The organism is Myxococcus sp. AM009, assembly GCF_013372605.1.
GTDB classification, from domain to species: domain Bacteria; phylum Myxococcota; class Myxococcia; order Myxococcales; family Myxococcaceae; genus Myxococcus; species Myxococcus vastator.
In genome coordinates, this window is record NZ_JABXEP010000044.1 from 1 (window position 1) to 52,642 (window position 52,642).

Consider the following 52,642-nt stretch of genomic DNA (forward strand, 5'->3'; position numbering starts at 1 on the left):
CCACCCCGCCTCGCGCTTCGAGCGGCGCGGCATGGGCCAGCACTTCACCCCCGAGCCCCCCGAGTGGCGGCTCGCGCCCACCGCGCCCGAGGCCTCCGCCCTGGATGCCCGCTGGCGGCAGAGCGGTGAACCCCTGACGCGGCTCGTCCCCGTCAGCCTCCCCGGCGTGAAGACCCGCTTCGACGAGCTGCTGGTGGACGCGGACCCGGAGCGGCTCCTCACGCGCGTGAAGGACTTCGCCGCCACGACGGAAGAGGCCCTGCCCGAGTTCGCGAAGGCCCATGGCCTGCCCGAAGAGCTGATGCCCAAGCTGCGCGCGTTGAAGGCCGGTCCACCGCTGGAGGTGGACGCCAGCCACGTGCGGCCCTTCTACCGCTACGGCGGCGCGCGCCACCGCGGCAGCGTGCCGCCCGAGGCCCGCGCCTACTGCTACCTGGACCGGCGGCTCGTCCCTCGCGGCGACCACCGGCTGCGCGGCCCCTATGACCCGCACCTGGGCGCGGTGAAGCTGCTCTTCAACGTGCGCGAGCTGCCCCTGTCGGCCGCGCTCCTGGAGGACGAGGGCTGCGTGCATGACCATCGCCACGCGCGCTTCGCCCCGCTCTACGTGCCACAGCGCCTGCGCGACGAGGGCCTGGGCCTCACCCGGTCCGTGAAGACACGGGACGAGTTGGGTCCGCTGGTGCCCAACCTCTCCCCCCGGGGCCTGGCCTGGGCCGAACGTCTGGGCGGCCCCCTGCCCGCCTTCCAGGCACTGGTCCGCTTCCTCAACGGGCCGGAGGTCCAGGGCATCTGGGCGCCCGCCTTCGGCGCCTCCCGCGTGGTGCCCGTGCCCCTCACGGAGGAGTGAGCGCTACAGGGCACATGGCTCGGAGGCCCGCTTGCTTTCCCCAGCGGCGGGCACGGGCAACCGCTAGTGTCCACCTTCGCTCCGTAGCGCATGACCTCAGGAGGAAGACACACCCATGAAGATTCGAGCCCTGCTCACCGCCGCCGCACTGACCGCCGCCCTCCCCGCCCTGGCGCAGGAGGACGCGGGCACGCCGCCGCCGGCCAAGAAGACGCCGCCCAAGGGCCAGAAGGCCAAGGCCCAGGTGAAGAACTCCGAGGGCAAGGACGTGGGCGAAATCACCCTGGAGCAGACCAAGCAAGGCATCCTCATCAAGGGCAAGCTGAGCAACCTGCCCCCCGGTCAGCACGCCTTCCACATCCACGAGGTGGGCAAGTGCGAGGCGCCCGCCTTCACCACGGCCGGCGGCCACTTCAACCCCAGCAAGAAGGCCCACGGGCTGCTGGCGCCGAAGGGCAAGCACCACGGCGACCTGCCCAACCTCTACGTCGCGCAGGACGGCACGGTGCAGTTCGACATTTTTTCGCAGAACGGCCTCACCGTGAAGTCGCTGTTCGACAAGGACGGCTCCTCGGTGATGGTGCACGCCAAGGAAGACGACTACCACACCGACCCGACGGGCGACGCGGGCGGCCGCATCGCCTGCGGCGTGGTGGAGAAGACGTAGTCCGCCCCACACGGGCAGCAACCGGGCCTCTCCCTCGCACGGGAGAGGCCGCCGTCACACGTAGCCGAAGCGCCGGCGGGCGAACCACTCCGCGCCCAGCAGCGCGATGAGCGCCACCAAGTAGTACCAGCGGTCCCACAGCGGCTGATCCCTGGCGCGGCCCACCTCCACCACGGGAGGGTCCAGCAGCGGCACGTCCGGGAGGCCGTCCCGCGGCAGCTTGTAGGACTTGCCGCCCGTCTCCTTCGCGAGCTGCGCCATCAGCTCCGGCCGCACGGACGCGTCCGACAGCTCGGGCCCCACGGCGCGCACGGCCACCGCGTCCTCGCCCTTGCCCAGGTCCGTCTCGCCCTTCTTCGCGGAGGCCAGCAGCTTGTAGGGCCCGGGCGCGGGGGGCTCGAACTCCAGCCGCACCACGCCGTCCGTCCCCGTGGTGCCCGTCTGCACCGCCACCGGCTTCTGCGTGGCGACGGAGAAGAGCTCCACCCGCACCTGCGCGTCCTGCGCCGGCTGGTAGTCCGCCAGCCGCGCCTGCACCACGACGCCCACGGGCCGGCCCGGCTCCACGGACGGAGGGTCCGCCGTCACCTTCAGCGTCGTCAGGTCCGGATCTCTCACCAGCCACCGCAGCGCATTGCCCCAGAAGCGGTCATACGCGCGGCTGGGCGAGCCATCCTTGTGCGCCGCGAAGGCCCAGTACCAGGAGGCGTCCGTGGCCATCACCAGCGAGCGCCCGCGGCCGTAGTCCCACACGGCCACCAGCGGCGCGTTCTTCCCGCCCACCGTCAGGTGCGGGTGGTCCAGCAGCACCGTGGCCCCCGGGCGCGCCTGCGTCAGGTTGGCGCCCGGGATGGGCGGCAGCTCCGCCCACGCGGCCTCCGTGCTGGCGGCGCCCATGCCAATGCCCGTCACCGGGTGACGCAGGCCATCGGGTGTCAGGCGCGGCTTGAAGGCGTCCAGGTTGGCGGGGCCCGCGGCCACCACCGGCAGCGCCTCCATCAGCGTGGGCATGGTGGCGCGGCCTTCGCCCAGCACACTGTCGCCGCCAATCATCACGAAGGCGCCGCCGTTGTGCACGTAGCGCTCCAGGTTGCGCTCGTACTCGGCGATGGAGAGCGACGGGTCCGAGTGCCCGAAGTTCTGGAAGATGACGACGTCGAAGGTGTCCAGCTTCGTGTCGAAAATCTCCTCCATGGGGAACGGGATGAGGGACAGCTCGCGCTGGTCGTTCACCACGCCCGGGTCGTCCGACAGCGTGCGCAGGATGTAGAAGGACACCAGGTCCACGTTGGCGTCCTGGCGCAGCAGGCCGCGCAGGTAGCGCTCGTCCCAGGAGGGCCGCCCCACCACCAGCAGCACGCGCACGCGGTCCCGAATCACCTTCAGCGTGAAGGAGCGGGTGTTGTTCTCCGCCACGGCCTCGCCCGGGAAGGTGGGCACCGTCATCGTGTAGACGAAGCGCCCCGTCTGGTCCGGCGTGAAGGTGAAGGCCACGGGCTTCACGTCGTCCGCGGACTCCATCCGCACCACCTTGCTGGCGACCGTCTTGCCTTCCTGGCTGAGCACCACGGGGATGTCCTGCCCCGCGAAGCCGCGGCCGTGAATCTCCACCTCCACGGTGAGCGAGTTACGGACGAAGGCGAAGTCATCCACCTTCAGCCCCTCCACGGCGACGTCCTTCAGCGTCTCCTGGCCCACGGTGAAGGTGGAGACGGGGACGTTCAGGTCCGCCAGCGCCGCGCGCGCCCGGCCCACCACGCCCGCCTTGAGCTCGGTGTTGTCCGCGCCGTCGCTGAACAGCAGCACCCCGGACAGCTTGCGCGAGCCCTGCCCCGCCCCCGCCGCGGCGCGCACCGCCGCGAGCAGGTCCGTGGTGCCCGCGCGCGCGGGCGTCTTCAGCGCCTCTGGCGTCATCGGCGCCAGCTCCGGGTCGAAGCCATACAGCTCCACCGTGAAGCGGTCCTGCAGCTCCCCCAGGCGCGGCGCCGCCCGCTCCAGGAAGTCCGCCACTTCCTCGGAGCGCGTGCGTCCGCCCACCTCCGCGGGGAAGCTCATGGACGCGGAGCGGTCCACCAGCACCGCGACGCGGTTCTTCATGCGCGCCACCTGCAGGTGGCGGATGCCGGGCTCCAGCAGGAAGAAGAGCGCGGCCAGGCCGGCCCCGGCGCGCAGGGCCCAGAGGAGGACCCGGCGCCCGCGCGAGGGCTCACGGCGCACGCCCCAGGCGGCCAGCGCCACGCCCAGCGCCAGCCCCAGGGCGAGCAGGACCAGCGCCCACGGTGGCAATGGCGAGAGGGTGACGAGCTTCCAGGCGTTGAACGTGGGGGAGTTCATCCAGGCTTTCGGCGGAGGGCCGGTGCTTCAGCGCCGCTTGTTGAGGATGAGCGGCAGGTGGACGGCATCGTCCTTGTAGTCCAGGCAGAGGGCATACATGCAGACGTTGATGCCCAGCCGCACCGCCAGCTCCCGCTGGGGCTCGCCACCCGGCGAGACGTCGAACTCGAAGTCACCCGACTCGTTGCGGCTCCACGCCCCGGCCAGGTCGTTCTGCGAGTACAGCACCGCGGTGCGCCTGCCCAGGTTGCAGCCCATCAACTGGGGCTTGTTGAGCACCCGCCCGGGCGCCGCGTCCAGCAGGAAGAAGGACTTGAACACCACGTGCTTCGACGGCACCTCGGCCAGCGGGCTCTGGGGCAGCACCCGCGCCAGCTCCCGGCGGAAGGACGCGTCGAAGCCGGCCCCGTCGCTGGCGTCGTTGGCGTCCGCGAGCATGAAGCCGCCGTACGTCAGGTAGCGGCGCAGGTTGGCCACCTCCGCCTCCTCCAGCGGGGGGAACTCCCCCTCGCCGCCGAAGTAGAGGAACGGGTATTCGAAGAGGTCCGGCGAGCTGAGCGGAAACGGGCGCGCGTCCGGGACGACCTCCACGGAGGTGCGGCGCTGGAGCTCCCAGGTGATGCGGCGCAGGCCGGACAGCCGCGTGTCCCAGCGGCCCTTGTGACGGGCCACGGCGGGGATGAAGCGGTTCTTCTCACCGAAGGCATGCGCCCGCCGGGCCAGCAGTGGGGCGAGCGCGGCGGTGCCGAGCAGGAGGTTTCGACGGGTCAGACGCCGCGCGGACATAGAGCGTATCTATATACCGTCGACGGGTATGCGCATTCCCCGGTATAGAACGGCGTCATGGCGAAAGGCGGACAGACGCCCCCGGCGCCCGGCTCGGCGGAGGCACAGGCCGCCACCGTCTTCGTGCGCCTGCTCGTACTCGCAATCGTCCGATACGCGTAAGCTTCGGCGGACCGCATCAAGGAGAATCTGCCATGGAAGGCCTCCTCCAGGCCCTCGGGGCGTACCAGACGTTCAATCCCACCGGCTGGGTCGCCATCTACCGGATGCTGCCCATGTGGGCCGGCATCGTGTGCTGTATCGCCGGCGTGACGCTGCTCGTCGCCGGTGGGGGCAAGCTGTTCCGCGTGCTCGCGGGCCCCATTGGCGCGGTGATGGGCCTGCTGTGGACGCCCGTGCTCGTCATGAAGCTGGGCCTGCCGGACGTGGCGAAGATGGCCACCATCGCCGCCGCGGTGCTGATGGCGCTGGGTTTCCTGCTCCCCACGGCCATCACCTTCCTGGGCGTGGGCGTGCCGCTGGGCCTGGTGGCCGGGCAGATCGCCGGGCAGCAGGACTTCCTGCTGGGCTTCGTGCCGGGCTTCATCATCGGCGGGCTGGCGGGCGCGATGCTGCAACGCCCGGTGGCCGCGGTGGTGGCCTCCGCGGTGGGTGCGTGGATGCTCGTCATCGGCGCGCTCGCGGCGCTGCACCAGGTGGGCGGCGTGGTGCAGGCGGTGGCCGGCAAGCCCTGGGGCGTCATCATCGCCGCGGGCCTCTTCGCGGTGGCCGGCGCGGTGTACCAGCTGGCCGTCCGACCCTCTCCCGAGGAGGCGGACAAGCTTCGCGGGGAGCGTGAGCGGCTCAAGGTGCGGCAGGCGGAGCAACATGCGCTCGAAAAGCGGTGGGGGGTCAAGTAGCCCCCAGAGGCAGGTGGCCGTGCTTTACGTCCACCTGCCCGGGGCGTAGATTCCGCCGCCTTTCCCCCCGGAAGGATTGATGGGTCAGGCCAGGCGTCAGGAGAAGCAGCACGAGTCCCCCAAGGAGTCCGCTCCCCGGCAGGAGCCTCCCGCGAGCACCGCGTGGGTGAAGCCGAAGGGACTGACTCGCAAGGGGTGGGCCGTGCTCGTCGGCCTCATCCTCGCCATCCAGTTCCCGCTCATCCACTACGCGCTGCTGCGCGGCCAGCCGGACGCGCGAGCGACGGTGCCGTATTCCCAGGACTTCTCCGACGCGGGCGTGGTGGAGCGCGACTTCTTCTCCACGGGGGGCTACTGGCGCGTGCTGCGGGGCGAGCTGCTCGCTCCCGGCGTGAAGAACAACCCGCTGTGGCTCCAGGCCGCGCTGCCGGAGGACGTCGCCGTGGAGTTCGACGTCCGCTCGGAGCTGCCCGCCGGGGACATCCGGGTGGAGCTCTTCGGCAACGGCAGGGACCCCGCCTCCGGCTACGTGCTGGTGCAGGGCGGCTGGAACAACTCCATGTCCGTCATTGGCCGGCGCGACATGAACGCGCAGTCGCTGGACGCGCTCAAGCGCCGGGCCGTGCGCTCCGGCGTGGACGACGTGGACCTGAAGGACAGCGGCATCTTCAAGGAGGACACCAAGGTCCGGGTGGAGCTGCGAGGCCAGCCGGTGCAGGCGGGCCGCACGTACCACTGGCGCATCGAGCGCCGCGGCACGCTGCTGCGCTGGTTCGTGGACGGCGAGCTGCTGCTGGAGCTGGATGACCCGTACCCGCTCAAGGGCCCCGGGCAGGACCGGCTGGGCCTGTCCGGCTTCGAGTCCCAGATTTTCTACGACAACCTGCGGGTGGACACGCCGGACCGGCTGCCCTTCACGGCGGCGCCGCGCGCGCCCACGCCGCCCCCCGGCCCCTACGCGGACGACTTCAACCGCGACACGCTGGGCGACGCGTGGAACGTCACCAACCCCTCCGCGGTGAAGCTGGTGGACGGGGCGCTGGTGGTGGAGCTGATGCACAACCGGCCGGTGTGGCTGAAGCAGCCCATCCCCACCAACGCCACCATTGAGTTCGACGCCTGGACGGACAACCCGGAGGGCGACATCAAGGTGGAGGCGTGGGGTGACGGGCGCTCGTTCTACGCGGGCGACCTGCGGCTGCAGTACACCGCCACCGGGTACGTCATCATCTTCGGTGGCTGGCGCAACACCCAGTCCGCCATCGCCCGGCAGAACGAGCACACGAATGACCGGGCGGTGCGCGACGGCGCCGCGGTGGTGCCCGGCAAGCGGCACCACATCAAGATTACCCGCAACGGCGGCACCCTGGCGTGGGAGCTGGATGGCCAGCCCTACCTGACGCTCAAGGACCCCGTCCCGCTGGAGGGCCCGCGCAATCAGTACTTCGGCTTCTCCGGCTGGAAGAACCGGGTCCACTTCGACAACTTGAAGATTCAGCCGCTCGCCCCCTAGCGGTGAAGGACAATCCCACGTGCGCAGAGTAGGCATCTTCGGCTGGGGCGTCGTCGCCCCCCGGTCCAGGAACATCGAGGCGTTCGAGCGCAACCTCTCGTCGTCCGAAAGCTGGCTGTCCCCCTTCAACGGCTTCGGCCCCGACAACTTCCTCGTCGGAATGCCGGAGTTCGACCTGGCCGACTACAAGCCATGGATTGACGCGCGCTTCCCGGGCAGCCGCTTCTCGCAGCTCGAGCGGAAGATGGGCCAGCCGACGCAGTTCGCCATCGGCTCCTTCATCCAGGCCCTGGCGCAGAACCCGGGCCTGGAGCAGGAGCTGCAGGCGCTGGGGCCCCGCGCGCACGTCTACGTGGGCACCGGCCTGGGCGACCTGCCCACCATCCGCTCCATCTCCCTGGACCTGTACCGCGCCCAGCGCCGGTGGGACCGCTTCTGGTCCGCGCCGGAGCGCAACGGCGCCCTGCGCAAGTGGCGTGAGACGCAGGAGCCGCTGCCCGGCCTCCCGCCGGAGCCCTCCACGGTGGACGAGGCCACGCGTGACGAGGCCGAGGACGCGTGGTGGCTCTTCTGGGCGGGCCGCTCGCCGGAGCTGCGCGAGTACCTGGACGAGCTGCGCGAAATCGAGGCCATTGGCGTGCCCGAGGACGGCGACGTGGAGTCCGCCAAGCTGGCCGTCATCAAGGAGAAGCGCACGCGCAACGCCCGGCTCCAGAAGAAGTGGATGTCGCCGGAGCCGCCGTGGAACGCCGTGTCCTCCAACGTGCTGTGGAACATCCACAACACGCCGGCCTCGCAGATTTCGATGATGGGCCGCATCACCGGCATGACGTTCGCCCCGGTGGCCGCGTGCTCGTCGTTCGGCTACGGCCTGCGGCTGGCCATCAACGCGATTCAACTGGGCCAGGCGAAGGCCGTCGTCATGGGCATGACGGACCCGCCGCCGATGCCGCTCACGGTGGGCGGCTTCTACAACGCCCGCGTCATCTCCGCGGACGCCGCCATCTCCAAGCCCCTCACCGCGCTGCGCGGTACGCACATCGCGGGCGGCTCGGTGGTGTGGGTGCTGGGTGACTTGGAGCACTTCACGGCCAAGGGCTTCAAGCCGCTGGGCATGGAGCCCATCGCGGTGGGCGTCACCGCGGACGCCGACCACATCATCACCCCGTCCAAGGAAGGCCCCACGCTGGCCATCCGCGAGGCCCTGGCCGCGGCCGGCTGCGCCCCGGAGGACGTGGGCAGCTGGGACTTGCACGCCACCGCCACCCCGGGCGACTACCTGGAGGTCCAGAACCTGCGCGACGTGCTGCCCGAGCAGGTGCTGATTACGGCGCGCAAGGGCACCTTCGGCCACGGCATGTCCGCCGGCGGCGGCTGGGAGCTGACGGCGCAGTACCTGGGCTACGGCCAGGGCCGGGTGTTCCCCACGCCGCTGAAGGAAGCGGAGCTCAACAAGCAGATTTCCCGCGTCCACGGCCGCTACGTCTTCGACGAAGCCGTCGACGCGCCCGCGGGCTGCGCGGGCAAGCTGTCCATGGGCGTGGGCGGCATCAACGCCTGCGTCATCTCCCGCCCCTGGTCGAAGTAGGGGCGGGGCCCGCCGCGCGACTCAGGGGTGTGCGGCCAGCGCGTCCGCGTCGAAGCGCGCGGCCGCCTCCGGGTCACTGCGGCGGAGAATCTCCAGCTCGATTTCCAGGTCCCGGAAGTAGTTCTGCCGGGTGGGGAGGACGCCGCTGGCCTGGCTGTCGTTGACGGCCTGGGCGTAGTCCTCGTCCGTCTTGATTTCCCTGTCCACGTAGCCCACGCCAATGGACTGGGTGACGCGGTCCCCGCGCATCACCCGCAGGGCCGTGCCGCCGCTGGTGAGCACGATGCCCTGCACCAGGAAGCGGGACGCCGTGCCTGGGCCCAGGCTGCCACCGCCAGAGTCCAGCCACTCCGTCTCCAGCACGTAGCGGCCGGGCATCTCCTTCCAGGAGTAGCCGTGGCTGCGCAGCACCTCCTGGACGTGGGGCCACAGCTCCGCCAGCTCCTGGCGGTAGACGTGGTCGGCCGCCTTGTCGCGCACGTAGCTCTTGCGCAGGGAGCCGGAACAACCTGTGAGCGTCAGCAAGGTGGCGACGACGAGACACACTCCCGCGAGGCGGGTTGAGCGGTGCATGAGGGGTCCTCTGAAGGTGCGAGGAGAACGGCCGGACGCCCCCAGCATATCGCCAGTGCCCGGCCAGATGCCCCGCCCCCCGCCCCCCCGTCAGGCCTTGGGACTGGCCACCAGGTCGAAGTCCGGGATGTGTTCACGCATGAACTCACGCATCCGGTTGATGAGGGCCGCCTCGATTTGCCGGGCCCGCTCCCGGCTGACGCCGTACTTGTCGCCAATGTCCTGAAGCGTCAGGGGCTCGTCGGAGACGAGGCGGCTCTCGAAGATGAAGCGCTCCTTGCCCTCCAGCGTCCGGGCGAACTCGGACAGCTTCTCCCGGAAGAGGGCCTTGAGCTGCTCGGCGCCCAGGCGCTCGTCCGCCGGGATGGAGTTGGACGGCAGGTAGCGGTCCGCCCGGGTGCTCCGCGAGTCGTCGTCGTTGCCCAGGGGCGCGTCGAGCGACATCTCGTCGTGCCCCAGCCGCTGGTCCATCTCCACCACGTCCTGCTCGGTGACGTTCAGCCGCTCGGCGAGCAGCTTCGGGCTGGCCTCGAAGCCCTGCGCGATGAGCTTCTCCTGCTCCTGGCGCAACTTGAAGAAGAGCTTCCGCTGGGCCTCGGTGGTCCCCAGCTTCACCATCTTCCAGTTGTCCATGATGTAGCGGAGGATGTACGCGCGAATCCACCAGGCGGCGTAGCTGCTCAGCTTCACGCCGCGCTCGGGGTCATACTTCTTCACCGCCTGCATCAGCCCGATGTTGCCCTCCTGGACCAGGTCCAGCAGCGACAGCGGGTTGCGGTGGTACTCGTGCGCCAGCTTGACGACCAGGCGCAGGTTGGAGGCCACCAGCCGATAGGCGGCGTTCACATCCCCGGATTCCTTGTAGTACCGGGACAGCTCAAGCTCCTCCTCCCGCGTCAGGAGGGGATGGCGGTGCACCTCGGCCATGTAGGCCTGGAGGGGGTCCCTGGGCGTGAGCGCCGCCTCCTCCGCGCGGATCAGCGCCCTGGGGGACGCCATGGGGGTGCCCAGGTCGGCCTCCGGTTCAACCTCCGCCAGCTCCGCCGCGTCCGGCTCCAGGGAATCCGGGTCCGTTTGAGCCTCGACTTCCGCACCGTCGACCTCGGCGTCGACGACGTCGCCAACCCCGGGCGAGGCCGTCCGTTTCACGCGGGGGCGGGGGGACGTCCCTTTGGTTCTTTTCCTCCCATTCGCCATGGGGGCTCCATACAGCAAAGTGCCGCGATTGTTGCCACAGGGTAATGCAGGGGCTATGCCCATGCCCGATGAGCGACATCCAAGAGCCAAACGTGCCGGGGAGTCCGGCGCCTGACGAAGCCCCGACGCGTCCCGCCGAGTACATCGCGGACATCGGCTTCGACGACATGAACCTGTCAGAGCCCATCCGCCTTGCCTTGGCGGAGCGCGGCTATACCAACCCCACCCCCGTCCAGGCCCGCGCCTTCCGGCCCGCCATGGAGGGAAAAGACCTCATCGTTCGCAGCAAGACGGGCACCGGGAAGACGGCCGCGTTCGGCCTGCCGCTGCTCGAGAAGATTCCCACCGACGAGCGCCGCGTCCGCGCGCTCATCCTCTGCCCCACCCGCGAGCTGGCCCTGCAGGTCGCCGACGAGCTGAGGTCGCTCGCCAAGCACAAGGGCCTGAAGGTCGCGGCCATCTACGGCGGCGCCTCCATGAAGCAGCAGGAGGACGCGCTGGAGGATGGCACCCCCATCATCGTCGGCACGCCGGGCCGCGTGTTCGACCACATCAACCGCGGCAACCTGAAGCTCGACGCGTGTGATCACGCCATCCTGGATGAAGCGGATGAGATGCTCAACCAGGGCTTCTACGAGGAAGTCACGCGCATCCTCGACCGCCTTCCCAAGACGCGCCAGGTGCTGCTCTTCAGCGCCACCGTCCCCACGGACATCCAGAACCTCATCGCGCGCTACACGACGAACGCGGAGACGCTGCTGCTGTCAGGCGACGTCTTCACGGTGGAGCACATCCACCACATCCGCTACAACGTGTCGGACGCCTTCCCCAAGCCGCGCAACCTCATCTACGTGCTGGAGAAGGAAGAGCCGCAGAACGCCATCATCTTCTGCAACACGCGGGATGACACGGCCCTGGTGACGGCGGTGCTCAACCGCAACGGCTTCGACGCGGAGCTGCTCAATGGCGACCTGCCGCAGAAGGAGCGCGAGCGGGTGATGGGCAAGGTGAAGCGCGGCGAGGTGGCCTTCATGGTCGCCACGGACATCGCGGCGCGCGGCATCGACATCTCCGGCCTGGAGTACGTCATCAACTACTCGCTGCCGGAGGACCCGGCGGTGTACCTGCACCGCGTGGGCCGCACCGGCCGCATCGGCAACAAGGGCACCGCCATCAACCTCTTCTCCGGGCGCGAGCTGGCCACGTACACCGTGCTGGAGAAGAAGTACGGCATCAAGTTCGACAACCGCGAGATGCCGGCCCCGGAAGAGGCCATGCGCCTGTGGACGGAGCGCCACGTGCGCGAAATCCAGGAGGCCGCGGGCGGCTCCGTCTTCGAGGGCTTCCTGCCGCTGGCCGCGCAGCTCAAGCCCCGCGCGGACGCCGACGACCTCATCGCCTTCCTGCTCAAGTACTTCTTCAGCCACCTGCGCATGGAGAAGGCCGCCGCGGCGATGGCGGCGGAGGGGCGTGAGCCCCCGCAGGAGCGCAAGTTCGAGAGCCGCGAGAGCGGCCGGCGCGAGCGCGGCGAGCGGAAGGAGCGTGGCGGTGAGCGCCGCGACCGTGAGCGCGACGACCGGCGTGAGAAGCGCGGAGAGTCCCCCGAGCGTGAGCGCCGGCCCCGCCGTGACGACGCGCGGCGCGAGCGTGGCGGCGAGGCGGGCCGCGGCGCGGCGGCGCTGGAGGCCGGTCCGGGCGAGGCGAAGCTGTGGGTGAACCTGGGCACCGCGGATGGCCTGGGGCCGGGCAGCATCGCCACGGCGATGGAAGACGCGGGCGCCCCGGTGGGCAAGGTGGTGCGCGCCGAGCTGCGCCCCACCTTCGCCTATGTCTTCGTGGCGGAGGAGGACTCCGCCGCCTTCGAGGCCATCAACGGCAAGCAGCACGGCACCAAGACGCTGCGCGTGGAGAAGAGCAAGCCGCGCACGGAGCGTGACGCCGCGCCCCGCCCGCCCCCGTCCCCGGACGCGGGCCCCGGCGAGGCGAAGCTGTGGATCAACCTGGGCATGGACGACGGCATGGACGAGGCGAAGCTGCCCGCCACGCTGGAGGCCGCGGGCGCTCCGGCCGGCAAGGTGCTGCGCACCCTGCTGCGCCCCACCTACGGCTACGCCTACGTGGCCGAGGACGACGCGCCCGGCTTCGAGGCCGTCAACGGCAAGCCCCACGGGGAGAAGGCGCTGAAGGTGGAGCGTCACCGTCCGCGTGGCGCGCGCCCGGAGCGCCGTCCCCGCACGGAGGCCCTGCCGGAGGTTCCCGGCCAGACGCGCCTGTGGGTGGGCCTGGGCAAGCAGGACGGGCTGGACGAGGCGGGCGTCGCCGCCGCGCTGGAGGCCGCGGGCGCTCCGGCCGGCAAGGTGCTGCGCACGGACCTGCGCCCCACCTACGCGTACGTCTTCGTCGCCGACGAGGACGTCGCGGCCTTCGAGACCACGCACGGCAAGCCCCACGGCGAGCGCACGCTCAAGGTGGAGCAGGCCAAGCGGAAGTAGTCCCTCAGGTGCCGCCAGTCCCTGGACTGGCGGCCTTCCTGCGCCGCTCGCGGTGGTAGTGGGCGGCGCACAGGCTCCGGGCGAGCACCGGCTTCTCGCAGCCGGGCTCGCCGCAGCGGACGGGCTCCGGCCGGACGGCCTGGAGGTCCTCCGTTGCCGGCGTGGGCTCGTTGAACATCACCTCCGCCACCGACAGCAGCCGGTCCACGTCCGCGCGTGCCAGGCCGCGCCCCTGGACGAAGGCCTCCAGCCGGTGGACCCCCGCGTCCTTCGTGTCCTCCAGCCGCAAGAGCTCCCACAGCGGGAGCTGGAGCGCGGCGGCCACCTGGAGCAGCGTCTCATAGCTGGGGCTGCGCTCGCCCCGCTCCAGCAGGGACGCGAAGGACACGGAGATGCCGCAGCGGGCGGCGAGGTCCTCCTGGGTGAGGCCCCGCCGCTCCCGCAGCGCCCGGATGCGCCGGGCCAGTCCCTGGAGGTGTCCACTCACGGTGGAAGCATCCGGCGGTTCGGGCGGCATGGCAGTTTCCTATGGTAGCGCACCCCTTCTGTTAAGGTCGCGCGCGCCGCCATCCAGGAGCATGCCGACACATGAGCGCCGTCGAGGGTACCAACTACTACTTCCGCAAGGCCGCGCGGATCATGGACGTGGGCACCCCCATCGAAACGCTGCTCGCCACGCCCCTGCGCGAGGTGAAGGTCCAGGTCTCCATCGAAATGGACTCCGGGGAGATTCGCACCTTCCTCGGCTACCGGATTCAGCACGACAACAGCCGCGGCCCCATGAAGGGCGGCCTGCGCTACCACCCGATGCTGGACCAGGACGAGTGCGCGTCGCTCGCCTCGTTGATGACGTGGAAGACGGCCGTGGTGAATGTCCCCTACGGCGGCGCCAAGGGCGGCATCGCCTGCGACCCGTCCCAGCTGAGCATCAAGGAGCTGGAGCGCCTCACCCGGAAGTTCGTGGACCAGGTGCAGGACGTCATCGGCCCCACGCGCGACATCCCCGCCCCCGACGTCAACACCAACCCCCAGGTGATGGCGTGGATCATGGACCAGTATTCGCGCTACCACGGCCACTCGCCCGCGGTGGTGACGGGCAAGCCGCTGGAGCTGTACGGCTCCAAGGGCCGCGAGGCCGCCACCGGCCGCGGGCTGCTCTACGTGGCGCGTGAAATCCTGAGAGATTTGGGCCTGCCGGTGAAGGGCACGCGCTTCGCGCTCCAGGGCTTCGGCAACGTGGGCAGCCACACCGCGCAGCTCCTCTGGGAGGACGGCGGCGTGGTGGTGGCCGTGGCGGACGCGCTGGGCGGCGTGCGCAACCCGCAGGGCCTGGACGTCCCGTCCCTCTTCGAGCACGTGAAGCGCACCGGCACGGTGACGGGCTTCAGCGGCGGTGCTTCGTGCGGCAACGAGGACGTGCTGGGCGCGGACTGTGAGGTCCTCATCCCCGCGGCGCTGGGCCACGTGCTCACCCGGGAGAACGCCCACGCGGTGCGCGCCAGGCTCATCATCGAAGGCGCCAACAGCCCCACGCAGCCAGAGGCCGACGAGGTGTTCGAGAAGCGCGGCATCTTCGTGGTGCCGGACGTGCTGGCCAGCGCCGGCGGCGTGACGGTGAGCTACTTCGAGTGGGTGCAGAACCTCCAGCACCTGTCGTGGGAAGAGGACCGCGTCAACGCGGAGCTGGAGAAGTCCATGAAGGAGGCCTACGAGCGCGTGGCGCAGGTGGCGCGCTCCCGGAAGGTCTCCATGCGGACGGCCGCGTACATCCTGGCGATTGGCCGGGTGGGCAAGGCCACCGTCCTGCGCGGCATCTGACGCGGCCCGCCGTGTCACGCCCTGGACGTAGCGCGGCGCGGCAGACAGCCGGCGGAGCGCGCTCTTTCCTCGTGTCTCTTCCGCCCGGGGCTCGCATCCGATAGAGGCGCGCCCATGGTCACCCTCGAGGACATCCAGGCCGCGCGCGAGCGCCTTCGCTCGGCCATTCGCCCCACGCCGTGCCCGCAGTCGGATTACTTCACGGAGCGGACGGAGTGCGCCGCGGTGTACTTCAAGCTGGAGAACCTCCAGCGCACCGGGGCCTTCAAGGAGCGCGGCGCCCTCAACAAGCTGCTGACGCTGACCGGGGATGAGCGGCGCCGGGGCGTCATCGCCGCGTCGGCCGGCAACCACGCGCAGGGCGTGGCGTACCACGCGCGGCGGCTGGGCGTGAGTGCCACCATCGTCATGCCGGAGCGCACCCCGCTCATCAAGGTGTCGCGCACGCGGGATGACTACGGCGCGCGCGTGGTGCTCAAGGGCACCAACTACGACGAGGCCTACGCGGAGGCGCTGCGCATCCAGAAGGCGGAGGACCGCGTCTTCATCCACCCCTTCAATGACGCGCACGTCATCGCCGGCCAGGGCACCATTGGGCTGGAGTTGCTGGAGCAGTGCCCCGACCTGGAGGTGGTGCTGGTCCCCATTGGGGGCGGCGGGCTCATCTCCGGCATCGCGTGCGCGCTGAAGGAGACGCGGCCCGACATCCGCGTGGTGGGCGTGCAGGCGGAGACCATCGCCAGCATGAAGGCGTCGGTGGAGGCGGGCGAGCGCGTGCTGCTGGCCGCCGCGGGCACCACCATCGCGGACGGCATCGCCGTCAAGCGCGTGGGAGACCTCACCTTCCCCATGGTGCAGAAGTACGTGGACGAGGTGGTCGCGGTGGACGAGGAGGAGATTGCCGCCGCCATCCTCACCCTGCTGGAGCAGGAGAAGAGCGTGGTGGAGGGCGCCGGCGCGGTGGGCGTGGCGGCGCTGCTCCGCGGTGACGTTCCCGCCGCGCGGGGCCGGCGCACCGCCATCATCTTGAGCGGTGGCAACATCGACATGAACGTCATCAGCCGCATCATCGAGCGCGGCCTGGTGAAGGCCGGCCGTCTGGTGCAGTTGGAGGTCCGGCTGCCGGACCGGCCCGGCATGCTGGCGAAGCTCACCACGCAGGTGGCGGACCTGCGCGCCAATGTCGTGGAGATCCACCACGAGCGCGCCTTCTCCAAGGCGGGCCTGGGGGAGACCATGGTGGAGGTGACGCTGGAGACCACCGGGCCCGCGCAAATCGAGGAGCTGGAGCGCGCGCTCCACCGGCAGGGCTGGCAGGTGGCCCGCAAGTGACAGCCGTCCGGGGCAGGGCCTTGCGCCCCTGCGCCCGTGTCCGGCGATACTCAGGGCATGAGCCCCGCCGCCCTGCTCTCCGCCCTGCTGCTGACCGCCGCCCCTGCTGCTCCCGGACAGAAGGCGAAGTCGCTCGCCGCCAGCCGCGCCTGGGAGGAGCTGTATCTGGCCTTCTCGGCCGGAGCGGCGTCGGACGTGCCCGCCGCGCAGCGGAGCACCGTCGCCACGGCGCTCCAGAAGGGCTGCGAGGCGTTGAGGGACGGAGATCCGGTGATGGCGTACTCGCTGGGCGAGCGCGCCGCCGTCTACGAGGCGTCCGCGGGCGCGCTGCGGTGCCTGGCCCGGGCCGCGCGGAAGACGGACCAGCGGGCCGCCGCGGAAGCCGCCCTGCGCAAGGGGCTGGCCCAGTACCCCAAGGACGGCGCCTTCGGCCTGGAGCTGGGGCGGCTGCTGATGGAGGAGCAGGACGCGGCGGGCGCCGTGGCCGCGCTGGAGAAGGTGCCGGCGAAGTCGAAGGAGGCCGCGGAGGCGAAGCGGCTGCTCGTGCAGGCCCGCGCCAAGACGACAGAGGAGACCGCCGCGCGGAGGGAGGCGGAGCGCCTGGAGCTGCGGATGAACGGCGCCACGAGCGGGCGGCCCACCCCCAGGGTCGAAGCCCAGCCCGCGGTGGCCGGCCAGGGCCGGGGCTCCACGCGCTCGGCCAGCCTCAGCTACGAGTCGGGCACCGGCGCGGACGGCATGCGGACGCGCTCCAACAGCCGCTTCGTCATCAAGTACTTCAACAACCAGCGCGACTTCGGTCAGCGCGCGGAGTACGAGGGCCGAATCGTTGCCGCCCTGGACGAGGCCTACGACTTCACCCGCAGCATGCTGGGCGAGGTGCGACAGGCGCCGGTGGACATCATCCTGTACACGCTCGCGGAGTTCCAGACGCACTTCGGCGCGGCGAGGGCGCGAGCGGTCGCCGGGCTCTATTCCGACAACGCCATCCGCATCAACGACGCCGCGGAGCTCACGCAGCAGACCAAGGCCACCCTGGTCCACGAGTACGTCCACGCCGCGCTGGATGACTTCTGCGGCGGCTACGGCAACAACCTCCCCATCTGGCTCAACGAGGGACTGGCCGAGTACGTCGAGTGGCGCTACCTGGGTGTCGAGGACCCCCAGCGGTCGGTCCGGAACTACATGGCCCAGGCCGCCAAGGCGAACGCCCTGCCCAAGCTGGCGCAGATGGAGGGCTCGTCCCTCATCATGCAGCGGAATCCGACAGTCGCCTATGCCACCTCCGCCGTGGCCGTCCGCGAGCTGGTGAAGCGGGGCGGCACGGGCCGGTTCCTCACGATGGTCCGCGAGGTGGGACAGGGAAGACCCATCGACGAGGCCCTGTCGGACCACTACGGCAAGACACGGGCGAGCCTCGACGAGGACGTCCGGGCCGCTCTCCAGTAGGGGAAGCTGGCAGCCGGGCCCGGGCCAATTGGTTTACCCGTTCCCGGGAGTCCCCTAGACTCGCAGCCCCCTCTATTTACGCTGCGACAGAAGCTCGGCGGTACGCTGTCCGCAGCAAGGTGACGGATGTCGGACACGCGCGCAGCGATGAGAGAATTCCGTTTCCTCGACGAGAAGCGGAAGCTGGGAAGCCTGTCTCCGGTGGAGGAGGCTCGCTGGAACGAGCTGCGCGCACAGCTGGGCGTGGATGACGCGCCAGCAGCCGACGCCGCCGCATGGCAGCAGCAGGCCGCGCCCCAGGGCTACTACGCCGCTGACGGCCAGTGGTACCCCTACCCCGCTGGCTACGAGCAGCAGCCCCAGGGCTACTACGCCGCTGACGGCCAGTGGTACCCCTACCCCGCTGGCTACGAGCAGCAGCCCCAGGGCTACTACGCCGCTGACGGCCAGTGGTACCCCTACCCCGCTGGCTACGACCCGAACCAGGGTGACGATCCGAACGCGCAGGCCTATGCGCAGCAGGGCTACGACCCGAACGCTCAGGCCTATGCGCAGCAGGGCTACGACGCGCAGGCGTATGCGCAGCAGGGCTACGACGCGCAGGCGTATGCGCAGCAGGGCTACGACCCGAACGCTCAGGCCTATGCGCAGCAGGCGTATGACCCGAACGCTCAGGCGTATGCGCAGCAGGGCTACGACCCGAACGCGCAGGCCTATGCGCAGCAGGCGTATGACCCGAACGCTCAGGCGTATGCGCAGCAGGGCTACGACCCGAACGCGCAGGCTTACGCGCTGCAGGCGCATGACCCGAATGCGGACTACGCCCAAGGCGCTGCCGAAGCGTGGCAGGCGGAGCCGCAGGCCCATGCCGCGGAGTCCGTGCAGCAGCCCTACCCCACCGCTCCCGCGACCCAGCCGGCTGTCGAGCCAGACCACATCAGCCTGTCGGACGACATCGACATTCCCGCGCTGAGCGAGCCCGCGCCGTGGATGACGCCGGGCGCCGGCGGCCAGGCGCAGAGCGCACTGAGTGATGAGCAGGAACCCTCCATCGAGGCGACGCCCGCCGACGAGGAACCGGCGGCGGCGGATGATCCGTCTGCGTCGTTCGCGGACGTCACCGACGACCTCCAGCACGATGCGCAGCCCGAGTTCGAGGAGGCGCAGCCGGAAGCCCTCCGCGTGGCGGAGGATGACTTCTCGGAGGTGGGCACGGACACCCCGGCGGTGACCGCAAGCGCCGAGCCCGAGACCTCCCTGGAGGCGTCGTTCGCCGACATGTCGATGGAGGTCGAGTCATCACCGGAGGCGCCCGTGGCGCCCACGGGCGACGCCCTGGCCTCGTCGGAAGTGGAGGTCCCCTCCTCCGAGGTCGAGTTGCTGGACGGCACCGGCGACAGCGAGCCTGTCCTGGCCCACGAGCAGTCTCCCGCCGCCATCGATGATGCGTGGGCCTCCGCGCCGCTCGCCGTCGAGCCTGAGCACGTGGACGTCGCCGATGCGGGCGACATCATCGACGTTGCCGCCATGGCGGAGCCGGAGGCGGCCTCGCAGGCTGCGGACTCGGAAATCGCGCTCGATGATTCCGACATGGTCGAAGCGTCGGCCGCGGGTACGACGGATGCGTGGGACGCGGGCACGACGACCGACGTGACGGATGACCACGGCGCGACGGATTTCAGCGCGGGCCATACTTACGAGGCACAACCCGCCGAGATTGCACTCGACACCACGGATGTGGCTTCGGCCGAAGCCGAGCCCACCGAGATTGCGCTCGATGCAGCCGACATGAGCGACGAGGCGGTTGAGCACGCCCCGGAGACGACGCTCGACGCGCCCGCGGAAATCGCGCTCGACGCTTCCGATGTCGCCGTGGCGGAGACCTACCCTGCGACCGACTTCGCGACGGCCGACGTCAGCGATGTCGCGACGACGGAAGCCTATCCCGAGGTGGCGCTGACCACCTCCGAGACAGGCGACACGACCGCAGCCGCTCCCGAGCCTGAGTTGACGGCCGCGGATGCCAGCAGCGAAGTCGTCGCCGAGGCCTCTCCCCCCGACACCTACGGCAGCGAAGCCGCCTCGTTCGAGCCCTCCGCAGAGACTGCTTTCAGCGCAGGCGACGAGACCGCCGCTGGCGAGCCGTACACCGAAGCCGTGCTCGACGCCCCGGAGGTCAGCGACACGGCGGTGAGCGAGCACGCTTTCACGACGTCCGAAGCGAGCGAGCCGGCCACAGCCGAGGTGTATCCGGAAGTGGCACTCGACGCCGCCGACGTCAGCGATGCGGCCACGATGGAGTTGGACTCGACGACGACCGCTGTCGAAGCCACCTCCGACACCGCGTCGGCATCCAACGACTGGGGCAGCACGGACGCGGCCGAAGACTTCGCGACGACGGCGCATGCGGCCTCCGACGTCAGCGAAGTGGCTGTCATCGAGACGGCTCACGGCACCTACGAAGACTCGGACGAAGCCTCCACCGGGGCGGAGCTCGTCCTCGACGCAACCGAGATGAGCGAGCCCGAAATCGCTCTCGATGCGTCTGACGTCGCCGAATCGACTTCCGCCCATTCGCCCTCTGAAATCACGCTCGACGCCACGGACGTCGCCGAGTCCGCTCCCATCGAGTCGGCCGCGGAGATTTCCCTGGAGTCCTCCGACGTCGCCGAGCCGCAATCGGCCGAAATCGCGCTTGATGCGTCTGAGGTGAGTGAAGCGTCTCCCGCGCAGGAGGGAAGCGTCCCGACGCTGGAGCTCAACGCGGCCGAGGTTGCGTCCGACGAGCCCTCTCTCGATGTCATCGATGTCGAGTCCGCGCCCGGATACGCCGAGGAAGAAGCATCGTTCCAGGCCGCTGATGCCGGGAGCGAACAGCCTACGCTCGAGGTCATCGACGTCGGTACGGAGGCCGCTGCTCCCGAAGTGGACTCCCCGCAGGGGGCTGCGCCCTTCGCGGCGGCGGATGTCCCATCGCTCGAGATTCGGCCGGTCCAGGTGGGCCCGGACCTCCACGCGGAGACGATCGAGGTGGAGGGAGCGCCGCCGCATGCGTCCGCGCGCACGCCTTCCGCCGAGGAGATGTTCGACCTGAGCGGGAACCCCGAAGAGGCCGTGCCTCTCGCGGCGGCGAACGAGTTCCTGGCCCACGGCCACTTCGCGCCGACTGATGAGCGCGGTGTGACGGTGGCGGAGGGTGACGCGGGTACCATCGAGCTGCAGCCTGAATGGGCCTCCACTTCCGAGCCGCACGCTGAGGAGGCGGCACAGACGGAATGGGCCCCTTCTGGTGAGCAGGCCGCTTCCAGCGATGCGTATGCAGGCTGGGAGGATCCTGTTTCGGAAACCGTCGAACTCCAGGCGGAGTGGGCGGAGCCTGTCGATGGGCAGAGCGCGCCTGTCACCGCTTCCGAGGGGACGGCCTCCGCGGAAACGGCACCTGCCACGAGCGACACGGAGTGGGCGGCTTCCGACGCAGGCACCGCCCCTGAGGCAGGCCAGGCCGACTGGGCTCCGTCCTCCGCCGAAGCCGAGCCCGTCGAACTCCAAGCGGAGTGGGCTGAGCCGACCGCCGAGGAAGGCCAGACCCATTGGGCCACGGCTGAAGCGTCTCCGAGCGAGGGCTGGAACACGGCGTCGACTGAAGCAGCGCCCGTGGAAGTCCAGGCCGAGTGGGCCGAGGCGTCTGAGGCCGCGCCCGCTGAGGTTCAGGCCGATGGGGCAGTTCCTACGTCCGACGCAGCGCCGGTGGAAGCGCACGCCGAGTGGGCCAATCCCGCCCAGCAGGCAGGAGGCGTCCTGACGGCTGAACCCGCGGCGACCGAGGTCCAGGCTGGATGGGCTGCGCTAGAAACCGGTGACGCCAGCACGGATGCCCAGGCAGGTTGGACGCCGCCGGGCGCCGAGGCCGCGCAGCCCGAGTGGGCCACGCCTGTCGAAGAGGTCGCCGCCGAGGGAATCCAGACCGAATGGACTGAGCCAGCGATCGAAGCCGCAACACAGCCCGAGTGGGCCACGACGCCTGCGGCGGAAGCCGCGCAGACCGACTGGGGCGCTCCCGCTACGGAAAACGCCGGGCAGCCTGAGTGGGCTACGCCTGCGACCGAAGCCGCTCCCGGTGAAGGTGCGCAGCCCGAGTGGGCTTCGCCTGCGACCGATGGAGCCCAGGCTGAATGGGCTGCGCCCGCGACCGATGTGGCGCAGACCGACTGGGCCCCAGCTCCCGCGGAAGCCGCGCAGCCTGAGTGGGCTTCGACCGAGGCTGAAGAGGTCCAAGGCGAGTGGGCGACTCCTGCAGCCGAGACCGCCGCATCGTCGGACTGGGCCTCGCCCGCGACGGCCGAAGCCCAGGCCGAGTGGGCGACTCCCGCGGAAGGCGCTGCATCGGCGTCGGAGTGGGCTTCGCCCGCCACCGAGGAAGCCCAGGCCGAGTGGGCCACACCTGATGCCGAAGCCGCCGCATCGTCGGAGTGGGCTTCGCCCGCGACGGCCGAAGCCCAGGCGGAGTGGGCGACTCCCGAGGAAGGGGCCGCACCGGCATCGGAATGGGCCTCGCCCGCCACCGAAGAAGTCCAGGCCGAGTGGGCTACGCCCGCCACCGATGTCGCCGCACCGGCATCGGAATGGGCCTCGCCCGCCACCGAGGAAGTCCAGGCCGAGTGGGCTACGCCCGCCACCGATGTCGCCGCACCAGCGTCGGAATGGGCCTCGCCCGCCACCGAGGAAGTCCAGGCCGAGTGGGCTACGCCCGCCACCGATGTCGCCGCACCGGCGTCGGAATGGGCCTCGCCCGCCACCGAGGAAGTCCAGGCCGAGTGGGCTACGCCCGCCACCGATGTCGCCGCACCAGCGTCGGAATGGGCCTCGCCCGCCACCGAAGAAGTCCAGGCCGAGTGGGCTACGCCCGCCACCGATGTCGCCGCACCGGCATCGGAATGGGCCTCGCCCGCCACCGAGGAAGTCCAGGCCGAGTGGGCTACGCCCGCCACCGAAACCGCCGCCCAGCCGGAGTGGGCCACGCCTACGCCCGAAGCCGCCCAGAACGCCTGGGCCGCTCCCACGGAAGGCGCGCAGGCCGAGTGGGCGACTCCCGAGGCAGAGGAGGTCCAAGCCGAGTGGGCCGCCGCTCCGGCGGAGGACGCTCAGCAGGAGTGGGCAACACCCACGGAAGCCCCCCACGCCGAGTGGTCCACGCCTGCTACCGAGGAGGTTCAGGCCGAGTGGGCGGAACCCATCGAGGAAGCCGCTCCGGCCGCCGAATGGGCCTCAACGAGCGCACCTGCCGCCTCGCAATGGGACACGTCCGCCGACACCGTCCCCGCGGCCTCGGAGTGGAACGCGCCCACTGGTGACGCGCCTGCCAGCGAGTGGGCTTCCCCCTCGCCGGACACGGCGAGCGCGGAGGGGTTCACGACCAGCCACGACACCGGCGCGGCCTGGGAAGCCTCCGCCACCACCGAGTGGTCCCCGGAGCAGACGGCGAACTGGAACGAAGCGCCCGTCGAAGAGGTCTCCCTCGCGGACACGGCCACGCCCGCCTCGGCGGAGTGGAATGACGCCGAGCCCATCGAAGAGGCTTCCGCGTGGGAGGCCGAGCCCATGCAGGACAGCGCCCCCGTGACGTCGCAGTGGGCCGCCGCCAGCACGGACAGCCCCTTCGGCGCGCAGGCGCAGGACTTCACCGAGGCCACGCCCATCGAGGAAGAAGAAGTCTCGATGGAGCTCGAGCAGGAGGTCTCCGAAATCGACGTCGAGGAAGAAGCCGTGGTGCCGCCGCCCGCGCCCATGGCCTCCATCCCTGTCGTCGCGCCGCCGCCCGCGCACTTCGCCCAGGCGGCCTCCCTGGCCACCGCCGCGCAGCCGCAGCACGCCGCCGCCGTCATGCCGGCCGCGCCCGCCAACCGCATCGCCGTGGAGCGTGAGCCGCTCTTCGACGACACCGCCATCGTCGGAGGCACGGCCCTCACCTCCTTCGTCGAAGGCGAGCACCGCGTCATCATCCACACCGTCGAAGGCCAGGTGAAGCGCGGCACCATCCGCGACGCGGACCTGCTCGACGAGGTCATCTCCCTGGAGCAGCAGAGCGGCTTCGCCGCCGAGCAGATTCAGGGCAAGCGCGTGAAGGCCATCTTCTTCATGCTCGCCGCCGGTGCGCGTCAGCCGCAGGTGGAGGGACAGAAGATTCGGGTCACCTTCAATGACGGACGTCAGGTCGCGGGCTTCTCCCAGGACTTCCAGGGCAGCACGCCGGGCTTCTTCGTCATCCCCGCCGACCAGCGCACCAACACCGCGCGCATCTTCATCTACCGCTCCAGCGTGCAGGCGGTGGCCGAGGGCTGAGCGGACGACGGGCGGGGCCACCGTGCCCCGCAAATGAAAGAGGGGCCCCCACCACCGTGGGAGGCCCCTCCGTCATTTCAGGAGAAACGAAGGACTACTTCTTGTCCGTCGCGGCCGGGGCGCCGGCGTCCGCCTGCTTCACCAGCGACAGGTCCAGGTTCACGGTGACTTCCTCGCCCACCGCGACGCCGCCCGTCTCCAGCGCCTGGTTGTAGGCCAGGCCGAAGTCCTTGCGGTTCAGCTTGGTGGTCGCCGTCACGCCCGTGCGGGTGTTGCCCCAGGGGTCCTTGGACTCCTTCGACGGGCCCGTGACGTCCAGGACGACGGGCTTGGTGACGCCGTGCATGGTCAGGTCGCCGGTGACCTTCAGCTTGCCCTGGCCCGCCTTCTGGACCTTGGTGGACTTGAAGGTGATCTCCGGGAACTTGGCCGTGTCGAAGAAGTCAGGGGCCTTCAGGTGCGCATCGCGCTTGGCGTTGCCGGTGTTGACGGTGGCCGCGTCCAGCACGGCCTCGACCTTGGACTTGGTGATGTCCTTGTCATCCAGGTTCACCGTGCCGCTCTTCACGTTGAACGAGCCGGTGACGTTCGACACCATCATGTGACGGACGGAAAAGCCGGCGCTGGAGTGCGAGTCATCCACCTTCCAGTTGGAGGCCAGCGCGAGGGACGGGAGGGCGAAAAACAGGGCAACGGCGCTCTTCATGGACGTCTTCATCGGGGGTGTGCTCCTGGGAGATACAGCGAAGTCAGGCGCGCAGCGCGAAGCTGCGCATGGACAAGGTTCCGTGATGGAAGCCCTCGAATACGGGGGTGAGACGGTCCTCGGGGAGGGCAGCTCCGAGGACGAAATAGAGCGGCATCAAATGTTCGGCCCTTGGATGCGCGAGCCGCGCGTTCGGTGCCTCCAACCATGCTTGAAGGCCGGTGAAGTCTCGCGCCTCCAGCTTCCGCGCAATCCACGCATCGAAGGCCGCGGCCCACGGCTCGACGGACGCCGCCTTCTCCTGGAAATTCAGCCGGCGCAGGTTGTGGACGATGCCGCCACTGCCCATCAACAGCACGCCCTGCGCGCGCAGCGGCCGGAGCAGCTCGCCCATCCGCGCGATGTCCGCGGGGCTCGCGCCCAGCGGCATGGAGACCTGGACGACGGGGAGCTTCGCCTCCGGGAAGGCATGCAGCAGCGGCACCCATGCGCCGTGGTCCCAGCCGCGCTCCGCGTCGGCCACGGTAGGCAACCCGCCCGCCTTCAGCCGGGAGACCACGTCCTCGGCCAGCGACGGCGCACCTGGCGCGCCGTAGCGCAGGCGGTAGAGCGCATCGGGGAAGCCATGGAAGTCATGGATGAGGGGCGGCTGCGCACTGGCGGTGACGCGAACCTCGCCGGGCGTCTCCCAATGGGCGGACACCACCACCAGGGCCCGCGCCTGGGCCTCGCCGCCGAAGCGCCGCAGCGCTTGCGGATAGGCATCCGCGTCCAGGGCCACCATCGGTGAGCCGTGGGAGATGAACGCCGCGGGGGCCACCGCCTGGCCGCCGCCAGGGCCACCCGTCCCCAGCACGCCCGCCACCCCGGCCGCCGCCGCGCCTTGAAGCACCACGCGTCTGTCGAGTTCGTCGCCCATGACGGCCGCCTTCTAATGCAACCGGAAGACCACGACACCGAAAACTCCAACCTATTGGATTTGCTCCATTCCTAAAACCCTCCGTGCAGCGAGACTCTCAAAACGATAGAGACTCAACTCATTCTGGAAGGAGTCGTACAGCGTGGATGGCCGTTTCGAGCTGGACTTGAGTGAGCTGCTGTCCTTCGAGCCGGGGGGCGGGCTCATCCACTTCGGGGACCAGCGCGTGCTGCTGATGGACCCGGTGGCGCTGGGGCTGCTCCGCAAGGAGCTCATCGGGTTGATGGGGATGACGGCGGCGCGCGGCACCTTCACGCGTCTGGGCTACGCGCACGGCTGGCGCACGGCCGAGGCGATGAAGGGCGCGGTGCCCTGGAAGGACGAATCCCTGTGGCGCCGTGCCGGAGGGCGGCTGCACACCCTCCAGGGGCAGGTCCGGGTGGAGCCCGTCCAGCGCCGCGCGGACGAGGGCCCGGAGCCCTTCGCCGAAGCGCAGTGGCGCGACTCCTATGAAGCCGAGCAGCACCTGCTGCACCTGGGCCAGTCCGACCAGCCGGTGTGTTGGAGCCTCACCGGCTTCGCGTCCGGCTACATGAGCTACGTCAACGGCAAGCCCATCTACGGCACGGAGCTGCGCTGCGTGGGCAAGGGCGACGCGGCCTGCCACTACGTGGGCCGGCCCGCCGAGGAGTGGAGCACCGAGTGCACGGAGGTGCTGCGCCTCTATGAGACGCAGTGCATGGAGGGCATGCTGGCGCAGGTGACGGAGGCGCTGCGGCAGGCGGAGCGCAAGCTGCGCGCGAAGCGGCAGTCGCTGGCGCGCGCGGGCGTGACGGAGGACCCGGCGGGCATGGTGGCGCGCTCGGAGGCGATGCAGCGCATCATCAACCTGGCGCGCAGGGGGGCGAAGGTGGACTCCACGGTGCTCGTCACGGGGGAGAGCGGCGTGGGCAAGGAGCGCATCGCCCGCCTCATCCATGACGAGTCCGGCCGCGCGCACAAGGCCTTCGTCGCCGTCAACTGCGCCGCCGTCACGGAGAGCCTGCTGGAGAGCGAGCTGTTCGGCCACGTGAGAGGCGCCTTCACCGGCGCCACCCACGACAGGGCCGGCCTCTTCGAAGCGGCCCATGGCGGCACCCTCTTCCTGGATGAAGTGGGCGAGGTGCCCCCGTCCATGCAGGCCAAGCTGCTGCGCGTGCTGCAGGAGCGCGAGGTGCGCCGCGTGGGCGAGAATGCCAGCCGCAAGGTGGACGTGCGGCTGGTGGCCGCCACCAACCGCGAGCTCGCGGAGGAGGTCCGCCAGGGGCGCTTCCGCCAGGACCTCTACTACCGGCTGCGCGTCATCGAGCTGAAGATTCCGCCGCTGCGTGAGCGCCGCGACGACGTGCTCCCCCTGGCGCGGCTGCTGCTCGCCGAGGCCGCGGAGCGGCTGGGTCGCAGGGTGTCGGGCCTGTCCCCGGACGCGGCGGACCAGCTGCTGCGCTACGCGTGGCCCGGCAACGTGCGCGAGCTGGGCAACGCCATGGAGCGCGCGGTGGCGCTGTGCGAGGGCCCCCGGGTGGAGCGGGACGATTTGCCGGAGGAGGTCCGCGCCGCGCCCCCCAGCCTGGTGCCCACCGGCAATCCACAGCGGCTGGAGGACATGGAGAAGCACTACATCCTGGCGGTGCTGGCGCAGAACGGCGGCAACCGCGCGCGCACCGCCGAGCAGCTCGACATCGGCGTGGCGACGCTCTACCGCAAGCTCAAGCAGTACGGCCACCCGGAGGCGGCCCACTGAGCCGCCGAAGGGCCCGGCGTCAGTTGAGGTACTGGTCCCGGTCCGGCCGGTCCTTCCGCACCACCTGCAGGTGCTTGGAGCGGCCCTTCAACTGACGCTGCAGCCGCCAGTGCTGCAGGTGCAGCCACAGCTTGCGCGGGTTGGCGCCCCGCACGTAGGCGAACGCCATGCACAGGCCCAGCAGGTCCGGCACCTGCGTCTGCCAGCCGCTGGTGATGGCCGACAGCACGACGAAGCCCGCGCCGACGCCCGCCAGGGCGTTGCCCGACAGCGGCAGGCCCCAGAAGTTCGTCTGCCCCCGGCCAATGGTGAGCCCGTAGGACACCCACAGCACCGACGTCATGACGTTGCCGCCCGCGTACGCCTGTACCGTCGCGCCGGGCACCAGCATGGCCAGCAGCGAGGTGATGAGGCCCGCGCTCACCGCGATGCCCAGCGCCACCATCAACAGGCGCCTGCCGCCCCAGATGGACTCCAGGTAGCCGCCAATGGACCAGGTGATGATGGCGCCGAAGATGATGCCGATGGGGCTGGACTCGATGAAGGCGTACGTCAGCGGCTGCCAGAGGTAGAGCCTCCCGAACACCAGGTCCGGGAACAGCAGCAGCAAGCCACCCGCCTGCGACTTCGTGAGGTGGAACATCACGGAGCCCGCCACCAGCGCCACCGCCAACTTGGACGCAGTGGTCTCCAGGCCGGGCAGTCCCATGCCGCCGCCCCCGCCTCCGAAGCCCCTCATCGGTCGCATTCAGTACACCATCCTCTCGTTGCGCAGAGCCGTCCAAAGGTGGTGGAACATCGCTCGCTTCGCAACCCCAAATGACGAAGGGCGCCCATCCCCGACACCGGGGAGAGCGCCCTCGAACACCCACGCTTCGTCAACTGCCGCGCGGCCGATCAGGCCTTTGGCTTGTAGAAGAGCGTGATGGTCAAGCAGTGGAACTCCTTGTCGGAGGACTGCGTCACCACTCTGTCGACCACCTCGAGGTTGGAGTTCTCCTTGAGCCACTTGGTGATGTTCTCACCCATGTTCTCGCGGTCACGCGCGAGCGTGGTGGAGAACACCTTGACGCCCGTGAAGCTGATAACGCCCATTCCGACCCTCGTCATAAACCAGAGATTCTGGACGTTTACCCCGAGACGATTCCGCCATCAAGAATCGGGCCCGACAATCCGGCCCTGGCGCCTCTCGGGCGTCCCACCTGGGGGGTTGCGCCCGGGCCTCGCACGGAGCGCGCGGGCCCGGGGGACGGAGCTTCACCGGCTGCTGGCGGCCTTGCGCGACAGGCAGGTGACCTCGTCCTTGCAGGCCGGGCCAATGCCCTCGGGGTGTGCCGTCAGGGGCGTCTTGTCGCTCTCCTCCACGCCACACACCACGCACTTGCGCTTGCGGTTGCGACGCTCGGCGCGGCGCTGCTCCGCGATGGCCTTGGCCCGCTCACGCGCCGTCTTCGCGTCCACCTCGTTGCTCATCTCGCGTCCTGGTTGAAGGTCCTGTGCCATCAGAGCGCCTCGACGAGCACCGCGATGCCCTGGCCGCCACCGATGCAAGCGGACCCGATACCATAGCGGGCACCGCGGCGCTTCAGCTCGTACACCAGCGTGGTGGTGATGCGCGCGCCCGACGCGCCCAGGGGGTGGCCCACGGCGATGGCGCCGCCGTTGACGTTGGTGCGCTCGCGAGGCAGGCCCAGCTCCTTCTCCACCGCCAGGTACTGCGGCGCGAAGGCCTCGTTGACCTCGAAGAGGTCAATGTCCGACAGCTGACACTGGGCGCGCTCCAGCAACTGGCGGATGGCCGGCGCCGGGCCGATGCCCATGATTTTCGGATCGCACCCGGAGACGCCCCAGTTGACGAGCCGGCCAATGGGCTGCAGGCCGTGCTGCTTCACGAAGCTGCCGGTGGCCATCACCATGGAGCCCGCGCCGTCGCAGATGCCGCTGGCCGCGCCCGCGTGCACCACGCCGTCCTTCTTGAAGACCTTGGGCAGCTTGCGCAGGCTCTCCACCGTCGTCTCCGGGCGGTTGTGCTCGTCCCGGGACACCACCGTCTCGCCCTTCTTCGTCTTCAGCGTGACGGGGGCGATTTCATCCTGGAAGCGGCCCGCCTCCTGCGCGGCGGCGAAGCGCTTCTGGGTGAGGACGGCGTACTCGTCCACCTGCTCCTGCGTGAGCGAGTAGTCCACCGCGAGCTGCTCGGCGGTGAGCGCCATGGCCTGGCCGGTGTAGCTGTCGGTGAGGGCCGTCCACAGCATGTCCTCCAGGCTGCCCTTGCCCAGCGGCAGGCCCCAGCGGGCGCCGCGGATGACGTGGGGCGCCTGGCTCATGGACTCGGTGCCACCGGCCAGCACGACGGAGGCCTGCTCGGTGAGCATCAGCTCCGCCGCCGTGACGAAGGCCTGGAAGCCGGAGCCGCACAGCCGGTTGACGCCCAGCGCGGGCACGGGGACGGGCACGCCGGTGCGCAGGCCCACGTGGCGCGGCAGGTAGATGGCGTCCGCGCTGGTCTGCACCACGTTGCCGTAGACGACGTGCTGGACGTCTTCCGGAGACACCTTCGCCTGGGCCAGCGCGGCCTTCGCCGACTCCACGGCGAGGTCGGTGGCGCTGAGGTCCTTTAGGCCTCCCCCGTAGGTACCGAACGGGGTGCGCTTGCCGGACAGGAAGTAGATTTCCTCGTTCTTGGACACGCTCTTCATGGTGGTCGTCTACCTACTCTCATGGGGCGCGCGGTGCACGCGCGCCGTGACGTCGTGACGTGTGGGACGGGCGGCCCTAGGGCGCGCGCTGCCCGAAAAAAGCGCTGGCGACGATGGCAAGCGCGATGACGGTCCACAACAAACCTTGAAGGTTCTGTTTCCGGATTTCCTTGCGACCGAGCCCCTGGTACCAGGAACGCCCGGCGGCCACCCTGCCTTCCCAGGTGAAGTCCCCGGCGGGCTGCAGCCCGTCCAGGCGGCGCAGGTGCGCGCGCAGCAGGCGGTCGGGAGGCGCGTCCTCCAGTGAACCCGTCAGGTAGACGCCGGGGACCTCCAGCGCCGGGCGCCGGTAGTCCGCGGTGATGACGAAGCCCCCGGAGGCCAGGGGGGTGAGGAGGTACAGCCGGGGCACGCCGCCCTGCCCCGCGTGGAGCGTGGCGAAGACGCGCTCACCCGGGTGGGCCCAGTCGTAGGAGCGCGTGGCGCGCTGGAGGCGCGGCTTCTCCTCGTGGCTGCCCAGCGGCGTGAACCCCAGCGCCTGGAGCTGGTTGGCGCGCCCCGACAGCTCCAGGGGCAGCTCCATCTGGTCCGCGGGGGCCTCGGGCTCCACCCGCACGCTGGACGGGAAGAGGAAGAGGATGCCGCGCCACAGGTTCATGGACAGCAGCACGAGCGCCAGCACCAGGCCGGCGACGACGATGCCCAACTCGGCGAGGACGTTCATGAGGGGAGGACCTCCAGGTGCATCGCCCCCCGCGCCACGGGCGCGAGGAGCCGGATGAGGGAGGTCAACAAGGCGGGCCGACCGGAGACCATGGCTCCGGGACCCTAGCGGAAAGCGGCGCCCGCGTGCGCTGGGTTCAGCGCCGGGACGCGCTGGCCGGCAGCGTGCGCCAGCGCTCGACGTCCGCCGGGGTGAGCGGGTCCTCGCCGCGCAGGAACCGCTCCAGGTGGCCCAGCGAGTCCACGCCGAAGAACAGCTCGTCGTCCGCCAGGAAGGTGGGCACGCCAAAGGCCCCGGCGGCCACCGCCGCCTCGGTGTTGCGGCGGACCCGGTCCTTCACCTCCTGCGTCTGGGCCGCCGCGAGCAGCGCCTGGGCGTCCAGCCCCGCGGCCTGAATCGCCGCGCCCACGGCCTCGGGCGACTCCGCGCCCTTCCCGCCGCCCCAGGCGGAGGCGTACAGCGCGCTCACCAGCCGGCTCCGAGCCTCCACGTCCTCCACGGCGGCCGTCACGCGCAGCGCGAGCAGCGGATTGAAGGGATGCGTCGGCGGCGGCGCGAAGGGCACGCCGAAGTCATGGGCGATGCGGAAGGTCTGCTTGAAGACGTAGCCGCGCTTGGCCGCGACCTCCGCGGGGCCGAGGTTTCCCGTCGCGTTGAGCACCCCCGCCAGCAGCACGGGCACCGGCTCCACGGCGCGGCCATGGCGCGCGGCGAGCGCCGGCAGACGCGTCCAGGCCAGGTAGGCATACGGCGAGATGAAATCCAGCAGGAAGCGCAGTGGGGTATGGGCCATGGCCCGAGTCTAACGCCCCACGTCCGGGCTGGGAGGACACAGTCCCGTCGACCTTCGAGCGTCACATCAGGCGCTCTGACGCAGCGCCCCGGCCCGGCGCTGGAGCGCGCCCCGCAGGGAGCTGGCCAGGGCCAGCAGGCTGGAGGCCCGGGCATCCGTGAAGGCCGCCTCGGCCGCCTCCAACGCCACCACCGAGGCCTCCGCGTCCCGCGCGCGCTCCGCGAGCGACAGGCGCACCAGCCCCACCTGGAGCACGTTGCCCGTCAGCTCCGCCAGCGCGAGCGCCCTGCGCAGGTGCACCAGGCCCTCCTCACCGGGCAGCAGCGCCGCCAGCGCCCGGCGGGAGAGGATTTCGTCCCACGGGTTGGCCAGCACCGGGTCCGTGGCCCGCGCCAGCGCCGCCTCCGCCGCGTCCTCCGCCGTCACCAGGTTGCCCTGCTCCCGCTCGAAGCGGGACTGGTAGACGCGCAGCAGCGTCTCCATGCGGACGCCGCCCTCGCGCGCGGCGGCCAGGGCCACGGGCAGGGAGCGGCGCGCCGCCCCCGCATCCTCGAAGAGCACGTCGCGGCAGGCCTGGTACACCCGCAGGTGACACTGGAGCCACCGGTCCTCCGGCAACACCCGCGCCAGCGCCTCGGCGCGGGACACCACCGCGGCCACGTGCTCGTGCTCGCCGCGCTCCAGGTAGTACGGCGGCGTGAAGAGGGCCAGGTTGCGCTCCATCAACCGAGGGTTGCCCAGCCGCCGCACCAGCTCCGTCTTCTCCGTGAAGGCCGGGACGAACGCCGCGCCGTCGCCCGTGAAGGCCGCGCGCGTCACCACCGAGAACAGATGGAAGCCGCGCACGTCCGTGAACCCATGGGCCTCCGCCACGGCGTACCCGTCGCGGAGCGCCTGCGCGTCCAGCGGCTCGCCGCGCAGCGCCAGGTTCAGGTTCATCGTGAAGCCGCCCATGCCCAGCGCCCACGCCAGGCGCTTGGGCAGCCGGCCCGTCACCTCGCACAGCCCGCGCAGCCGCTTCAGGTGCTCGTACTGCGTCTCCAGCACGCCAGCGAAGCGGCCGGTGTAGGCACACAACTGCGCGGGCGCCAGCTGCGCCGCGGCGCGATAGGGCGACACCTCGGGTTGCTCGGCCCGCACGCGCTCCAGCAGCGCCGTCAGCTCCTCCGTGCGCCCCACGCTGGCCAGCGCCATGGCCTGGAGGATGCGCAGCTCGGCCTGCTTCCAGAAGACGTCCGCGGTGCTGGCGAACGCATCCGCCTCGCGCTCGCGGAACAGCGCCTTCAGGCGCGCGGGGCGCTCCGCTTCCGGCGCGGCGCACGCGGCCTCCAGCGCGGCCACCGCCTGCGTCCGCCCGTCCTCCAGGTCCACCGTGGACGCCCAGTGCGCACTCAGCTTCCTCGCGAAGGCGAGCGAGGTGGGCGGGTCGCTCGAATAGCCCACCTCCACCATCGTCACCCAGATGCGCAGCAGCAGCCTGTCTCGGCCCGGGAAGTCCGGCGCGGCCTCCAGCAGCATCGCCGCTTCCTTCAGCAGCAGCGTCGCCTCCAGCAGCGCCTGCGCCTCGATGGCGGCGCGGCCCGCGTCCAGCAGCGGGCCAATGGCCAGCTCCGGCTCCGACGAGCGCAGGTAGTGCCACCCCACCGTGCGCGACAGCTCCGGCCGCGACGAGTGCAGCGTCTGCAGCGCCACCGCCACGCGGCCGTGCGCCACGCGCCGCGCCTCCTCGGGCGTGCTGTCGTAGACGGCCTGGTGGACGGTGTCGTGCGTGAAGACGTAGCGGCCCTCCGCCTCCTGGAGGAACTGCCGCTCCACGATGCCGTCCAGCACCGCGAACAGCTCGGACTCGGGCAGCTCCGCCAGCGCGCGGAGCATGGGCAGCTCCAGGCTGCGGCCCGCGGGCGCCAGCTGGCGCAGCAGCGACACCTGCTCCGCGGGAGCGCTGCCCAGGCGCGCGAGCACCGCGTCGTGGATGCTGGCGGGCAGCGGCCGCGTGTCCAGTCCCTCGACGGCGTTCCACCGGCCGCCCACCCGCGTCAGCGCGCCCTCCTCCACCAGCGCGCGCAGGCACTCGGTGGCGAAGAAGGCGTTGCCGCCCGTCGTCTCATGCAGCCGCGTGACGAAGGCCTCGGGCACGGCCAGCCCCGGTAGCGCCAGCTCCACCAGCGTGCGCACGTGCTCGGCGGCCAGCGGCTCCAGGTCCATGCGGGTGGTGATTTTCTCGTCCACCGTCTGGAAGGCCAGGCTCAGGCGGCTCAGCTCGCCGGAGCGGAACGTGCCCACCACCATGCCGCGCGTGCCGTACAGCGCGCGGATGAGGACGTTGAGCACCTCCAGCGTGGCGCTGTCAGCCCACTGCAGGTCTTCGAAGCACAGCACCAGCGTCATCCGCCGGCCCAGCGCCTGCACCCACTCCGCCAGCGCGCCGAAGAAGGCCAGCTTCTCCTCGCCCGCCACCGGGTGCGCTTCGCCCGCGTCCGGCGTCAGCCCCGGGAGCAGCTGGTGCAGCTTCGGCCCCAGGCGGTCCATCATCTCCGAGGGCGTGAGCGGCACCAGGCAGCGCACCGCCTGGACGATGGGCGTCAGCGGCGCCTGCCCCTCCGCGCGGCACTGGCCCCGGCCGAAGGGCAGCTCCGCCAGCTTCGCCTGGAGCTCGAACTCCTGGAGCAGCCGCGTCTTGCCCACGCCCGCGGGCGCGCCGATGAGCACCGCGCGGGACTGGCCCCAGTCCGCCTCGGCCAGGCCGTTCATCAGCGCCTCCAGCTCCGCGGCGCGGCCCACCACCTCCGGCACGTGCAGGTAGCTGGCGCGCGCCGACAGCGGCTCCTCCGGCATCGGCTCGCCAATGGCGTGGCAGAGCGCCTCCATCAGCTCGCTGGCGTCCTGGAAGCGCTCGCGCGGGTCCTTCGCCAGCAGCAGGAGGATGATTTCCTCCAGCTGTGGATCCACCGGACAAATCGTGGACGGCTTCGGCGGCGGCCGCGTCAGGTGGTCCGCCAGGAGCGCCGCCGGGGTGTTGCGCTTGAAGGGCAGCCGGCGCGTGGCCAGGTAGTAGGCCATGACGCCCAGCGAATAGAGGTCCGCGCGCCCGTCGATGCTCGCGCCGCGCTGCCACTCCGGCGCCAGGTACTCCAGCGTGCCCTTGAGCCGGCCGGGGCTGGGCGTGCCCAGCTGGTGCATGACGCCGAAGTCCATCAGCTTCACCGCGCCCGCGCTGGTGATGCGGATGTTGCTGGCCTTGATGTCGCAGTGCACGTACAGCCGCGCGTGCAGGAAGGCCAGGACCTGGGACATCTGGATGAGCACGCGGTACAGCGTGCGCGTGTCCAGCGGCGACTCACGCCCCAGCGAGCTCAGGTCCTGCCCGTCCACCACCTCCATGGTGATGAAGCGGTTGCCGGCCTCCGTCATGCCCCAGTCGAAGACCTTGAGCGTGCCGGGGTGCTGGAGCTTCTTCATGGCGAAGAACTCGTGCCGGAACATCAGCACCAGCTCCTCCGTCTTGCCCGCCGTCAGGCCCGCCGGAACCTGCATCTCCTTGAGCGCCACCCGGCGGTGCTCGTGCAGGTCCGTGGCCAGCCAGATGCGGCCCATGCCGCCCTCGCCCAGCAGCCCTTCGACCCGGTAGCGCCCCGTCACCACCATGCCCACGGCCAACGAGCGGCGCTCCCCGGCGCGCGCTCCCGGCAGGGTGATGGGCGTGCGGATGCGGTCCCCCCACGAACTTGGAGGACGGCTGCGCTCGTCCAGGACTGCTGTCTTCTCCTCGTCGCTCACGAAGGGGAACCGGCGGGGTCAGCGAAATGCAGAAGTTCATGGGATATCACGTTTCCTTGCGACAGGCACACCTCATCGGTGCCGTGTCGGCGTTGAGTGGCGCACCGCGCGTGAGGCCCTGGCGACGAGCACCTGACAACACGGGGCGCCGCTGGACGGCTGCCTGGCGGCCCTGCCCGAAGCCCTGGACGCGTGGGTGCATACGCAGACGGCTGGAACCCAGGGGTGCTGGGCACCCCCTCTTGCCCCGGCTGGCGCGTGGGGTGATGCTGGGGCTTTCGCCGGGGGAGCGCGTGTGCACCGGGCACCGCCGGGCGGCTGCCTCCCTGAGAGTCGGGGTGTCGTGAAGCCGAAGGTCCTCATCGTCGAGAACTCATGGACGATGCGGGAGACGCTCCGTCTCCTGCTCTCCGGCGAGTTCGACTGCACCACGGCGGCCGACGGCGAGTCGGGGCTTCAGCAGGCCCTGTCGCACCCGCCCGATGTGCTCATCTCCGATGTGAACATGGACGGAATGGACGGCTATGCGCTGTGTGGCCACTTCCGCGCCGAGCCCACGCTCAAGCACATCCCCGTCATCTTCGTCAGCGGCTATGCGCCTCGCACGGAGGGGCCCGCGGACCAGCCCGTCCCGGACGCGTACCTCGTCAAGCCGGTGAAACCGCCCGTGCTCATCGCCCAGCTTCACGCGCTGCTGGCTCGCGCGGAGGCCGTCACCCCGGCCACGCCCACCATCCAGCCCGCGTGGAAGAGCTGAGGCCGCGCACCCCGAAGCACCCCAGCCCCGGCACGGCGCGTCCCGAGTGGGAAGACGGGCGCCGGCCGCGCCGGACCGCGGGACGTCCGCATGGCGTCCGGGCGTTGCCACCAATGAACGGGTGACACGCGGGGTGGTCCGGTGACGATTCGATGCAAGCGGGCGTACGAAGCAGCAAGCCGCACGGATGGGCGGCGCTTCCTGGTGGAACGGCTGTGGCCGCGAGGCGTGCGGAAGACAGCGCTTCCCATCGAAGCCTGGCTGAAGGACGCCGCCCCCAGCACCGAGCTGCGGAAGTGGTTTGCACACGACCCCGACCGCTGGTCCGAGTTCCGCCGCAGGTACGCCGCCGAGCTCGCCGCGAACCCCGCCGCGTGGCAGCCCCTGCTCGAAGCCGCGCGCCATGGCACGGTGACGCTCGTCTATAGCGCCCACGACACCGCGCACAACAACGCGGCGGCCCTGCAACAGTTCCTCGAAGAGGCGTCTGGCGGCGCCGCTCCGAAGAAGCAGCCATGCGCCTCGCGGCGAGGCCGGGGCCGCTCGACGCGGCACACCTGACGTGCCGCCCCGGCGGCACGCGCGCCGCGGCTCAGCTCCCCCGGTACGTGGAGTAGCCGAAGGGGCTCAGCAGCAATGGGACGTGGTAGTGCTCGTCCGGCGCCGCGAGCTCGAACACCACCGTCACGGACGGATAGAAGCCGCGCACGCCGAGCGCCCGGAAGTACGCCCCGGTGTCGAAGGACATCCGGTAGACGCCCGGCTCCACGCGGGCGCCCTGGGGCAGGAAGTCGCGCACGCGGCCGTCGTCATTGGTGACGCCGCGAGCCAGCTGCTTCCATTCGCCCGAGTCGCCTTGCAGCTCCAGGGTGATGGGAACACCGGCCGCCGGCCGGCCCCGGTTCGTGTCGAGGACGTGAGTGGACAGGGTGCTCATGGCGCCAGCAGCTTCTCCAGTCGGATGCGGGTGATTTTCGCCTGCTCACCGGCCGCGATGCGCAGCTCCTCGTCCGGTGCGTTGTCCAGCCGCTCGCGCAAGAGCTCCAGCATCTCCGCCGCGCTCTTGCCCGTGGCGCACACCAGGAAGATGAAACCGAAGCGCTGCTCGTAGGCGGCGTTGCCTTCCGCCAGCCCTTGCAGCACCGCCTCGTCCGCGCCCTGCACCCCGCCCTGCTCCTGCGAGGACCATGAAGCGGTGGACGCGAACTTCGCACGCAGCTGGGACACGTCACCGATGCGCGGGTGATGCGTCATGGCCTCGCGCCAGTCGTCCGGCCCCGTCTGCTTCCAGAGCCACGCCGACTCCGAGAACAAATGCTCCTCGTCGCGAAAGGGCCGTGAACGCACCATGCCGTCCGCCCAGCGGGACGCCCCGCAGCAGCGCATCAGCTCCGCGCGCGCCTCCGACGGCAACATGGCGTTGAGCCGTGTCAGTCCGCTGCTCATGCCGGCCGCCCGTGGACTCGCAGCCGGCTGACGCCGCCGTCGGGATGGATTTTCAGACGCACATGGGTGAAGGGCCCCTTCGCCGCCAGCTCGGCCTCGTAGAAGTGGCGGTGGTGCGCCTGGAGCTTCGTGCGCGGCAGCAGCTCCGTCCACGCGAGCTCATGCGCGTTGGCGAAGTCCACCACCGGCTCGCGCAGGTAGCAGCCTTCAATGGAACAGGAGTCCGGGTAGTTGCCCTTGAAGAAGGCCGTGTCCACCTCCACCCGCTCCACGGTGCCCGGGACGGCGAGCTTCACCACAATCCAGTCGAAGCCCGGCAGCACACGCTTGCGCCGCGTCTCCCAGCCCTCGCCCATGTTGGCGGCGCGCCCCGGGAGGATGAGGTTGTCCTTGGGGCCGAAGAAGGAGTCGTTGCACGCCACCACCGTGCCGCCATTCTCCGCCGCCGCCAGGTCCACCGCGCCGCCGGCGTGGGACAGGCGCGCGAGGTCCGGACGCACCTCGCCATGGACGCGGAAGCGGGCCACGCCGCCATCCGGGAAGATGTTGAGCCGCAGGTGCGTCCAGCGCTGGTCGCTGGCGATGGGGAACAGGTTGCGCGTGCCGCCCTGCAGCTTGAGCTGCGGGAGGATGGGCGTCCAGGTCGCCTCGGCCAGGGCCTCGGGCGTGGGCGAGCCCTCCACCTCCAGCGCGTCCACCGAGGCGTACTCGGGGAAGTTGCCGAGGAAGTGGTTGGTGTCGATGTCCACGCCGCGCACCACGCCCGGCAGGCCGAGCTTGAGGATGCACCAGTCGTGGCCCGGCACGCGCTTGCGGCGCGACTCCCAGCCGTCCATCCACTTGCCATTCTCCGTGAACTTGCCGGGGATGAAGATGCCCCGGCCGGGCTTCAGCAGGTTCTCCTTCCCCGCGAAGAACTCATCGCTGGCCAGCAGCGCCTGTCCGCCCACGTTCTCCGCGGCCAGGTCGATGAGTTCGGTGAAGGCGATCCGCAGCTTCCCCTCTTCGGGTGCGTGCATGGTGTATGTCTCCCAAGTGCTTCAAGCAGCGGCGCGCGTCCCCACGGGGCGGCGCACCCAGAGTCCCGACGGGCGCGGCATCGGCTGGCCGCGCTCGAAAACCTTCGTCCCTCGCAGGAACGTCATCTCCACCACGCCCGTCAACGTCCTGCCCGCGTACGGCGTCATCGGATGACGGTGTAGCAGGCGCTGTGGCTCCACGGCGAATGAAGCGTCCGGGTCGAACACCACCAGGTCCGCGTCCGCGCCGGGCGCCAGCGTCCCCTTCACGCCCGCGAGGCCCACCAGCCGCGCGGGGGCCTCGCACATCCAGCGCACCAGTGACTCCGGCCCCAGGCCGCGCCGCTTCGCCTCCGTCCACACCGCGGGGAGGCTGAGCTGCAACGACGCGATGCCGCCCCAGGCCGCGCCGAAGTCGCCGCGCTCCAGGTGCTTCAGCGCGGGCGTGCAGGGCGAGTGGTCCGACACCACCAGCTCGATGTCCCCCCGCGCCAGCCCGGCCCACAGCCGCTCGCGGTTCTCCGCTTCACGGATGGGCGGCGCGCACTTGAAGTGGGTGGCGCCGTCCTCAATCTCCTCCGCCGTGAAGCTCAGGTAGTGCGGACACGTCTCCACCGACACATCCAGGCCCTCGCGCCGGGCCTCGCGCAGCACGGGCAGCGCCTCCGCGGAGGACAGGTGGACGATGTGCACGCGGCAGCGGTGCGCGCGCGCCAGGTCCACCATCATCTGAATGGCCTCGTTCTCCCAGCGCTTCGGACGGGACTCCAGGTAGCCGCGGTACGTGCGGGCGTCCCCACCGGGTGTCAGGCCCTCCACCGGGGACTCCAGCTCCGCGTGGACGATGAGCGGGATGCCCCGGCGCGCGAGGATGGGCATGGCCACGTCGAGCACCTCGCGCGTCGCATGCGGAAACTCCTCCACGCCAGAGGGGCACAGGAAGCACTTGAAGCCGGAGATGCCCGCGTCGATGAGCGCCTCCAGCTCGCCCGCGTTCCCCGGGATGACGCCGCCCCAGAAGGCGTGGTCCACCTGGCAGCGCCCGTGGGCCGCCTCGGCCTTCAGCTTCAGCGCCGCCAGCGTGGTGGTGGGCGGCAGCGAGTTGAGCGGCATGTCCACCACCGTGGTGATGCCCCCCGCCGCCGCCGCGCGCGTGGCCGTCTCGAAGCCCTCCCATTCAGTGCGGCCGGGCTCGTTGATGTGCGCGTGGCTGTCCACCACGCCGGGCATCACCACCTTGTCGCCCACGTCCACCACCGGCAGTCCGGCGGGGAGCTCCGCGTGAGACACCACCGCGGCCACCTTGCCGCCACGCACCACGACCGCCGCCTCGCGCACGCCTTCGCCTGTGACGACGCGCCGGCCGCGCACCACGAACTGCGCTCCACTCATGGCTCGAATTCCTTCTCGTCGTAACCCGCCAGGGACTCGAAGAACGCGTCCCGGTCATCCACGTAGAGCTGCCGCGTCACCCCGGACACGAGCCGGGGCAGGCCGTACTTCATGCCGGAGATGCTCGCGCCCCCGAAGCCCAGCGAGAGCAGGCAGCCAAAGGTGAAGTTGAAGATGCCCTGGAGCCAAGGCGCTTGCCCCGGGTGTTTCTCTTGAAGCTCGAAGTGCGCGCCCAGGTACGGGTGCCGCAGCAGGTCCGCGTGCGACTGCCCCTCGGGCGGGGTGTACCGGTCCTTCCACAGGGCGATGTCGCCGTGGAGGCCCGCCAGCTCCGGGCGCAGCGACAGGTCCGTCACCGTGCCGCTGCCGATGATGAGCTTGTCGAACATGAACTGCCCGTGAGGCGTGGTGACGCGCACCTGCCCGTCCACCTCCTCCGCGCCGAGCCAGGGACTGCCGCCGTGTAGTTGGAACTGGGGAAAGGCCCGCGCCCGGCTGAAGGTGTCCGACGGTGGAAGCTGCCCCATCTCGATGATGCGGTGGATGAAGCGCCAGCGGTCCGCGTCCGGCAGGTCCGCGTGGTGCTTGAGGAAGCCCACGAACTCCGCCCAGCGGTAGGGATTCACATTGGGCAACGTCTTGCGCCGGTAGAAGAGGTGGACCTCGGCCGCGCCGTGCTCCAGCGCCACGGCGGCGTTGTCGAACGCGGACGCGCCGGCGCCGAGCACCCCCACGCGCTTGCCACGCAGGGCCTCGAAGTCGATGGCGTCCCGCGTGTGGGCGTACAGCTCGCGCCGCAGCCCGGCCACCACGGCGGGCACTTCCCAGCGCCCGGAGCCGTCGATGCCCGTGGCCAGCACCACCTTGCGCGCATGGACCACGTCCGTGGTGCCCTGGCGCGTGTCGATGAGCGGGACGGCGAAGCAGTCCTCCTCCGCGCTCCAGGCGATGGCCCCCGCGCGCGCGCCACACCGCACGGGGATTTCGAGCGTGCGGCGGTACCAGTCGAGGTAGTCCGCCCACAGCTCCTTGGGGATTCGGACCACCGCCTCCCACGAACCTTCGCCGTGCTGCGCCTCGTACCAGGCCTGGAAGCAGAGGTTGGGCAGGTTGTGGTCCGGGCCCGTCAGGTGCTTGGGCGTCCGCAGCGTGTGCATGCGGGCGAAGGTCTTCCACGGCCCGGCGAGGCCCTGCTCGCAGTCATCCACCACGAGCAGGTTCGTGACGCGCTCACGCATCAACCCGAAGGCGGCGGTGAGCCCGCTCTGCCCGCCACCAATGACGAGCACGTCCAGCACGGCCTGGCCATCCCGAGCGCGGCGCGGCAGCACCCAGGGCCTGCGTGGGTACTCCAGCTGCTCCAGGTCCTTCCGGATTCGAGCCTCCAGCGCGGTGAGCGCAGGGGCGGAGGGCGACTCGGCGGGGCTCGTGGGGACGCGCATGGGCCACATCGTACCCGCGCACCGCGTCAGCGAGCCAACACGCCCCGGATTGAGGGGGAATTGTCCGAAACCCCAAGGGTTCACTGGAGGTTGCGCCACCTTCCACGCTTCCCCCGCTGGGCTGCTTGGCTATGCTGCGCGCCCTTCGTTTCCGCCCGAGGTGAATCCGCGTGATCAACGCCCATACCCGCGTCCCGCCGCCGAAGAATGAGCCTGTCCTCTCCTATGCGCCCGGCACGGCCGAGCGCCGGGAGGTGCAAGCCGAGCTGAAGCGCATGGCCGGTGAGCAGCTCGACATCCCCGTCATCATCGGCGGCAAGCACCTGCGCACCGGCAAGACGGACACGGTGCGCATGCCACACAACCACTCGCACGTGCTGGCCACGCTGCATGAGGCGGATGCCAGCCACGCGGAGCAGGCCATCCAGGCCGCGCTGGCCGTCAAGGACGACTGGGCGCGCATGCCCTTCCAGTCGCGCGCCGCCATCTTCCTGCGCGCCGCGGAGCTGCTCGCCTCGCGCTACCGCCCCATCATGAACGCCGCCACCATGCTGGGCCAGGGCAAGACGGTCCACCAGGCGGAGATTGACGCCTCGTGCGAGGCCATTGACTTCATTCGCTTCAACGTCGCTTTCGCCGAGCAGATCCTCGGCTGGCAGCCGGAGGCCGCGCACCAGACGTGGAACATGACGGACTACCGCCCGCTGGACGGCTTCGTCTTCGCGGTGGCGCCGTTCAACTTCACGGCCATTGCCCTCAACCTGGCCACCGCGCCGGCGCTGATGGGCAACGTGGTGCTCTTCAAGCCGTCGTCCACCGCGGCCCTGAGCGCCTGGTACATCATGGAGCTGCTGCGCGAGGCGGGCCTGCCCGACGGCGTCATCAACATGCTGCCGGGTGACGGCCCCACGGTGGGCAACCCGGTGCTGGCCAGCCCGCACCTGGGCGGCATCCACTTCACCGGCTCCACGCCGACGTTCAACGCCATGTGGCGCACGGTGGGGGAGAACATCTCCCGCTACAAGCAGTACCCCCGCATCGTCGGCGAGACGGGCGGCAAGGACTTCATCGTCGCCCACCCGTCCGCGGCGGACGACCTGGAGGCGCTCGCGGTGGCCATCGTCCGCGGCGGCTTCGAGTACCAGGGCCAGAAGTGCTCCGCGGCCAGCCGCGTCTTCATCCCCGAGTCCCTGTGGCCCAAGCTGAAGCCACGCCTCCAGGCGCTCATCAGCGAGGTCCGCATGGGGGACGTGTCGGACTTCCGCAACTTCATGGGCGCCGTCATCGACGAGAAGTCCTTCAAGAAGGTCTCCTCGTACATCGACCTGGCCAAGAGCGACAGCGGGGCCAGCATCGTGGCCGGCGGCGAGGTGGACCGGAAGCAGGGCTGGTTCGTGAAGCCCACGCTGGTGCAGCTCGACAGCCCCTCCCACCGCATCCTCCGCGAGGAGATCTTCGCGCCGCTGGTGGGCCTGCACGTCTACCCGGATGCGAAGTACGAGGAGACGCTGCGCGAGGTCGACCAGGCCGCCGCCTACGCCCTCACCGGCGCGGTGTTCGCGAGGGACAGGAAGGCCATCGACACGGCGCTGCGCGAGCTGCGCCACGCGGCGGGCAACTTCTACATCAACGACAAGCCCACCGGCGCCGTCGTGGGTCAGCAGCCCTTCGGCGGTGGCCGCGCGTCCGGCACCAACGACAAGGCGGGCTCGGCCCTCAACCTGGTGCGGTGGACCAGCCCCCGCACCATCAAGGAGACCTTCGTCCCGGCCGTGAAGGTGCCCTACCCCTTCATGGACAACGACCCCAACGAAGGCGCCCTCTGAGGCACGTATGAACGGTCCGTCCCCCGGCATCGCAGGACTGGACACGTACGCGCTGGTGGACGGCGGGTGCCGCGTGGAGGTCATTCCTTCACGCGGGGCCCTCGTCAGCCGGATGTCCGTGGACGGTGACGAACTGCTGTACCTCGACGAGGCCACCGTCGCGGACCCGGCGAAGAACGTGCGCGGGGGCATCCCCGTGCTGTTCCCCAACGCCGGGCCGCTGCCGGGGGACACCTACTCCGTGGACCGTCAGCGGTACACGCTGCCGCAGCACGGCTTCGCGCGGAGGCTGCCGTGGACGGTGCGGCAGGCGGACGCGTCACGCCTGGTGGTGGAGCTGTCCTCCAGCGAGGAGACGCTGCGCCACTTCCCGTGGCGGTTCGACGCGCGGCTGAGCTTCTCGCTGGTGGGTAAGCGGCTGACGCTGGAGTTCGAGGTGGAGAACCAGGACACGCGGCCCATGCCGCTGCACCTGGGCTTCCATCCGTACTTCCGGGTGCCCGACGCGGCGAAGGCGCAGGCGGGCGTGGAGACGGACGCCACGCGCGCGTGGGACAACTGGCGCGGCCAGGACGTGGCCGTCACCGAGCTGGACCTCACCGCGGAGGAAGTGGACCTTCACTTGAAGGACCACTCGAAGCCGGGGACGACGTTGGCGCGGGGCCCCGGGCCCGAGCCCATCCGCCTGTCGTGGAGCCCGGAGTACCGCGTGCTCGTCGTGTGGACGCTGCGCGGGAAGGACTTCGTCTGCGTGGAGCCGTGGACCGCAGCCAAGGGTGCGCTGGCCACGGGCGAAGGGCTGCCGCATGTGCAGCCCGGAGCGCGGGCATCGCTTCGCTTCGATATCCAGGGCTGAGCCTCAGGCAGGGCCCGGGACCTGCGGGGCGACTCCTGCACCTTGCTGTTCGGAAATGTCGGGACATTTACCGGTCGGTCGAGACCGCCCGCGCAAAACCCCCGACATTTCCAAACAGCGCCCTCCCAGACTCCGGGCCGCCCTCCGAACCTGGCCCCTATCCCGAGGGAGCTCCCGAGCAGCGGGCGCCTGGCCACCATCCGGGCCTGGCCTCTACCCCGTCAGCGTGAGCAGCTCGCCTCGCAACCAGCGGCTGCGCGGGTCCGCATCCGTCTGCCGGTGCCAGTAGACATGAAGCTCCAACGGAGGCAGTGACAGCGGCATCGGCAGGAGGTGGTTGCCCAGCAGCGCGTGCAGCTCCGCCGCGCGCCGCCTCGGCATCGTCAGCAGCAGGTCGGAGTCCGCGACGAGCTTGAACGCGGCCTCGTAGTGTTGGCAGCGGACGATGACGTCCCGCTGGTAGCCCAGGCGGCTGAGCACCAGGTCCTCCACGGCCAGCCCGGTGCGGCGCGAGGACACGGTGACGTGCCGGGCCGCCATGTACTTCGCCACGTCCAGCCTGCGCCGGCTTCGGCTCACCACGCAGAAGGTGTCTTGCAGCAAGGCCGTGCGCTTCAGCTCCGCGCCGGTCTGCTGCTCCACGTCGATGGAGAGGTCGACCCGCCCCGACGCGAGGTCCCGCTCCAGCCGCGCCCGGTCGAGCCGGACGCTGGAGATGCGGACCTCCGGCGCGTGCGCCCGCAGCCGAGCCACGAGCCGTGGAAGAATCGACGGCTCCAGCACGTCGCTCATCGCCACCGTGAACTGGCCCACGTCCCGGCGAGGGTCGAAGCCGCGTCCGCGATGAACCGCCTGCTCGAACAGCGCCAGCGCCTCCCGAATCTCCGGTGCCAGCCGCTCCGCGAACGCCGTGGGCGCCACGCCCCTCCCCTCCCGGACGAACAGCGGCTCTCCCAGCTGCTCACGCAGGCGGGCCAGCGCGTGGCTCACGGCCGACTGACTGAGGAACAGGACCTCCCCCGCGCGCGTCAGGTTCCGCTCCCGGAGCACCACGTCGAAGACCCGGAAGAGGTTGAGGTCCAGCCGGGCGAGCCGCGCCGAATCCTGCACAGGGTTCATGGTGACACATGACCAACATTCACTGGATGCATCAAGGCCCCATGCGCAGGATGGAGGCCATGGACTTCGAGCCCAGTGAGCGAGCCAAGGACTACCTGGAGCGCGTGAAGCGCTTCATGAGCGAGCACATCCTCCCTGCGGAAAGCCGCTACCACGAGGAGCTCCGAGCCACCGCGCAGGGCGGCGACTGGAAGACGTGGCGCGTGCCGCCCGTCATGGAGGAGCTGAAGGCCCAGGCGAAGGCCCAGGGCCTGTGGAACCTGTTCCTCCCCGACGCGAAGCTCGGCGCCGGGCTCAGCACACTGGAGTACGCCCCCATCGCCGAGGAGACGGGCCGCAGCTTCATCGCCCCCGAGGTCTTCAACTGCAGCGCCCCGGACACCGGCAACATGGAGGTGCTCTGGAAGTACGGCTCGGAGGCGCAGCAGGAGCGCTGGCTGAAGCCGCTGCTGGCGGGGGACATCCGCTCGGTGTTCTGCATGACGGAGCCGGACGTGGCCTCGTCGGATGCCACCAACATGGCGGCCACCGCCATCGTCGACGGCGACGAGGTCGTCCTCAACGGCAGCAAGTGGTGGTCCAGCGGCCTGGGGCACCCCAACGCGAAGGTGGTCATCTTCATGGCCCGCACGCCCGACACCGGCGGGGACCGCCACCACCAGCACTCCATGGTGCTGGTGCCGCTGGACGCGCCGGGCGTGAGCATCCGCCGCATGCTGCCCGTGTACGGCGACTACGACGCGCCTCACGGCCACGGCGAGGTGCACTTCGACAACGTGCGCGTGCCGCGCGACAACGTCATCGCCGGGCCGGGGATGGGCTTCGAGATTGCCCAGGGCCGGCTCGGACCGGGGCGCATCCACCACTGCATGCGCTGCATCGGCGCGGCGGAGCGCTCCCTGGAGCTGATGATTGACCGCGGCATGAAGCGCACGGCCTTCGGGAAACCGCTCCTCAACCTGGGTGGCAACCGCGAGAAGGTGGCGGAGGCGCGCATCGCCATCGACCAGGCTCGGCTCCTGACGCTCTACGCGGCGTGGAAGATGGACCAGGTGGGGGCGCTCGGGGCCATGACGGAGATCTCCGCCATCAAGGTCGTCGCGCCCAATGTCCTCCAGAAGGTGGTGGATGACGCCATCCAGCTTCACGGCGGCGCGGGCGTGTCCCAAGATACGCCGCTGGCGGGCTTCTTCGCCCAGGCGCGCAGCCTGCGCCTCGCGGACGGCCCGGACGAAGTGCACAAGGGACTCATCGCCCGCATCGAGCTGTCGAAGCGGGGCTTCTCCCGGAGCTGACGGCCATGGCGACTCAACGCATCTTCATCACCGGTGGTGCCAGCGGACTTGGCAAGGCCATCGCCCTGCGCTTTGCTCGCGCTGGCTGGAAGGTCTGCATCGGCGACGTCAACGACGCCCGAGGCGAGGAGGCCTTGAAGGAGCTCTCCGCCCTGGCGCCCCAGGCCCATCACCTGCGCTGTGACGTGCGGCGCGAAGAGGACCTGCGCGAGGCCCTGGACTGGCTCACGGCCCAGTGGGGCGGCGTGGACGTGGTCATCAACAACGCCGGAGTCGCGCAGGCGGGCGCCATCGAGGACGTGTCGATGGACGACTGGCAGTGGATCATCGACATCAACCTGCTGGGCGTCGTGCGGGGGTGCAAGGTGTTCACCCCCGCCTTCAAGAAGCAGGGCCACGGCCACATCGTCAACGTGGCGTCCATGGCGGGGCTGCTCGATGTGCCGCTGATGAGCAGCTACAACGCGACCAAGGCCGCCGTCGTGTCGCTGTCGGAGACGCTGCACAACGAGCTGGCGGAGTACGGCATCGGCGTCAGCGTCGTGTGCCCGTCCTTCTTCAAGACGAACCTGGGTGACTCGCTGCGCACCACGGACCCGCGACTGGGGGCCACCATGGCGCGGCTGCTGGAGCGCTCCGCCATCACCGCGGATGACATCGCCAACGACGTGTTCGACGCGGTGGCCGAGCGCGGCTTCTACGTCCTGCCCCACGCGGATGGCCGCAGGGCCTGGCGGATGAAGCGTCTGCTGCCGCGTGAGCTCTATTCGTGGATGCTGCGCCGGAACACGCGAGGCATGCGCCCCGGCTCGCGGCCGAAGCCGAGCTGAGCCAGAAGGAGCCCACCGATGCCACCGACCGCGACCATCGACCCCGCAGGTGACGTGCGCCCCGGCGAGGAGCTGGACCTCCCCGCCGTGGACGCCTGGCTCAAGGCCCAGGTCCCCACGCTGGAGGGCACGCCGGACGTCACGCAGTACGCGGGCGGCGCCTCCAACTGGACGTACCGGCTGAAGTACGCCAACCGGGACCTCATCCTGCGCCGCCCTCCCGCGGGGACGAAGGCGAAGTCGGCGCACGACATGGCCCGTGAGTACACGGTGCAGGACGCGCTCAAGCCGGCCTATCCCGTGGTCCCCACCATGGTGGGCTTGTGCCAGGACCCGGCCGTGCTGGGCTCCGACTTCTACGTCATGGAGCGCATCGAGGGGCTCATCCCACGCAAGCACCTGCCCCGAGGACTGGCGCTGGACGCGAAGCAGACGCGGACGCTCTGCCTCAACGTCATCTCCAATCTCGTGGAGTTGCACGCCGTGGACCCGGCGGCGGTGGGCCTGACGTCACTGGGCAAGGGGCCGGGCTATCCCACGCGGCAGGTGGAGGGCTGGTCGGCGCGCTACGAGAAGGCACTGACGTGGAACGTCGCCCGCTTCCGCTACGTGCGGGACTGGCTCAAGGCGAACACGCCCGCGGACATCGCCACCTGCGTCATCCACAACGACTGGCGCTTCGACAACGTGGTGCTCGCCCCGGAGGAGCCCACGCGCATCATCGGCGTGCTCGACTGGGAGATGGCCACCCTGGGTGACCCGCTGATGGACCTGGGCAGCGCGCTGGCCTACTGGGTCCATGCAGACGACGACTTCCTGCTGCGCTCCACGCGGCGCCAGCCCACGCACCTGCCCGGCATGCTCCGGCGCGAAGAGGTCGTGGAGTACTACCTGGACCAGACGAAGCTGAAGCCCGCCAACTGGACCTTCTACGAGGTGTTCGGTCTCTTCCGGCTCGCCGTCATCGCCCAGCAAATCTACTACCGCTACCACCACCAGCAGACGCGCAACCCCGCGTTCAAGAACTTCTGGGTGCTGGTCAACTACCTCGGCTGGCGCTGCCACCGGCTCATCCGGAAGGGGGCGCGCTGATGGGCGTGGTGTATCTGGTCCGGCACGGCCAGGCCTCGTTCGGCGCGGCGAACTACGACCAGCTCTCGGAGACGGGGCTCGTCCAGGCCCGGGTTCTCGGTGAGTCCCTGCGCGAGCGGCTGCCCCGCGTGGACGCCGTCGTCACCGGCACCATGGCGCGGCACCAGCAGACGGCGGAGGCGTGTCTCGCCGCGCTCGGCTGTGGCGCCGTGGCCACGCAGACGGCGGGCTTCAACGAGTTCGACCACGAGGAAGTCGTCGCCCGGTACACGCCACGCTACGCGGACCCGGACGTGCTGCGAGCGGAGCTGTCCCAGACGGAGTCGCCCCGGCGAGCCTACCAGGCGCTCTTCACCGACGCGGTGGCCCGCTGGGTGGCCGGCCAGCATGACGCGGAGTACACCGAGCCCTGGTCCGCCTTCGGCGAGCGGTGCCGCCGCGCGATGGACGCCCTCATCCAGGAGCTGGGCGCATCGAAGAACGCGCTCGTCTTCACCTCCGGGGGCACCATCACCGCCATCTGCCAGGAACTGCTCCGCATCCCCGACGCGCACGCCTTCCGCCTCAACCTGACGCTGGCGAACTGCGGCCTCACCAAGGTCATCTACAGCGAGCGCGGCCGTTACCTGTCCACGCTCAACGAGCACAGCCACTTCGAGGGCGCCCAGCGCGCGCTGCTCACCTACCGCTGAGCGGCGCGCCGTCGTAGCGGAAGTCCTCCCACGCCAGCATCGCCCGCTTGCGTGAGGCGCCCCAGCGGTACTCCCCGAAGGCACCTGTCTTGCGCAGCACGCGGTGGCAGGGAATCAAGAGCCCCACGGGATTCTCTCCCACCGCCGAGCCCACCGCGCGCATCGCCCTGGGCTTGCCGATGGCGCGCGCGAGGTCCTCATACGTCGTCACCTCGCCCGACGGCACACGCAGCAGCGCCTGCCACACCTGCACCTGGAAGGGCGTGCCCCGCACCAGCACCGACAAGGGGCTCGCCTCCGAACCACCGCGCTCCGCCTGGAAGATGCGCTCCAGCCACGGCGCCGTGTCCTCGGCGGACGCAACGAACGTGGCGCGCGGCCACTGCTCGCGCAGCGAGGCGAGCGCCTCTTCCTCTGATTCCCCCGTGAGGAAGTGCAGGCCACAGATGCCACGCTCACAGACGGCGAGCAGACACGCGCCGAAGGGTGACAGGTGGACGCCATGGCGCACGGTGAGCCCTTCGCCGCCCAGCTTGTACTCCCCCGGCGTCATCGACGTCAGCGTCACGAAGAGCTCATGCAGCCTGCCGGTGCCCGACAAGCCCACCTCCAGCGACGTCTCCAGCACGCTGCGACGCTCGTCGAGCAGGCGCCGGGCCGAGCTCAGCGTATGCACCTGGATGAAGCGCTTGGGGCTGATGCCCGCCCAGCGCGAGAAGAGCCGCTGGAAGTGGAACGTGCTCAGCCCCACGTGCGCTGCCACGTCGTCCAGGGACGGCTGCTCGCGGGCATGTGCGTCGAGATAGAGGATGGCCTGTTCGATGCGGGCGTAGTCGCTGGATGCCATGCCGATGCTCCTGGGGTGCGCTTCGCGAAAACGTATGTCCGCCAACACATCCTGGAGCAATCCGGTTCTTGCGCTGTCCTCGCGCGCCGGGCGCGCGTTGACATGAGGTGTCATTGTGCAACAACCGATAGCTCCACCCCGCACACCGCCGCAGAAAGGAGCGCCATGCTTCCAGAGGAAGACTTCCTGGCCGCGGAGGAGGCGCTGAGACGGGCCATGCTCGCGAGCGATGTCGCCGCGCTCGACGCCCTCCTCTCCGACGACCTCCTCTTCGTCAATCACGCCGGCCATGTCCTCGACAAGGAAGCCGACCTGGAAGCGCATCGCTCGGGAGCCCTGCGCCTCACGCGGGTGGACTTCACCGACGCACACTTCCGCTACCTCTCCGCGGGCGCCGTGGTCGTCGTCCATGCCGCGCTATCCGGTGAGTTCCAGGGCGCCCCCTTCGAAGGGAACTTCCGCTACACGCGCGTGTGGCAAGTCGTGGACGACGCGCCCCAGGTCGTCGCGGCCCAGTGCACGGCGGTGGGCTGACTTGACTCCCGACAGACGAGCGCTTATCCGTTACGGCCAATGACGTCGCCAAGCGCCATGTGTCGAATGTCGATGCCGGGTGGGCTCTCGCCCTCCAGGTTCGGCTGACGTCCGTCCGCCCCTGGTGAGCCACCGAGCCCATCCACCCGCGAGGGTTGGTGGGCTTCGTCGTTTCTGGACACGCGCCGACCTCTCCCAGCCCTCCGCGCCCTGGAGGGCCTCCTTCCGCATCACCTCCGGAGAGTTCCCGTGCCCACAGCTCACCTCACGTCCGCGCCGCGCCTCTTCGACGTCTCCCTGCCCGACTTGACGCTGGAGGCGGGCGCCCGAATCACGAACCACCTCGTCCGCGGTTGGTGGTGGGGCCCCGAGGAGGACGTCCCCTGGCTCGAGTCGCGCGCGCGCGTCCTCTCCGAGGACGAAGCGCAGGCGAGCGCGCTGCGCATCGTCCGCCGCGCCGTGGCCGAACAGCAGGCGCTCGCGGCCGAAGCGCGCCACCGGGGCCCAGCCCGAGCCCCCACGTCCGTCCCCACGGTGCTGCTGGTCCACGCGCTCACCGGTGACATGCGCGCGGGCGGCCAGGGCGGCTGGTGGGAGCCGCTCATCGGCCCAGGACGCGCGCTGGACCCGTCCCGCGTGCGGCTCCTGTGCTTCAACAACCTGGGCTCCTGCTACGGCACCACGGGCCCCGCCGACGAGGGCTTCCCGCCGCGGACGGACGACGCGCGCTTCGGTCCACCGCTGCCGCTGCCCAAGGGCGACCTGCGCCTGGACGAGCACCGCCTGCCCGCCACCGTCACGCCGTGGGACCAGGCCCGGAGCATCCTGCTGGCCATGGACGCGCTGGGCCTGGACGAAGTGGCGCTCGTCACCGGCGGCTCCCTGGGCGGCATGGTGGTGCTCTGCCTCGCGGCGCTGGCGCCGGAGCGCTTCGCCCGCATGGCGCCCATCGCCACCACGGAGTCCGCCTCCGCGTGGGTGGTGGGCCTCAACCACGTGGCGCGGCAGGCCCTGCTGATGGACCCGGGCTTCCCCGAGTCCCCTCGCCGGGGCCTGGAGCTGGCCCGTCAGCTCGCGATGCTCACCTACCGCGCGGAGCCCGGCCTGGACGCGCTCCAGGGCCGCCCCTCGGCGTGGTCCTCACGCGCGCTGCACCCGATGCACAGCTACCTGGAGTACCAGGGCCAGAAGCTGGAGAGCCGCTTCGATGCGCGCGCGTACCTGGCGCAGCTGGGCGCCATGGACCACCACGACGTGTCACGCTTCCCGGGAGGCGGCCTGGCCCGCATCCGCGCGAGCGCGCTGTGCGTGGGCATCGACACCGACCAGCTCTTCTTCCCCAGCCACATGGCGGCGCTGGCCCGGCGGCTGCGCGAGCACGGCCTCCACGCCGAGCACGCCACGCTGTCCAGTCAGCATGGGCACGACGGCTTCCTGTTGGAGTGGGACGCCATGGCCGTCCTGCTCGCGCGGGCGCTCGCCCTGCCCACCGCCAGGGGCCCGAAGCACGCCTTCACGCGCTGGCCGGAGGCGCGCCCCGCCCTCAGCCCACCTTGCGGGACGAAGGCGTGACCACGGCCACCGCTTCGTGATGGGACCACAGGGGCGGCTCGGCCTCGTGGGTGAAGGCGCGCAGCCGCCGGTACTCCGGATAGGACGCCTGGAGCGACAGCACGTCTCCAGGCCGGATGACCTCATCCCCCTGCGGGTGGAGCCGCTCCTCGCCATTGCGTTGCAGCGACAGCGCCAGGCAGCCGAACCTGTCCCGCACCTCGGAGATGGTGAGGCCCGGCAGGCCCAGGCGCGCCTCGAACAGCGAGACGACCATCAGGTGCTTCGCCAGGTGGAACGAGTGGACGATGCGCGGGTCCATGGCCGCCAGCGCCATGGCCGGGGCCGCCAGCGACGAGCTGGAGAGCGCCTCCGCCTTGAACGTCTCCCGCACCTTGCCGCTCAGGTCGTCATCGAACAGGCGGATGACCACGCGGATGTTCGGGTTCAGCTTGCGCGCGTCCAGGGCGATGTTGAGGTTGGCCAGGTCATCATCCGTGGCGCAGACGATGGCGGACGCGTCCTTCACGTTGGTGCGAGGCAGGCACAGCGGGCTGCGCGTGTCGTCGATGAGCAACGGCACCCGCTCGTCGCGCAGCGCGGACACGAAGGCCGCGTCCTCGCGCTTCTCCACCACCACCACGTCCTTGCCCATCTCCCGCAGCTGCGTCACCACGCGGTAGCCCACCCGCCCCGCCCCACACACCAC

General features: G+C 70.5%; 42 protein-coding genes and 1 pseudogene. 21 read left to right on the forward strand and 22 right to left on the reverse strand.

The genetic code is table 11. From position 1 onward, the window contains the following. Nucleotides 1-850, forward strand: a pseudogene (locus HV824_RS13430) (SAM-dependent DNA methyltransferase); the annotation flags it as partial. Between the two features lie 115 nt (nucleotides 851-965). Further along, complete coding sequence (locus HV824_RS13435) at nucleotides 966-1,517, forward strand: superoxide dismutase family protein (RefSeq protein ID WP_176416883.1); 552 nt, start codon at nucleotides 966-968, stop codon at nucleotides 1,515-1,517. A gap of 54 nt (nucleotides 1,518-1,571) precedes the next feature. Here HV824_RS13435 and HV824_RS13440 read toward each other — a convergent pair whose 3' ends face one another. Further along, complete coding sequence (locus HV824_RS13440; protein WP_176423446.1) at nucleotides 1,572-3,851, reverse strand: glutamine amidotransferase; 2,280 nt, start codon at nucleotides 3,849-3,851, stop codon at nucleotides 1,572-1,574. Between the two features lie 27 nt (nucleotides 3,852-3,878). Then, nucleotides 3,879-4,637, reverse strand: a complete 759-nt coding sequence (locus tag HV824_RS13445) for a DUF4159 domain-containing protein (RefSeq protein WP_176416881.1) — start codon at nucleotides 4,635-4,637, stop codon at nucleotides 3,879-3,881. A gap of 194 nt (nucleotides 4,638-4,831) precedes the next feature. Here HV824_RS13445 and HV824_RS13450 point away from each other — a divergent pair, with 194 nt between their 5' ends. The 3 genes from HV824_RS13450 to HV824_RS13460 all read left to right on the forward strand — a co-directional run bounded on the left by HV824_RS13450 (nucleotide 4,832) and on the right by HV824_RS13460 (nucleotide 8,637). After that, a complete protein-coding gene (locus HV824_RS13450) occupies nucleotides 4,832-5,536 on the forward strand; it encodes a hypothetical protein (protein WP_176416880.1) in 705 nt (234 codons plus the stop codon). Between the two features lie 79 nt (nucleotides 5,537-5,615). Continuing rightward, nucleotides 5,616-7,049: a hypothetical protein gene (locus tag HV824_RS13455; protein WP_176423447.1), complete on the forward strand. Its 1,434-nt coding sequence runs from the start codon at nucleotides 5,616-5,618 to the stop codon at nucleotides 7,047-7,049. Between the two features lie 19 nt (nucleotides 7,050-7,068). Further along, nucleotides 7,069-8,637: a beta-ketoacyl synthase N-terminal-like domain-containing protein gene (locus HV824_RS13460; RefSeq protein WP_176423448.1), complete on the forward strand. Its 1,569-nt coding sequence runs from the start codon at nucleotides 7,069-7,071 to the stop codon at nucleotides 8,635-8,637. A 21-nt stretch (nucleotides 8,638-8,658) separates the two neighbouring features. On the opposite strand, the gene HV824_RS13465 is transcribed toward HV824_RS13460, so the two are convergent. Together HV824_RS13465 and HV824_RS13470 are read right to left on the reverse strand one after the other, a co-directional pair. Beyond that, a complete protein-coding gene (locus tag HV824_RS13465; RefSeq protein WP_176416877.1) occupies nucleotides 8,659-9,210 on the reverse strand; it encodes a hypothetical protein in 552 nt (183 codons plus the stop codon). A gap of 90 nt (nucleotides 9,211-9,300) precedes the next feature. After that, the gene (locus HV824_RS13470; RefSeq protein WP_176416876.1) at nucleotides 9,301-10,407 is read right to left on the reverse strand and encodes an RNA polymerase factor sigma-32; all 1,107 of its coding nucleotides are present in this window, start codon (nucleotides 10,405-10,407) and stop codon (nucleotides 9,301-9,303) included. Between the two features lie 68 nt (nucleotides 10,408-10,475). Between HV824_RS13470 and HV824_RS13475 the strand changes: the two genes are divergently transcribed. Then, nucleotides 10,476-12,899, forward strand: a complete 2,424-nt coding sequence (locus HV824_RS13475; protein WP_176416875.1) for a DEAD/DEAH box helicase — start codon at nucleotides 10,476-10,478, stop codon at nucleotides 12,897-12,899. A gap of 4 nt (nucleotides 12,900-12,903) precedes the next feature. Here the strand turns inward: HV824_RS13475 and HV824_RS13480 are convergent, their stop codons facing one another. Next, a complete protein-coding gene (locus HV824_RS13480; RefSeq protein ID WP_176416874.1) occupies nucleotides 12,904-13,416 on the reverse strand; it encodes a helix-turn-helix domain-containing protein in 513 nt (170 codons plus the stop codon). 71 nt (nucleotides 13,417-13,487) lie between these two features. On the opposite strand from HV824_RS13480, the gene HV824_RS13485 reads away from it, so the two are divergent. The 4 genes from HV824_RS13485 (at nucleotide 13,488) to HV824_RS13500 (ending at nucleotide 23,837) form a co-directional block, all read left to right on the forward strand. Then, entirely contained in the window at nucleotides 13,488-14,717 is a 1,230-nt protein-coding gene (locus tag HV824_RS13485; protein WP_176416873.1) for a Glu/Leu/Phe/Val dehydrogenase, read from the forward strand. A gap of 114 nt (nucleotides 14,718-14,831) precedes the next feature. Continuing rightward, on the forward strand, nucleotides 14,832-16,049 hold the full coding sequence (gene ilvA, locus HV824_RS13490; RefSeq protein ID WP_176416872.1) for a threonine ammonia-lyase: 1,218 nt from the start codon (nucleotides 14,832-14,834) through the stop codon (nucleotides 16,047-16,049). Between the two features lie 57 nt (nucleotides 16,050-16,106). Then, nucleotides 16,107-17,498, forward strand: a complete 1,392-nt coding sequence (locus HV824_RS13495) for a peptidase MA family metallohydrolase (protein ID WP_176423449.1) — start codon at nucleotides 16,107-16,109, stop codon at nucleotides 17,496-17,498. A 201-nt stretch (nucleotides 17,499-17,699) separates the two neighbouring features. After that, the gene (locus tag HV824_RS13500) at nucleotides 17,700-23,837 is read left to right on the forward strand and encodes a hypothetical protein (protein ID WP_368738056.1); all 6,138 of its coding nucleotides are present in this window, start codon (nucleotides 17,700-17,702) and stop codon (nucleotides 23,835-23,837) included. Between the two features lie 94 nt (nucleotides 23,838-23,931). Here the strand turns inward: HV824_RS13500 and HV824_RS13505 are convergent, their stop codons facing one another. Further along, nucleotides 23,932-24,555, reverse strand: a complete 624-nt coding sequence (locus HV824_RS13505; protein WP_176423451.1) for a YceI family protein — start codon at nucleotides 24,553-24,555, stop codon at nucleotides 23,932-23,934. A 31-nt stretch (nucleotides 24,556-24,586) separates the two neighbouring features. Next, entirely contained in the window at nucleotides 24,587-25,462 is an 876-nt protein-coding gene (locus HV824_RS13510; RefSeq protein WP_176416868.1) for a dioxygenase, read from the reverse strand. 142 nt (nucleotides 25,463-25,604) lie between these two features. On the opposite strand from HV824_RS13510, the gene HV824_RS13515 reads away from it, so the two are divergent. Next, nucleotides 25,605-27,242 (forward strand): sigma-54-dependent Fis family transcriptional regulator, encoded by a 1,638-nt coding sequence (locus HV824_RS13515; protein ID WP_176416867.1) that lies wholly within the window; start codon nucleotides 25,605-25,607, stop codon nucleotides 27,240-27,242. Nucleotides 27,243-27,261: 19 nt separating this feature from the next. Here HV824_RS13515 and HV824_RS13520 read toward each other — a convergent pair whose 3' ends face one another. The 7 genes from HV824_RS13520 to HV824_RS13550 all read right to left on the reverse strand — a co-directional run bounded on the left by HV824_RS13520 (nucleotide 27,262) and on the right by HV824_RS13550 (nucleotide 35,109). Then, nucleotides 27,262-27,990, reverse strand: coding sequence for a DUF1751 domain-containing protein (locus HV824_RS13520; protein ID WP_176416866.1), 729 nt, complete (start codon nucleotides 27,988-27,990; stop codon nucleotides 27,262-27,264). A gap of 149 nt (nucleotides 27,991-28,139) precedes the next feature. After that, complete coding sequence (locus tag HV824_RS13525) at nucleotides 28,140-28,337, reverse strand: hypothetical protein (protein ID WP_013938428.1); 198 nt, start codon at nucleotides 28,335-28,337, stop codon at nucleotides 28,140-28,142. Nucleotides 28,338-28,499: 162 nt separating this feature from the next. Continuing rightward, nucleotides 28,500-28,715, reverse strand: a complete 216-nt coding sequence (locus HV824_RS13530; protein WP_163780860.1) for a hypothetical protein — start codon at nucleotides 28,713-28,715, stop codon at nucleotides 28,500-28,502. Nucleotides 28,716-28,744: 29 nt separating this feature from the next. Next, nucleotides 28,745-29,941: an acetyl-CoA C-acetyltransferase gene (locus tag HV824_RS13535; RefSeq protein ID WP_176416865.1), complete on the reverse strand. Its 1,197-nt coding sequence runs from the start codon at nucleotides 29,939-29,941 to the stop codon at nucleotides 28,745-28,747. A 76-nt stretch (nucleotides 29,942-30,017) separates the two neighbouring features. Beyond that, nucleotides 30,018-30,665, reverse strand: coding sequence for a hypothetical protein (locus HV824_RS13540; RefSeq protein WP_176416864.1), 648 nt, complete (start codon nucleotides 30,663-30,665; stop codon nucleotides 30,018-30,020). A gap of 136 nt (nucleotides 30,666-30,801) precedes the next feature. Next, nucleotides 30,802-31,458 (reverse strand): 2-hydroxychromene-2-carboxylate isomerase, encoded by a 657-nt coding sequence (locus HV824_RS13545; protein ID WP_176423452.1) that lies wholly within the window; start codon nucleotides 31,456-31,458, stop codon nucleotides 30,802-30,804. A 66-nt stretch (nucleotides 31,459-31,524) separates the two neighbouring features. Next, nucleotides 31,525-35,109, reverse strand: a complete 3,585-nt coding sequence (locus HV824_RS13550) for a serine/threonine-protein kinase (protein ID WP_176416926.1) — start codon at nucleotides 35,107-35,109, stop codon at nucleotides 31,525-31,527. 469 nt (nucleotides 35,110-35,578) lie between these two features. Here HV824_RS13550 and HV824_RS13555 point away from each other — a divergent pair, with 469 nt between their 5' ends. Both HV824_RS13555 and HV824_RS13560 read left to right on the forward strand, forming a co-directional pair. Continuing rightward, on the forward strand, nucleotides 35,579-35,992 hold the full coding sequence (locus tag HV824_RS13555) for a response regulator (RefSeq protein ID WP_176416862.1): 414 nt from the start codon (nucleotides 35,579-35,581) through the stop codon (nucleotides 35,990-35,992). 141 nt (nucleotides 35,993-36,133) lie between these two features. After that, nucleotides 36,134-36,553: a DUF488 family protein gene (locus HV824_RS13560; protein WP_176423453.1), complete on the forward strand. Its 420-nt coding sequence runs from the start codon at nucleotides 36,134-36,136 to the stop codon at nucleotides 36,551-36,553. 31 nt (nucleotides 36,554-36,584) lie between these two features. Here HV824_RS13560 and uraH read toward each other — a convergent pair whose 3' ends face one another. Genes uraH through HV824_RS13585 form a run of 5 tightly spaced genes read right to left on the reverse strand, consistent with a single transcriptional unit; the run spans nucleotide 36,585 to nucleotide 41,291 of the window. Further along, nucleotides 36,585-36,929: a hydroxyisourate hydrolase gene (gene uraH / locus HV824_RS13565; protein ID WP_176423454.1), complete on the reverse strand. Its 345-nt coding sequence runs from the start codon at nucleotides 36,927-36,929 to the stop codon at nucleotides 36,585-36,587. Continuing rightward, nucleotides 36,926-37,438, reverse strand: coding sequence for a 2-oxo-4-hydroxy-4-carboxy-5-ureidoimidazoline decarboxylase (gene uraD, locus HV824_RS13570; protein ID WP_176416859.1), 513 nt, complete (start codon nucleotides 37,436-37,438; stop codon nucleotides 36,926-36,928). The genes uraH and uraD overlap by 4 nt, the downstream gene beginning before the upstream one ends. Continuing rightward, nucleotides 37,435-38,457, reverse strand: coding sequence for an allantoicase (alc, locus tag HV824_RS13575; protein ID WP_176423455.1), 1,023 nt, complete (start codon nucleotides 38,455-38,457; stop codon nucleotides 37,435-37,437). The genes uraD and alc overlap by 4 nt, the downstream gene beginning before the upstream one ends. Nucleotides 38,458-38,478: 21 nt before the next feature. Then, entirely contained in the window at nucleotides 38,479-39,849 is a 1,371-nt protein-coding gene (allB, locus tag HV824_RS13580) for an allantoinase AllB (protein WP_176423456.1), read from the reverse strand. Continuing rightward, nucleotides 39,846-41,291, reverse strand: a complete 1,446-nt coding sequence (locus tag HV824_RS13585) for an FAD/NAD(P)-binding protein (RefSeq protein WP_176423457.1) — start codon at nucleotides 41,289-41,291, stop codon at nucleotides 39,846-39,848. Before HV824_RS13585 ends, allB begins: the two co-directional genes overlap by 4 nt. Before the next feature lie 170 nt (nucleotides 41,292-41,461). On the opposite strand from HV824_RS13585, the gene pruA reads away from it, so the two are divergent. Together pruA and HV824_RS13595 are read left to right on the forward strand one after the other, a co-directional pair. Further along, on the forward strand, nucleotides 41,462-43,117 hold the full coding sequence (gene pruA / locus HV824_RS13590) for an L-glutamate gamma-semialdehyde dehydrogenase (protein ID WP_176416855.1): 1,656 nt from the start codon (nucleotides 41,462-41,464) through the stop codon (nucleotides 43,115-43,117). A gap of 7 nt (nucleotides 43,118-43,124) precedes the next feature. Next, the gene (locus HV824_RS13595) at nucleotides 43,125-43,973 is read left to right on the forward strand and encodes an aldose epimerase (RefSeq protein ID WP_176423458.1); all 849 of its coding nucleotides are present in this window, start codon (nucleotides 43,125-43,127) and stop codon (nucleotides 43,971-43,973) included. A gap of 213 nt (nucleotides 43,974-44,186) precedes the next feature. Here HV824_RS13595 and HV824_RS13600 read toward each other — a convergent pair whose 3' ends face one another. Next, a complete protein-coding gene (locus tag HV824_RS13600; RefSeq protein WP_176423459.1) occupies nucleotides 44,187-45,092 on the reverse strand; it encodes a LysR family transcriptional regulator in 906 nt (301 codons plus the stop codon). A gap of 59 nt (nucleotides 45,093-45,151) precedes the next feature. Between HV824_RS13600 and HV824_RS13605 the strand changes: the two genes are divergently transcribed. From HV824_RS13605 to HV824_RS13620, 4 genes are read left to right on the forward strand one after another with little or no spacing between them, the layout of a single operon-like run. Beyond that, nucleotides 45,152-46,387 (forward strand): acyl-CoA dehydrogenase family protein, encoded by a 1,236-nt coding sequence (locus HV824_RS13605; protein WP_176416925.1) that lies wholly within the window; start codon nucleotides 45,152-45,154, stop codon nucleotides 46,385-46,387. 5 nt (nucleotides 46,388-46,392) lie between these two features. Beyond that, nucleotides 46,393-47,217: an SDR family oxidoreductase gene (locus tag HV824_RS13610; protein ID WP_176416852.1), complete on the forward strand. Its 825-nt coding sequence runs from the start codon at nucleotides 46,393-46,395 to the stop codon at nucleotides 47,215-47,217. Between the two features lie 18 nt (nucleotides 47,218-47,235). Then, entirely contained in the window at nucleotides 47,236-48,309 is a 1,074-nt protein-coding gene (locus HV824_RS13615; RefSeq protein ID WP_176423460.1) for a phosphotransferase family protein, read from the forward strand. Then, nucleotides 48,309-49,001, forward strand: coding sequence for a histidine phosphatase family protein (locus tag HV824_RS13620; RefSeq protein ID WP_176423461.1), 693 nt, complete (start codon nucleotides 48,309-48,311; stop codon nucleotides 48,999-49,001). The genes HV824_RS13615 and HV824_RS13620 overlap by 1 nt, the downstream gene beginning before the upstream one ends. On the opposite strand, the gene HV824_RS13625 is transcribed toward HV824_RS13620, so the two are convergent. Further along, a complete protein-coding gene (locus HV824_RS13625) occupies nucleotides 48,988-49,848 on the reverse strand; it encodes a methylated-DNA--[protein]-cysteine S-methyltransferase (protein WP_176423462.1) in 861 nt (286 codons plus the stop codon). The two genes, HV824_RS13620 and HV824_RS13625, sit on opposite strands and share 14 nt — an antisense overlap. A 165-nt stretch (nucleotides 49,849-50,013) precedes the next feature. Here HV824_RS13625 and HV824_RS13630 point away from each other — a divergent pair, with 165 nt between their 5' ends. Then, on the forward strand, nucleotides 50,014-50,382 hold the full coding sequence (locus HV824_RS13630; protein ID WP_176416848.1) for a nuclear transport factor 2 family protein: 369 nt from the start codon (nucleotides 50,014-50,016) through the stop codon (nucleotides 50,380-50,382). 249 nt (nucleotides 50,383-50,631) lie between these two features. Next, a complete protein-coding gene (locus HV824_RS13635) occupies nucleotides 50,632-51,954 on the forward strand; it encodes an alpha/beta fold hydrolase (RefSeq protein ID WP_176416847.1) in 1,323 nt (440 codons plus the stop codon). Here HV824_RS13635 and HV824_RS13640 read toward each other — a convergent pair. Then, nucleotides 51,926-52,642: TrkA family potassium uptake protein (locus tag HV824_RS13640; RefSeq protein ID WP_176423463.1), on the reverse strand; the 717-nt coding region annotated here is incomplete at its 5' end. The two genes, HV824_RS13635 and HV824_RS13640, sit on opposite strands and share 29 nt — an antisense overlap.

Coding starts and splice junctions, on each gene's coding strand:
- HV824_RS13435 (WP_176416883.1), top strand. CDS start 966: ATGAAGATTCGAGCCCTGCTCACCGCCGCCGCACTGACCGCCGCCCTC.
- HV824_RS13440 (WP_176423446.1), bottom strand. CDS start 3,851: ATGAACTCCCCCACGTTCAACGCCTGGAAGCTCGTCACCCTCTCGCCA.
- HV824_RS13445 (WP_176416881.1), bottom strand. CDS start 4,637: ATGTCCGCGCGGCGTCTGACCCGTCGAAACCTCCTGCTCGGCACCGCC.
- HV824_RS13450 (WP_176416880.1), top strand. CDS start 4,832: ATGGAAGGCCTCCTCCAGGCCCTCGGGGCGTACCAGACGTTCAATCCC.
- HV824_RS13455 (WP_176423447.1), top strand. CDS start 5,616: ATGGGTCAGGCCAGGCGTCAGGAGAAGCAGCACGAGTCCCCCAAGGAG.
- HV824_RS13465 (WP_176416877.1), bottom strand. CDS start 9,210: ATGCACCGCTCAACCCGCCTCGCGGGAGTGTGTCTCGTCGTCGCCACC.
- HV824_RS13470 (WP_176416876.1), bottom strand. CDS start 10,407: ATGGCGAATGGGAGGAAAAGAACCAAAGGGACGTCCCCCCGCCCCCGC.
- HV824_RS13475 (WP_176416875.1), top strand. CDS start 10,476: ATGAGCGACATCCAAGAGCCAAACGTGCCGGGGAGTCCGGCGCCTGAC.
- HV824_RS13480 (WP_176416874.1), bottom strand. CDS start 13,416: ATGCCGCCCGAACCGCCGGATGCTTCCACCGTGAGTGGACACCTCCAG.
- HV824_RS13485 (WP_176416873.1), top strand. CDS start 13,488: ATGAGCGCCGTCGAGGGTACCAACTACTACTTCCGCAAGGCCGCGCGG.
- ilvA (WP_176416872.1), top strand. CDS start 14,832: ATGGTCACCCTCGAGGACATCCAGGCCGCGCGCGAGCGCCTTCGCTCG.
- HV824_RS13495 (WP_176423449.1), top strand. CDS start 16,107: ATGAGCCCCGCCGCCCTGCTCTCCGCCCTGCTGCTGACCGCCGCCCCT.
- HV824_RS13505 (WP_176423451.1), bottom strand. CDS start 24,555: ATGAAGACGTCCATGAAGAGCGCCGTTGCCCTGTTTTTCGCCCTCCCG.
- HV824_RS13510 (WP_176416868.1), bottom strand. CDS start 25,462: ATGGGCGACGAACTCGACAGACGCGTGGTGCTTCAAGGCGCGGCGGCG.
- HV824_RS13520 (WP_176416866.1), bottom strand. CDS start 27,990: ATGCGACCGATGAGGGGCTTCGGAGGCGGGGGCGGCGGCATGGGACTG.
- HV824_RS13525 (WP_013938428.1), bottom strand. CDS start 28,337: ATGGGCGTTATCAGCTTCACGGGCGTCAAGGTGTTCTCCACCACGCTC.
- HV824_RS13530 (WP_163780860.1), bottom strand. CDS start 28,715: ATGAGCAACGAGGTGGACGCGAAGACGGCGCGTGAGCGGGCCAAGGCC.
- HV824_RS13535 (WP_176416865.1), bottom strand. CDS start 29,941: ATGAAGAGCGTGTCCAAGAACGAGGAAATCTACTTCCTGTCCGGCAAG.
- HV824_RS13540 (WP_176416864.1), bottom strand. CDS start 30,665: ATGAACGTCCTCGCCGAGTTGGGCATCGTCGTCGCCGGCCTGGTGCTG.
- HV824_RS13545 (WP_176423452.1), bottom strand. CDS start 31,458: ATGGCCCATACCCCACTGCGCTTCCTGCTGGATTTCATCTCGCCGTAT.
- uraH (WP_176423454.1), bottom strand. CDS start 36,929: ATGAGCACCCTGTCCACTCACGTCCTCGACACGAACCGGGGCCGGCCG.
- uraD (WP_176416859.1), bottom strand. CDS start 37,438: ATGAGCAGCGGACTGACACGGCTCAACGCCATGTTGCCGTCGGAGGCG.
- alc (WP_176423455.1), bottom strand. CDS start 38,457: ATGCACGCACCCGAAGAGGGGAAGCTGCGGATCGCCTTCACCGAACTC.
- allB (WP_176423456.1), bottom strand. CDS start 39,849: ATGAGTGGAGCGCAGTTCGTGGTGCGCGGCCGGCGCGTCGTCACAGGC.
- HV824_RS13585 (WP_176423457.1), bottom strand. CDS start 41,291: ATGCGCGTCCCCACGAGCCCCGCCGAGTCGCCCTCCGCCCCTGCGCTC.
- HV824_RS13595 (WP_176423458.1), top strand. CDS start 43,125: ATGAACGGTCCGTCCCCCGGCATCGCAGGACTGGACACGTACGCGCTG.
- HV824_RS13600 (WP_176423459.1), bottom strand. CDS start 45,092: ATGAACCCTGTGCAGGATTCGGCGCGGCTCGCCCGGCTGGACCTCAAC.
- HV824_RS13605 (WP_176416925.1), top strand. CDS start 45,152: ATGGACTTCGAGCCCAGTGAGCGAGCCAAGGACTACCTGGAGCGCGTG.
- HV824_RS13610 (WP_176416852.1), top strand. CDS start 46,393: ATGGCGACTCAACGCATCTTCATCACCGGTGGTGCCAGCGGACTTGGC.
- HV824_RS13615 (WP_176423460.1), top strand. CDS start 47,236: ATGCCACCGACCGCGACCATCGACCCCGCAGGTGACGTGCGCCCCGGC.
- HV824_RS13620 (WP_176423461.1), top strand. CDS start 48,309: ATGGGCGTGGTGTATCTGGTCCGGCACGGCCAGGCCTCGTTCGGCGCG.
- HV824_RS13625 (WP_176423462.1), bottom strand. CDS start 49,848: ATGGCATCCAGCGACTACGCCCGCATCGAACAGGCCATCCTCTATCTC.
- HV824_RS13630 (WP_176416848.1), top strand. CDS start 50,014: ATGCTTCCAGAGGAAGACTTCCTGGCCGCGGAGGAGGCGCTGAGACGG.